Origin of the sequence: Nonomuraea sp. NPDC049649 (genome assembly GCF_040675175.1) — a bacterium.
Taxonomy (GTDB): Bacteria; Actinomycetota; Actinomycetes; order Streptosporangiales; family Streptosporangiaceae; genus Nonomuraea.
In genome coordinates this window covers 1-54,952 of the sequence record NZ_JBFAOH010000014.1, presented here as the reverse complement: position 1 = coordinate 54,952, position 54,952 = coordinate 1, and the positions used below count along the sequence as shown (strand labels likewise).

The 54,952-nt window shown below is 71.0% G+C and carries 56 protein-coding genes (1 of these 56 cut by a window edge); 34 read left to right on the top strand and 22 right to left on the bottom strand.

Going from position 1 to position 54,952, the window contains the following annotated elements; all coding sequences use genetic code 11:
- The 4 genes in view from AB0J42_RS19745 to AB0J42_RS19730 are tightly spaced (each overlapping or abutting the next) and all read right to left on the bottom strand, a layout consistent with a single transcriptional unit that may run on beyond the window.
- Positions 1-99, bottom strand: partial view of a pyridoxal-phosphate dependent enzyme gene (locus AB0J42_RS19745; protein WP_364296295.1) — the start only. It extends 1,002 nt beyond the left edge of the window; 99 of the gene's 1,101 nt are visible here — the first part of the coding sequence; its start codon is at positions 97-99; its stop codon lies beyond the left edge, outside the window.
- Positions 90-1,292 carry an adenylosuccinate lyase family protein gene (locus AB0J42_RS19740; RefSeq protein ID WP_364296293.1) on the bottom strand — a complete coding sequence of 401 codons (1,203 nt, stop codon included), beginning with the start codon at positions 1,290-1,292 and terminating at the stop codon, positions 90-92. Before AB0J42_RS19740 ends, AB0J42_RS19745 begins: the two co-directional genes overlap by 10 nt.
- The gene (locus AB0J42_RS19735; protein ID WP_364296291.1) at positions 1,289-2,314 is read right to left on the bottom strand and encodes a hypothetical protein; all 1,026 of its coding nucleotides are present in this window, start codon (positions 2,312-2,314) and stop codon (positions 1,289-1,291) included. The genes AB0J42_RS19740 and AB0J42_RS19735 overlap by 4 nt, the downstream gene beginning before the upstream one ends.
- Positions 2,308-3,153 carry a phosphosulfolactate synthase gene (locus AB0J42_RS19730; protein ID WP_364296289.1) on the bottom strand — a complete coding sequence of 282 codons (846 nt, stop codon included), beginning with the start codon at positions 3,151-3,153 and terminating at the stop codon, positions 2,308-2,310. The genes AB0J42_RS19735 and AB0J42_RS19730 overlap by 7 nt, the downstream gene beginning before the upstream one ends.
- 83 nt (positions 3,154-3,236) lie before the next feature.
- Here AB0J42_RS19730 and AB0J42_RS19725 point away from each other — a divergent pair, with 83 nt between their 5' ends.
- Positions 3,237-4,190 (top strand): AIR synthase related protein, encoded by a 954-nt coding sequence (locus AB0J42_RS19725; RefSeq protein ID WP_364296287.1) that lies wholly within the window; start codon positions 3,237-3,239, stop codon positions 4,188-4,190.
- A gap of 32 nt (positions 4,191-4,222) precedes the next feature.
- On the opposite strand, the gene AB0J42_RS19720 is transcribed toward AB0J42_RS19725, so the two are convergent.
- The 3 genes from AB0J42_RS19720 to AB0J42_RS19710 all read right to left on the bottom strand — a co-directional run bounded on the left by AB0J42_RS19720 (position 4,223) and on the right by AB0J42_RS19710 (position 6,646).
- Positions 4,223-4,717, bottom strand: a complete 495-nt coding sequence (locus AB0J42_RS19720) for an MSMEG_0567/Sll0786 family nitrogen starvation N-acetyltransferase (protein WP_364296285.1) — start codon at positions 4,715-4,717, stop codon at positions 4,223-4,225.
- A complete protein-coding gene (locus AB0J42_RS19715) occupies positions 4,686-5,855 on the bottom strand; it encodes an MSMEG_0568 family radical SAM protein (protein WP_364296283.1) in 1,170 nt (389 codons plus the stop codon). The genes AB0J42_RS19720 and AB0J42_RS19715 overlap by 32 nt, the downstream gene beginning before the upstream one ends.
- A 155-nt stretch (positions 5,856-6,010) precedes the next feature.
- Positions 6,011-6,646, bottom strand: coding sequence for a hypothetical protein (locus tag AB0J42_RS19710; protein WP_364296281.1), 636 nt, complete (start codon positions 6,644-6,646; stop codon positions 6,011-6,013).
- 114 nt (positions 6,647-6,760) lie between these two features.
- Here AB0J42_RS19710 and AB0J42_RS19705 point away from each other — a divergent pair, with 114 nt between their 5' ends.
- The 4 genes from AB0J42_RS19705 (at position 6,761) to AB0J42_RS19690 (ending at position 10,816) form a co-directional block, all read left to right on the top strand.
- A complete protein-coding gene (locus AB0J42_RS19705; protein WP_364296279.1) occupies positions 6,761-7,699 on the top strand; it encodes a carbamate kinase in 939 nt (312 codons plus the stop codon).
- Positions 7,696-9,249 carry an FdrA family protein gene (locus AB0J42_RS19700; protein ID WP_364296277.1) on the top strand — a complete coding sequence of 518 codons (1,554 nt, stop codon included), beginning with the start codon at positions 7,696-7,698 and terminating at the stop codon, positions 9,247-9,249. Before AB0J42_RS19705 ends, AB0J42_RS19700 begins: the two co-directional genes overlap by 4 nt.
- On the top strand, positions 9,246-10,424 hold the full coding sequence (locus tag AB0J42_RS19695) for an MSMEG_0565 family glycosyltransferase (RefSeq protein WP_364296275.1): 1,179 nt from the start codon (positions 9,246-9,248) through the stop codon (positions 10,422-10,424). Before AB0J42_RS19700 ends, AB0J42_RS19695 begins: the two co-directional genes overlap by 4 nt.
- Before the next feature lie 197 nt (positions 10,425-10,621).
- Complete coding sequence (locus AB0J42_RS19690; protein WP_364296273.1) at positions 10,622-10,816, top strand: hypothetical protein; 195 nt, start codon at positions 10,622-10,624, stop codon at positions 10,814-10,816.
- A gap of 23 nt (positions 10,817-10,839) precedes the next feature.
- Here AB0J42_RS19690 and AB0J42_RS19685 read toward each other — a convergent pair whose 3' ends face one another.
- Both AB0J42_RS19685 and AB0J42_RS19680 read right to left on the bottom strand, forming a co-directional pair.
- The gene (locus AB0J42_RS19685; protein WP_364296271.1) at positions 10,840-12,306 is read right to left on the bottom strand and encodes a non-reducing end alpha-L-arabinofuranosidase family hydrolase; all 1,467 of its coding nucleotides are present in this window, start codon (positions 12,304-12,306) and stop codon (positions 10,840-10,842) included.
- 44 nt (positions 12,307-12,350) lie between these two features.
- Positions 12,351-14,378 (bottom strand): RICIN domain-containing protein, encoded by a 2,028-nt coding sequence (locus AB0J42_RS19680; RefSeq protein WP_364296269.1) that lies wholly within the window; start codon positions 14,376-14,378, stop codon positions 12,351-12,353.
- Positions 14,379-14,708: 330 nt separating this feature from the next.
- On the opposite strand from AB0J42_RS19680, the gene AB0J42_RS19675 reads away from it, so the two are divergent.
- The 5 genes from AB0J42_RS19675 (at position 14,709) to AB0J42_RS19655 (ending at position 23,465) form a co-directional block, all read left to right on the top strand.
- On the top strand, positions 14,709-15,752 hold the full coding sequence (locus AB0J42_RS19675) for a LacI family DNA-binding transcriptional regulator (protein ID WP_364296267.1): 1,044 nt from the start codon (positions 14,709-14,711) through the stop codon (positions 15,750-15,752).
- Between the two features lie 70 nt (positions 15,753-15,822).
- On the top strand, positions 15,823-16,920 hold the full coding sequence (locus AB0J42_RS19670; RefSeq protein ID WP_364296265.1) for an enolase C-terminal domain-like protein: 1,098 nt from the start codon (positions 15,823-15,825) through the stop codon (positions 16,918-16,920).
- Between the two features lie 12 nt (positions 16,921-16,932).
- On the top strand, positions 16,933-18,702 hold the full coding sequence (locus AB0J42_RS19665) for a glycoside hydrolase family 15 protein (RefSeq protein ID WP_364296263.1): 1,770 nt from the start codon (positions 16,933-16,935) through the stop codon (positions 18,700-18,702).
- 63 nt (positions 18,703-18,765) lie between these two features.
- Positions 18,766-20,532: a thiamine pyrophosphate-dependent enzyme gene (locus AB0J42_RS19660; RefSeq protein WP_364296261.1), complete on the top strand. Its 1,767-nt coding sequence runs from the start codon at positions 18,766-18,768 to the stop codon at positions 20,530-20,532.
- A gap of 5 nt (positions 20,533-20,537) precedes the next feature.
- Complete coding sequence (locus tag AB0J42_RS19655) at positions 20,538-23,465, top strand: FAD-binding and (Fe-S)-binding domain-containing protein (RefSeq protein ID WP_364296259.1); 2,928 nt, start codon at positions 20,538-20,540, stop codon at positions 23,463-23,465.
- Between the two features lie 49 nt (positions 23,466-23,514).
- Here AB0J42_RS19655 and AB0J42_RS19650 read toward each other — a convergent pair whose 3' ends face one another.
- Positions 23,515-23,700 carry a hypothetical protein gene (locus tag AB0J42_RS19650; protein ID WP_364296257.1) on the bottom strand — a complete coding sequence of 62 codons (186 nt, stop codon included), beginning with the start codon at positions 23,698-23,700 and terminating at the stop codon, positions 23,515-23,517.
- Positions 23,701-23,816: 116 nt separating this feature from the next.
- Between AB0J42_RS19650 and AB0J42_RS19645 the strand changes: the two genes are divergently transcribed.
- From AB0J42_RS19645 to AB0J42_RS19630, 4 genes are read left to right on the top strand one after another with little or no spacing between them, the layout of a single operon-like run.
- Positions 23,817-24,185 (top strand): metalloregulator ArsR/SmtB family transcription factor, encoded by a 369-nt coding sequence (locus tag AB0J42_RS19645; protein ID WP_364296491.1) that lies wholly within the window; start codon positions 23,817-23,819, stop codon positions 24,183-24,185.
- Positions 24,182-24,820: a cation transporter gene (locus AB0J42_RS19640; RefSeq protein WP_364296255.1), complete on the top strand. Its 639-nt coding sequence runs from the start codon at positions 24,182-24,184 to the stop codon at positions 24,818-24,820. The genes AB0J42_RS19645 and AB0J42_RS19640 overlap by 4 nt, the downstream gene beginning before the upstream one ends.
- The gene (locus tag AB0J42_RS19635; protein WP_364296253.1) at positions 24,811-25,416 is read left to right on the top strand and encodes an isoprenylcysteine carboxylmethyltransferase family protein; all 606 of its coding nucleotides are present in this window, start codon (positions 24,811-24,813) and stop codon (positions 25,414-25,416) included. The genes AB0J42_RS19640 and AB0J42_RS19635 overlap by 10 nt, the downstream gene beginning before the upstream one ends.
- A 3-nt stretch (positions 25,417-25,419) precedes the next feature.
- Complete coding sequence (locus AB0J42_RS19630) at positions 25,420-25,851, top strand: DUF1232 domain-containing protein (protein WP_364296251.1); 432 nt, start codon at positions 25,420-25,422, stop codon at positions 25,849-25,851.
- A gap of 247 nt (positions 25,852-26,098) precedes the next feature.
- Here AB0J42_RS19630 and AB0J42_RS19625 read toward each other — a convergent pair whose 3' ends face one another.
- Complete coding sequence (locus tag AB0J42_RS19625) at positions 26,099-26,326, bottom strand: hypothetical protein (RefSeq protein WP_364296249.1); 228 nt, start codon at positions 26,324-26,326, stop codon at positions 26,099-26,101.
- A 208-nt stretch (positions 26,327-26,534) separates the two neighbouring features.
- Here AB0J42_RS19625 and AB0J42_RS19620 point away from each other — a divergent pair, with 208 nt between their 5' ends.
- Entirely contained in the window at positions 26,535-27,632 is a 1,098-nt protein-coding gene (locus AB0J42_RS19620) for a cytochrome P450 (RefSeq protein ID WP_364296247.1), read from the top strand.
- Here AB0J42_RS19620 and AB0J42_RS19615 read toward each other — a convergent pair.
- Entirely contained in the window at positions 27,626-28,222 is a 597-nt protein-coding gene (locus AB0J42_RS19615; protein ID WP_364296245.1) for a TetR/AcrR family transcriptional regulator, read from the bottom strand. The genes AB0J42_RS19620 and AB0J42_RS19615 overlap by 7 nt on opposite strands.
- Positions 28,219-29,676: an FAD-dependent monooxygenase gene (locus tag AB0J42_RS19610; RefSeq protein ID WP_364296243.1), complete on the bottom strand. Its 1,458-nt coding sequence runs from the start codon at positions 29,674-29,676 to the stop codon at positions 28,219-28,221. Before AB0J42_RS19610 ends, AB0J42_RS19615 begins: the two co-directional genes overlap by 4 nt.
- Before the next feature lie 156 nt (positions 29,677-29,832).
- On the opposite strand from AB0J42_RS19610, the gene nhaA reads away from it, so the two are divergent.
- The gene (nhaA, locus tag AB0J42_RS19605; RefSeq protein WP_364296241.1) at positions 29,833-31,143 is read left to right on the top strand and encodes a Na+/H+ antiporter NhaA; all 1,311 of its coding nucleotides are present in this window, start codon (positions 29,833-29,835) and stop codon (positions 31,141-31,143) included.
- 14 nt (positions 31,144-31,157) lie between these two features.
- Here nhaA and AB0J42_RS19600 read toward each other — a convergent pair whose 3' ends face one another.
- Positions 31,158-31,943 (bottom strand): DeoR/GlpR family DNA-binding transcription regulator, encoded by a 786-nt coding sequence (locus AB0J42_RS19600; protein ID WP_364296239.1) that lies wholly within the window; start codon positions 31,941-31,943, stop codon positions 31,158-31,160.
- A gap of 320 nt (positions 31,944-32,263) precedes the next feature.
- On the opposite strand from AB0J42_RS19600, the gene AB0J42_RS19595 reads away from it, so the two are divergent.
- From AB0J42_RS19595 to AB0J42_RS19550, 10 genes are all read left to right on the top strand, one after another.
- Positions 32,264-33,826 carry a sugar ABC transporter ATP-binding protein gene (locus tag AB0J42_RS19595; protein ID WP_364296237.1) on the top strand — a complete coding sequence of 521 codons (1,563 nt, stop codon included), beginning with the start codon at positions 32,264-32,266 and terminating at the stop codon, positions 33,824-33,826.
- Positions 33,823-34,830, top strand: a complete 1,008-nt coding sequence (locus tag AB0J42_RS19590) for an ABC transporter permease (RefSeq protein ID WP_364296235.1) — start codon at positions 33,823-33,825, stop codon at positions 34,828-34,830. Before AB0J42_RS19595 ends, AB0J42_RS19590 begins: the two co-directional genes overlap by 4 nt.
- Before the next feature lie 35 nt (positions 34,831-34,865).
- Complete coding sequence (locus AB0J42_RS19585; RefSeq protein ID WP_364296233.1) at positions 34,866-35,921, top strand: substrate-binding domain-containing protein; 1,056 nt, start codon at positions 34,866-34,868, stop codon at positions 35,919-35,921.
- Positions 35,922-35,983: 62 nt separating this feature from the next.
- Entirely contained in the window at positions 35,984-37,003 is a 1,020-nt protein-coding gene (locus AB0J42_RS19580; protein ID WP_364296231.1) for an NAD(P)-dependent alcohol dehydrogenase, read from the top strand.
- 25 nt (positions 37,004-37,028) lie between these two features.
- Positions 37,029-38,753 carry a dihydroxyacetone kinase family protein gene (locus tag AB0J42_RS19575; RefSeq protein WP_364296229.1) on the top strand — a complete coding sequence of 575 codons (1,725 nt, stop codon included), beginning with the start codon at positions 37,029-37,031 and terminating at the stop codon, positions 38,751-38,753.
- 27 nt (positions 38,754-38,780) lie between these two features.
- Positions 38,781-39,332, top strand: coding sequence for a ribose-5-phosphate isomerase (locus tag AB0J42_RS19570; RefSeq protein ID WP_364296227.1), 552 nt, complete (start codon positions 38,781-38,783; stop codon positions 39,330-39,332).
- Positions 39,329-40,099, top strand: a complete 771-nt coding sequence (locus AB0J42_RS19565; RefSeq protein ID WP_364296225.1) for an SDR family oxidoreductase — start codon at positions 39,329-39,331, stop codon at positions 40,097-40,099. The genes AB0J42_RS19570 and AB0J42_RS19565 overlap by 4 nt, the downstream gene beginning before the upstream one ends.
- A gap of 112 nt (positions 40,100-40,211) precedes the next feature.
- Complete coding sequence (locus tag AB0J42_RS19560) at positions 40,212-40,664, top strand: MarR family transcriptional regulator (RefSeq protein ID WP_364296223.1); 453 nt, start codon at positions 40,212-40,214, stop codon at positions 40,662-40,664.
- On the top strand, positions 40,661-41,878 hold the full coding sequence (locus AB0J42_RS19555; RefSeq protein WP_364296221.1) for a glycosyltransferase: 1,218 nt from the start codon (positions 40,661-40,663) through the stop codon (positions 41,876-41,878). The genes AB0J42_RS19560 and AB0J42_RS19555 overlap by 4 nt, the downstream gene beginning before the upstream one ends.
- A 28-nt stretch (positions 41,879-41,906) precedes the next feature.
- On the top strand, positions 41,907-42,392 hold the full coding sequence (locus tag AB0J42_RS19550) for a hypothetical protein (protein WP_364296219.1): 486 nt from the start codon (positions 41,907-41,909) through the stop codon (positions 42,390-42,392).
- Here the strand turns inward: AB0J42_RS19550 and arsM are convergent.
- The 5 genes from arsM to AB0J42_RS19525 all read right to left on the bottom strand — a co-directional run bounded on the left by arsM (position 42,369) and on the right by AB0J42_RS19525 (position 45,931).
- Positions 42,369-43,124 (bottom strand): arsenite methyltransferase, encoded by a 756-nt coding sequence (arsM, locus tag AB0J42_RS19545; protein WP_364296217.1) that lies wholly within the window; start codon positions 43,122-43,124, stop codon positions 42,369-42,371. The two genes, AB0J42_RS19550 and arsM, sit on opposite strands and share 24 nt — an antisense overlap.
- A 12-nt stretch (positions 43,125-43,136) precedes the next feature.
- A complete protein-coding gene (locus tag AB0J42_RS19540) occupies positions 43,137-43,469 on the bottom strand; it encodes a metalloregulator ArsR/SmtB family transcription factor (protein ID WP_364296215.1) in 333 nt (110 codons plus the stop codon).
- Positions 43,470-43,619: 150 nt separating this feature from the next.
- Entirely contained in the window at positions 43,620-44,159 is a 540-nt protein-coding gene (locus tag AB0J42_RS19535; RefSeq protein ID WP_364296213.1) for a DUF2703 domain-containing protein, read from the bottom strand.
- The gene (locus tag AB0J42_RS19530; protein ID WP_364296211.1) at positions 44,156-44,530 is read right to left on the bottom strand and encodes a metalloregulator ArsR/SmtB family transcription factor; all 375 of its coding nucleotides are present in this window, start codon (positions 44,528-44,530) and stop codon (positions 44,156-44,158) included. The genes AB0J42_RS19535 and AB0J42_RS19530 overlap by 4 nt, the downstream gene beginning before the upstream one ends.
- Before the next feature lie 339 nt (positions 44,531-44,869).
- A complete protein-coding gene (locus tag AB0J42_RS19525) occupies positions 44,870-45,931 on the bottom strand; it encodes an NAD(P)/FAD-dependent oxidoreductase (RefSeq protein ID WP_364296209.1) in 1,062 nt (353 codons plus the stop codon).
- Positions 45,932-45,996: 65 nt separating this feature from the next.
- Here AB0J42_RS19525 and AB0J42_RS19520 point away from each other — a divergent pair, with 65 nt between their 5' ends.
- From AB0J42_RS19520 to AB0J42_RS19500, 5 genes are all read left to right on the top strand, one after another.
- Positions 45,997-46,320: a metalloregulator ArsR/SmtB family transcription factor gene (locus AB0J42_RS19520; protein WP_364296207.1), complete on the top strand. Its 324-nt coding sequence runs from the start codon at positions 45,997-45,999 to the stop codon at positions 46,318-46,320.
- A 71-nt stretch (positions 46,321-46,391) separates the two neighbouring features.
- Complete coding sequence (locus tag AB0J42_RS19515; protein WP_364296205.1) at positions 46,392-47,780, top strand: FAD-dependent oxidoreductase; 1,389 nt, start codon at positions 46,392-46,394, stop codon at positions 47,778-47,780.
- A gap of 18 nt (positions 47,781-47,798) precedes the next feature.
- Positions 47,799-49,010, top strand: coding sequence for an MFS transporter (locus tag AB0J42_RS19510; RefSeq protein ID WP_364296203.1), 1,212 nt, complete (start codon positions 47,799-47,801; stop codon positions 49,008-49,010).
- A gap of 32 nt (positions 49,011-49,042) precedes the next feature.
- Positions 49,043-49,393, top strand: a complete 351-nt coding sequence (locus AB0J42_RS19505) for a metalloregulator ArsR/SmtB family transcription factor (protein ID WP_364296201.1) — start codon at positions 49,043-49,045, stop codon at positions 49,391-49,393.
- Positions 49,390-50,433, top strand: coding sequence for an ArsO family NAD(P)H-dependent flavin-containing monooxygenase (locus AB0J42_RS19500; protein WP_364296199.1), 1,044 nt, complete (start codon positions 49,390-49,392; stop codon positions 50,431-50,433). The genes AB0J42_RS19505 and AB0J42_RS19500 overlap by 4 nt, the downstream gene beginning before the upstream one ends.
- Here AB0J42_RS19500 and AB0J42_RS19495 read toward each other — a convergent pair.
- The 3 genes from AB0J42_RS19495 to AB0J42_RS19485 are packed head-to-tail and all read right to left on the bottom strand — an operon-like array spanning position 50,423 to position 52,259.
- Entirely contained in the window at positions 50,423-50,824 is a 402-nt protein-coding gene (locus AB0J42_RS19495; RefSeq protein ID WP_364296197.1) for an arsenate reductase ArsC, read from the bottom strand. The two genes, AB0J42_RS19500 and AB0J42_RS19495, sit on opposite strands and share 11 nt — an antisense overlap.
- Entirely contained in the window at positions 50,817-51,902 is a 1,086-nt protein-coding gene (gene arsB, locus AB0J42_RS19490; RefSeq protein ID WP_364296195.1) for an ACR3 family arsenite efflux transporter, read from the bottom strand. Before arsB ends, AB0J42_RS19495 begins: the two co-directional genes overlap by 8 nt.
- A gap of 15 nt (positions 51,903-51,917) precedes the next feature.
- A complete protein-coding gene (locus AB0J42_RS19485) occupies positions 51,918-52,259 on the bottom strand; it encodes a metalloregulator ArsR/SmtB family transcription factor (protein ID WP_364296193.1) in 342 nt (113 codons plus the stop codon).
- 440 nt (positions 52,260-52,699) lie between these two features.
- On the opposite strand from AB0J42_RS19485, the gene AB0J42_RS19480 reads away from it, so the two are divergent.
- The 3 genes from AB0J42_RS19480 to AB0J42_RS19470 all read left to right on the top strand — a co-directional run bounded on the left by AB0J42_RS19480 (position 52,700) and on the right by AB0J42_RS19470 (position 54,949).
- Positions 52,700-53,044, top strand: coding sequence for a pilus assembly protein TadG-related protein (locus AB0J42_RS19480; protein WP_364296191.1), 345 nt, complete (start codon positions 52,700-52,702; stop codon positions 53,042-53,044).
- A gap of 141 nt (positions 53,045-53,185) precedes the next feature.
- Complete coding sequence (locus AB0J42_RS19475) at positions 53,186-54,010, top strand: sugar nucleotide-binding protein (protein ID WP_364296189.1); 825 nt, start codon at positions 53,186-53,188, stop codon at positions 54,008-54,010.
- A 426-nt stretch (positions 54,011-54,436) separates the two neighbouring features.
- Positions 54,437-54,949 carry an N-terminal phage integrase SAM-like domain-containing protein gene (locus AB0J42_RS19470; protein ID WP_364296187.1) on the top strand — a complete coding sequence of 171 codons (513 nt, stop codon included), beginning with the start codon at positions 54,437-54,439 and terminating at the stop codon, positions 54,947-54,949.
- Positions 54,950-54,952: the final 3 nt, after the last annotated feature.

Here is a 54,952-nt window from a genome sequence, read left to right as displayed (position 1 = left end):
CCCGGCGTCTCCGGCGGGTGACGGGTGGGTTCCGGCCTCCGGGAAGACCTCTCTGGAGTCCCGGATCTCCCGAGGGTTGTGGTTCGGGGTCAGGGCCATGAAGGGGACTCCTCCGCTCTGGCCTTACGGGCGCGGGACACCACCATGTCGACCATGTCGGTGGCGGCGCCCGTGTCGGAGGGGTTCTGGGTGTCGCCGAGGTAGGTGCGCATGTTGGCGGCCATCCGGTCGGCGTGCACCTCCAGGCCCTCGACGAGCTGGACGCCGAGCCGCAGCGCCGTGCCCGCCAGCAGGCACGCCTCCGGCAGCGCCACCCACTCGGCCTTCCAGGCCCGCCCGTCGCGTTCGTGCTGGCTGACGACCGACTCCATGAGGACGCCGGCGCTGGAGCGGACCAGCCGGGCCAGGGTGCTCAGGTGCTCGCTGCCCTCGGGGTTGCGCTTGTGGTGCATGGTGATGCTGCCGACCACCCCTTCGGCCCGCGGTTCGCCCAGCTCGCCGATCTCGGGCCGCTGCAGTTCGTAGACCTCGTCGCCGATCCGCGCCAGCGTGCCGGTGATCATGGCGAGCAGGGCGCCGAACTCCGCGATCCGGTCGCGGGAGCTCAGCCAGGAGATGACGGGGTCGGCCAGCCCGAGGTCGGCGGCGAACCGGGAGCGGATGGCGAGCCCGCGGTCGCCGTACGCGACCAGGGTGCCGATGCCGCCGCCGAGCTGGGCGACGAGCCAGCGCGGGGCGCCTTCACGGAGCCGGTCGAGGTGCCGCCGGATCTCGTCCGCCCAGGACGCCGCCTTCCAGCCGAAGGTGGCGGGCGCACCGGGCTGGCCGTGGGTCCGGCCCGCGATGGGGGCGTCGCGGAAGGCCAGGGCCAGGTCGAGCAGGCCGTCCTCGATGCGGCGCAGGTCACGCCAGACGATGCCGCCGACCGCGCGCATCGCCAGCGACGTCCAGGTGTCGGTGACGTCCTGGACGGTCGCCCCGACGTAGACGTGCTCGCGGGCCGTCTCGGGCAGCACCCGGCGCAGCTCGTGGATGAGGCCCAGGGTGGAGTGGCCGGTCTCGCGGGTGCCCTGCGCGACCCGTTCCAGGTCGAGCCGCTCGACGCGGAGCTCGGCGGTGATGGTCTCGGCGGCCTCGGCGGGGATGAGTCCTTCCGCGGCCTGGGCCCGGGCCAGCGCGGCCAGCACGTCGAGCCAGCCTTGCAGGCGGGCCTTCTCGTCGAAGATCTGCCGTAGCTCGTCCGTGCCCCACAGGTGCGAGTAGGTCAGCGAGTCCGAGATGCGTGCGCTCACGTCCGGTCCTCTCTCCGTTCCTCGGTCGTGCGGGGTTTCCCGGTGGTGGGGGATGCCTCGGTCGTGCGGGGTTCTCCCGTGGCGGGGGAGTCTCCGTCCGTACGGTTCTGCTCGCTCGTACCGTTCTCCGCGGCGGTACGGCGCTGTTCGGCCAGGTCGGAGGCGGCGGCCAGCCCGCCGGAGACCTGCCCGAACGACGCCCCCCAGGGCACCACCACGGTGTCGCCGCGGGTCTCGATGTGCTCTTCCAGCAGGCAGCACTTGGTGAGGCGGGCCTCGCCGGGCGGGAGCGGCCTGGCGGCGGCGAGCGCGGCCGGGCACATGTCGATCTGGGTCAGCCCCGGCGCCCGGTCCGGGTAGAAGTGGTCGTGGATCGCGCGCGAGCGGGCGCAGCCGACCAGCAGCCAGTCGGCCTCGGGCGGCACCTCGTCCAGGTAGGAGACCTCGGCCCCGGGGACCGTGATGCCGCCGCCGCGGCAGGGCAGCAGGTAGTGGCCGGCGGGCTTGCTCGCGGCCATGCCCTCCAGGTCGACGACCTCGGGCACCAGCTCGGTCGCGGGCAGTTCCTCGGCGGTGTCGAGCACCCGCCGGACCTGGTCGACCAGCTTGGCGGGCCAGGGCGGCGCGACGTCGAGCACGTGGACCCGGCGCGGGACGGGGTCCAGGATGAAGTTGACGTGCCCGTACCGGCCCCGCACGACCACGCAGCGGGGCGCGTCGGCGAGGTCGAGTGCCACCCGGAGCAGCTGGCTGGGGATGGCGGTGTCGATCTCGGGCCGGTCGACGAGGACCGTCTCGTCCGGCGTCGCCAGCACGCGCACCTCGGCGACGTCCACGAACAGGGCGTCCTCGCTCGCCTTGACGACCTCGACCAGGGCCTGCCGGTCCTCGTTGCGGGCCACCACGTACCGGGTCCGGCGGTACACCTGGCGGCTGAGGAAGAACGCGCGCAGCGAGCTCTCGTCGAGGTCGGCCGGGACGTCGGTGAAAGCCACGTTCCGGTACTGCTGTGCGATCAGCATGATTCCTCCCGCTTCGCGGGAGCTTCCCCGTACGAGGGGAACGTTCCCATCGTGTCCGAGCGCAGTCCCAGCCGGAGCGTCTCGACGGAGAGCGCCTCGGCGGGCGCGATGTTGCCCAGGTTGACGTTCGCGCCGTAGCGCCGGATGAGCCAGGCCTGCTGGTCGCGGCGCGGGGCCTCGAACAGCACGTTCTCCAGGCCCACGGCCGAGACGACGGCGTCGACGATCTCGGTGCGGACCTCGCCGGCCGGGTCGTACAGGCCGACGGTGCCGCTCTCGCGGCCCTCGGTCACGATCCAGCGCGCGCCCGCCTCCAAGTCGGCCTGGGCGTCGGCGCCCCACTGCCGGGCCGAGGGGGCCGCTTCCGGGTCCTTGAGCCCGATCTCCGACAGCACGACGAACCGGGACGACGCCGACCTGATCATCTCGGTCTTGACGTCACGCGGGATCGCGACCGAGCCGCACGACACCTCTATGCACGGGAACCCGACGCCCTCGGCCCAGTCCATGAACTCGCCGAGCACGCCCTGCTGCCACGACACCTCCAGCAGGGTCCCGCCGGTGCAGGCGAGCACCTGGTGGGAGGCGAGCAGTTCGAGCTTGGCGTGCAGCGCCGGGTCGACGTAGGCGGTGCCCCAGCCGAACTTCCACACGTCGATGCTGTCGGCGGCGGAGGCCAGCCGGAGTTCGGCCTCGGCGAGCGACATGCCGTTGTCGAGGACGTGCGAAACGCCGCGCCGGCGCGGCTTGGTGGTGCGCTCCGGAAGCGCGAGAAAGCCCGCGACCTGCGAGGCCGGGCCGCGCCCCGCCTCGCGGTAGCGAACTGGGTGTCCTGTCACGAGAAAAGCTTCCTTACTAGAATGGCGTCATCTGTTACGCCTGGTACGTCTACCGGCACCCACCGCATGGAAGTGAATCCGCTTTGTCGACCATCGATCTCGATCATCTCGCCCACCGGTTGCGCGGCCTCCCGGGTGTCAAGGCCAAGAGCGCCATCGGGGCGGTCACCGAAGTGTTCGGCGGCGGCGACTGGCTGTCCGGTCCCGGCGACGACGGGGCCGTCGTGCACGACCGGGGGCGCAACCTGATCGTCGGCGGGGAGGCGATGCTGCCCTCCTTCGTCGCGAAGGACCCCTACGGCGCGGGTGTGTCGGCCGTCCTGGCGAACGTCAACGACCTCGCCGCGATGGGCGCCAGGCCGCTCGCGATCGTCGACACGGTCGTCGGCCCGCGCGAGATCACCACGAAGATCCTCGAAGGCCTGAAGTGGGCCAGCGAGACCTACCAGGTGCCGGTGGTCGGCGGTCACCTCACCGAGACCGACGGCCCGCCGAGCCTGTCGGCGTTCGGCCTCGGCACCGCGGAGAAGGTGCTGTCGGCGACGCACACCGCCCCCGGTCAGGCGCTGATGCTGGCCTGCTGCCTCGACGGCCGGATGCGCGAGGACTTCCTGTTCTTCCCGTCGTTCGACGAGCGGGGCGACCGGCTGGCCGGCGACGTCCGCCTGCTGGCCGAGGTGGCCGAGTCGGGCGCGGCGGTGGCCGCCAAGGACGTCAGCATGGCCGGCATGATCGGCTCGCTGGCCATGCTGCTGGAGGCCAACCGGCTGGGCGTCGAGGTCGACCTGGACCTGCTCCCCGTGCCCGAGGGCGTGCCGGTCGCCGACTGGCTGTCGTGCTTCCCCTGTTTCGCGTTCCTGCTCACCGCCCCGGACGACCGGGTCGAAGACTGCGCGAAGGCCTTCGCCGCCCGGGGCCTGACCGCACGGCGGCTCGGCACCCTGGACGACAGCGGCGAGGTGCGCCTGCGCGACGCCTCCGGCTCGGTCGTCGTGTTCGACCTCAAGCAGGAGTCGGTCACCCGGCTGAACCGTTGACACGTGCTCGGCCTGGCGGATGCACGGAGTGATCACGTCAGGTCGATGCTCATCTGCTGATGGGGCACGCCGACGTAGGCGACCGGCGCATCCACCTTGGACCAGCCGAGCCGCCGGAAGAAGCTCACGTTGGTGAGCTGCACGTACGCGATCATGCGCGTGCCGCCGGCCGCGGCGGCGGTCGCCACCGCGTACTTGACCAGCGGCCCCCCGAGCCAGAGGTGGCGGTACTCGGGGAGCACCGCCAGCCGATCCCCCTTCCACAGTCCCTGCCCCTCACCGGGCAGCCGATACAGCCGGACGGTGCCGGCCGGGACGTCGTCGGCGTAGGCGAGCACGTGGCGGACGGTGGGGTCGCGGTCGAACTCGTCCTCGTCGGTGCCGTCGAACAGCGCCTGTTCGTCCACGAAGACCGCGCGCCGGATCCGGTGGTGCTGCTCCAGTTCCTCCGCCGTCGTCACCGTGCGGCAGACCGCCAGGTCGGTGGCTGTCCGGTCAGAATACGAGCGGGAGAGAGACGCGCCCATCGGGCACCACATCCTTCGTCGAACTCGAACCGGCCCGTTCCAGGGCGCCCTGCGCGGAGCACGCCTGGCAGCGCGCGCATCCCGCCATGACCCCGGTGGCGGTGAGCCCGCGCCGCACCATGTGCGGGACGACCTGCCGGTAGATGGACTCGACGTACTCCGAGGACGGGGGCTGCTCGCTCTCCATGAGGCTGCCGGGGACCGGGCGCAGCGGGACGATGAAGGGGTAGACCCCCATGTCGACCGCGCGGCGGCACATGTCCACGGTGATCTTGGGGTCCTCGCCCATGCCGAGGATCACGTACGTGGAGACCTGGCCCTCGCCGAAGACCTCGACGGCGCGCTCCCAGGCGGAGAAGTACGTCTCGATGCCCCAGCGGGCCTTGCCCGGGGCGACCCTGGCGAGCACTTCGGGGTCGAAGGTCTCCACGTGGATGCCGACCGAGTCGACGCCCATGTCGCGGACCTGGTTGATCACGTCGAGGTCGGAGGGGGGCTCGAACTGGACCTGGACCGGCAGCCCGGCGGCCTCCTTGACGGCCTGGGCGCAGCGGCCCACGTAGAGGGCGCCGCGGTCGGGGGTGGCGGTGCTTCCGGTGGTGAGCGTGGCGTCGACGGCGCCGTCCAGGTCGCGGGCGGCGACGGCGACCTCGGCCAGCATCTCGGGGGTCTTCTTGGCGATCGTGCGGCCGGCGGCGAGCGAGACGCCGATGCCGCAGAAGGTGCACTGGTCGGAGTTTCCCCAGTAGGCGCAGGTCTGCAGCACCGTGCTGGCCATGGAGTCCAGGTGCATCAGGGCGATCTGCCAGTAGGGGATGCCGTCTTCGGTCTTCATGTCGTAGTACTTGGGCCGGGGAGCCAGCGAGGCGTCCGCGAGCCGGACAGAGCCCTCGTAGATGCCGAAACCGTCGTCCTCCTGCCGGAGCGCGTACGGGGAGTTCTTCACGTAGTCGGCCGTGGTCGGGACGGTGGCCGGGCTGCCGTCGATATAGAGCATCCCCGCGTCGGACGGGCCGGCACCTCCCTTGCGTGCCTCTAGGGAGACCTCGGTGCGCAGCCCCAGGCTCTGCAGCCGGACGATCAGCTCAGCGAGTTCACCGGGGGCAAGCCTGCGGTGGGTGTCGGTTTCCTCGGTCATCGTGTAGCTCCTTGTCCGGGCCGACTCTTGACGGTGCTCGGCTAGACCGCCCTGAAAGATGAGGTATTTCCTATAGGAAACTACTCTTTGACTACTATAGAAAGAGTGTCTGGAGTGGCAACTGTGTGTACCGAGAATCCTCGGTTGCGACCGGCTTAGGAGGCCTTGAGCCGGGCCACCCACGCCTCTCGCTCCTCGCTGGAGGTGAACTCGCGGAACCCCGGCTCGCCCGAGTCGAGCCGGCCGGTCTCCAGGTCGATCCGCCCCTCCTCCACCGTGTGCACGCAGGCGGTGAACGAGTCGTCGGGCCGGGTCGTCACGAGGAGCGCCCGCCCGGTGGCGGGGTCGGCCTCCAGTCGCCGATATGGGACAAATGGGTCACCTGGTCGGTACCCGGACTCTTCCAGCACCAACCATCCGGAGTCCGGCGCGGCCTTCGCCAGGGCCGCCAGCCGGTCGTCGAGCGTGACCTCTTCGAGCGCCTCCCGGTAGCGCATCGCGAACGCCGCCCCGGCGACGGCTTCGATGTCCAGCCCGTCCGACGTCAGCAGCTCGCTGGACTCCACCACCCGGCGGACGAGGTCGCGGTGGCCGGGCCAGGCCTCGACCAGCGGCTCCAGTCCCCGCCCGAGCTCGCGTAGCCGCTGCGCGACCGCGCCTACCAGGCGCGTCGTCCTGAGATAGAGGTCAGGCTGGTGAACGCCTCCGGAGAACGCGCGTTCCGCGGCCGCGGTCCAGACGCGGTGCAACTCGCCGGCGGCCTGCCGGGCGTCGGGTGCGGATTCGCGCACACCCCCAGAGTCGGACATTTGATGTTTCCTCCCGGGCAGTTCACTATACTAAACGGTACATCTAGTATCGGATATTGAGGTAGGGGCGACCTAGCAGTGAGAAACGTAGCCGTGGTGGCTGTCGGCGGAAACGCCCTGACACGGGCGGATCAGACAGGCACCGCCGAGCAGATCGAGGCCAACGCCGCCCAGATGGCGGCGGGGATCTCGAACCTGTGCGAGGCGGGATGGTCGGTGGTCGTCGTCCACGGCAACGGTCCGCAGGTCGGCCACCTCGCGATCCAGCAGGAGGGGAGCGTCGACCTGGTGCCGCCGCAGCCGCTGTACTCGCTGAACGCGATGTCGCAGGGGCAGCTGGGCAGCGTCCTGGCACGCTCGATCGACGCGATCCAGGGGCCGGGCACGGCGGTCGGCGTCATCTCGCACATGATCGTCGACCCCGAGGACCCGGCCTTCCAGGACCCGACCAAGCCCATCGGCCCGTTCTTCACCGAGTCGGAGGCCGACACCATGGCCAAGCGGCGCGGCTGGGTGATGAAGGAGGACGCCGGACGGGGATACCGGCGCATGGTCGCCTCGCCGCAGCCCATCGAGATGCTGGAGCACACCGCCGTAGAGGCGCTGCTCGGCGCGGGCAAGGTGGTGCTGGCCGCCGGCGGCGGCGGAGTGGCCGTCTCCCGCGACGACCGCGGCGGCTACCCGGGCGTGGACGCCGTGATCGACAAGGACGCGGCGGCAGCCGTCCTCGCCGGGTCGCTCAAGGCCGAGATGATGGTCCTGGTGACCGGCGTCGACGCGGTCCTGATCGACTACGGCACTCCGCGGGCCCGGCCCGTCCACGAGATGTCCCTGACCCAGGCCGAGCAGTACCTCGCCGAGGGCCAGTTCCCCGCCGGAAGCATGGGGCCCAAGATCCGCGCGTCCATCGACTTCGTACGGGAGAGCGACGGGACCGCCGTCATCACGTCGGCGGAGCGCATGCTCGAAGCGCTGGAAGCGCGGAGCGGCGTGGGCACCCGCATCGTTCCCAAACAAGCAGGGAGCACCGCATGAGCAGCATCAAGAGCGATCTGGCCCGCGTCCGCGTCGTACGTGACACGTACCTCGACTCGCTGCGCCTGCTCGTCGCCACCTCGGTCATGTCCGAACAGGACGGCGTCGCCTGGGCCGGGGCCGTCATGGCCACGCCCGCCGGATGGGAGAACCTCCGGGCCGAGGGCTTCGACGAGGACTTCGTGGGGGAGGCCGGGGCGAACGACCTCGTCCTCGCCGTCCGCGCCCGCGACGAGGACGCCGCGGAGGCCGCGCTCGACGCCGGCGCGCAGGCCGCGTACGAGGACGCCGCCGCCGAGACCGGTGAGGCGGCCGCAGTCGCGCCCCGCACCGTCAGCAGGGCCGTCGAGCAGCTGCCCGGCGCGTCCGTCGCCGTCGTCTCCGTGCCCGGCGACTACGCGGCGCTGGAGGCCCACCACGCGCTCTCCGAGGGGCTGCACGTCCTGCTGTTCAGCGACAACGTCTCGCTGGACGAGGAGGCGGAGCTCAAGAAGCGGGGCGAGGAGCTGGGCCTGCTGGTCATGGGGCCCGGCGCCGGCACCGCGGTGATCTCCGGCACCGGCCTCGGCTTCTCCAACGAGGTACGGCGTGGCCCGGTCGGCGTCGTCGCCGCCGCGGGCACCGGGGCGCAGGAAGTGGCGGCCCTGCTCGACCGCTGGGGCGTCGGCGTCTCGCACGTGATCGGCGTCGGCGGCCGCGACCTGTCGGAGGAGATCGGCGGGCGGGTGGCGAAGATGGCCGTGCGCGCCCTGTCCGAGGACCCCGAGACCAAGGTCATCCTGCTGGTGTCCAAGCCGCCGAGCCAGGCGGTCGCCCAGTCGGTGCTGGAGCAGTGCGCCTCCACCCCGGCCGTGGCCACGTTCCTCGGGCTCTCCGACCTGGAGCCGCCGTCCGGGGTGCGGATGGCCAGGACGCTGGAGGAGGGCGCGCTCGCCGCGGCCGAGATCGCCGGCAAGAGCCCCGGCACCATGTCCGAGGGCCTGCGCGCGAAGGTGGAGGAGCGGATCCGCAGTCTGAGCGACGAGCGGCGCACCGTCCGCGGCTACTACTCCGGCGGCACGCTCTGCTACGAGGCGCAGCTGATCGTCAACGAGACGATGGGCGACGTGTACTCCAACGAGCCGCTGATCCCCGGCAACACGGTGCCCGCCCCCGCCGGCTCGAACGTCCTGCTCGACCTGGGCGCGGAGGAGTACACGGTCGGCAAGCCGCACCCGATGATCGACCCGAGCACCCGCATCCAGATCCTCCGCGAGCAGGCCCGCGACCCCGAGGTGGCGGCGGTGCTGCTCGACGTCGTGCTCGGCTACGGGGCGCACGAGGACCCGGCGGGGCAGCTCGCACCGGTGCTCAGCGAGATCATGGCGGACGGCGGCCCGCAGGTCGTCGCCTACGTCCTCGGCTCCGACACCGACTCGCAGGGTTACGCCAGGCAGCGCGCCAAGCTGGAGGAGATCGGCTGCCTGGTGACGGAGACCGCGGCGCGTGCCGCTTACACGGCGGCGGCGATCGCGAGCCGTCGCCCTGAGCTGACGGAGTCGCATCGATGACAGACCATCCCCGCCTCCCCCCGGTCGCCCTCATCACCTACAGCACCCGGCCGCGCGGCGGCGTCGCGCACACCCTGGCCCTGGGCGAGGCCATGCACGCGCTCGGCCAGGAGGTGTTGATCGTCGGTCTCGGCGACCCGGACAAGGGGTTCTTCCGCCCGGTCGCCGCGCCGACGCACGTCGTCCCCGTGCCGTCCTACACCGGCGGGCTGGAGGAGAAGGTCGCGGCGAACATCGACGCGATGGAGCTCGCGCTCGCCGAGATCGCGCCCGGCTTCCCGATCCTGCACACCCAGGACTGCATCGCGGCGCGCGCCGCGGCCCGGGTGCGCGACGCCGGGATCTCCACCAGGGTCGTCCGGACCGTCCACCACGTGGACGACTTCGACAGCGAGATCCTGATGGACTGCCAGCGCCAGGCGATCCTCGAACCCGACCAGGTCCTGGTGGTGACCAAGATCTGGCAGGACATCCTGCTGAAGGACTACGGCGTCCAGTCCTCGGTGGTGCCCAACGGCGTGGACCCGTCCCGCTACGCCAAGTCCTCGCCGGACGTGGTGGCGGGGCTGCGGGAGCGCGTCGGCGCGGCCGACCGGCCGCTGCTGCTGTCGGTCGGCGGCATCGAGCCGCGCAAGGGCAGTGACACGCTGGTCGCCGCCCTGTCCAGGCTGATACGGGAGCGCACGCCGTCTCCTGTGCTGGCCGTGCTCGGCGGGCATTCCTTCCAGGACCACCGCGCCTACCGCGACAGGGTGCTGGACAGCCTCGACGGCCTCGGCCTGACTCTGGGCAAGGACGTCGTCGAGCTCGGCACCGTGCCCGAGGACGAGATGGCGGCCTGGTACGCGGCGGCGGACGTGCTGGCCTTCCCGTCCGTGAAGGAGGGGTTCGGCCTGGCGGCGCTGGAGGCGATGGCGGCCGGGCTGCCCGTGGTCACCAGCGACATCCCGGTCTTCCGGGAGTGGCTGGTCCCGGGCCGCGACGCCCTGCTGGCCCCCGTCGGGGACGCGGAGGCGCTGGCGGCGGCGTTCGCCACCGTCCTGGACGACGAGGAGGTCCGGGAGGGGCTGCGCGCCGCGGGGCTGCGGCTGGCCGACAGCTACAGCTGGGCCGCCAGCGCCCGAAGGCACCTTGAGCTGTACGCGGCGAGCCCGGAGGCTCTCACCGCGCACTAGACGGCCGCGACGCCGGGGCAGCGGGGGAGCTGTCCCGGCGTCGCGGCATCCACTTGACCGCCGCGCACCTTCAGGGCGGCGCGCTGCGCTGAACGGGGCTGGCCGAGCTGGTCCGCATCGGTCACGAGGAGCACCACCGGCGGCTCGTCGAGGCGGCCTCGGCCGGGCCCGCGGACCCCGGGGCGCGGCTGCGGCGGGTGGTCCGGGCGCACAACGAGGGCATCGCCGCGGGCGCCTTCGAGGTGCCCGACGCCTTCCTCGCCGTCACGGCGATCAGCGGGATGGGGATGCGGGTGGCCAACTGGTACGACCCTTCGCTCCCGTACCAGCCCGAAGAGGTCGCGGACACGTACGCGGAGTTCGCGCTGCGCATGACCGGGGCGGGCGCCTGACGCGCCCGCCCCGGCCTAGCGGATCAGCGCTGCAGGGTCAGCAGGCCCGGGCGGTACGGCAGGAGGCCGTAGTCGCCGCCCGAGTTCGGGCTGCGGCCCTGGTAGAGCAGCTGCAGGTTGCAGGGGTCGACGGTGAAGGTCTGGTCCGCGCTGACGCGGATCAGCTCACCGTGGCTGATGTCGTTGGTCCAGGTGGCGCCGCTGTTGGCCTTGCCGGCGAACGGGTTGCTCTCCGTGGCGGCCTGCGGCGTCCACGAGCCGTTCAGGCTGTTGGACGTGAACGAGCGGAAGTAGCGGCCCTGGGAGCCGATGGCCTCGACGAGCATCAGGTACTTGTTCTGGCCCTGGAGCTTGTAGACCTGGACGCCCTCGAACAGGTTGTTCGTGGTGTCACTCATGATGATGGTCGAGGACGAGCCGAAGCTGCCCGGGAAGTTGCCGATCGGCATGCTGGCCCGGTAGATCCGGCCGTTGTCACCGGCGAAGAACAGGTACATGTGCGTGTCGTCGGCGATGAGCGTCTGGTCGATGGGACCGGTCGAGGAGTTGGAGATGCTGCCGGAGAACAGCACCTGCTCCGACGACCAGCCGTTCGGGTTGGTCGGGTTGGTCGAGGTCCGGTAGGAGAAGGCCGTGCTGCCCCACTGGTAGGCGAGCACCCAGAGGTTGCGCGGGGCGAAGTAGAACAGCGTCGGCGCGACGGTGGAGGAGGACATGGTGTTCTGGCTGACCGAGCCCATCTGCGACCAGTCGCTGAACAGGCCGAAGTTCATCGAGCCCCACCGGGTGCCGGTGTCGTGGGTGGTCGCGTAGACGAGGTGCTGGCCGTTGTACGGGGCGACGGTGAAGTCCTTGAGCGAGACCCAGCCGGACTTCGGCTGAGCCAGCGGCCCGCTGGAGGACCAGCGGTACGTCGACGGGAGGTCACACTGACCCGGGTTGCCGCCGCCGCCGTCGTCGCCGCCGCCGTCCACCCGGACGAGCTGCCACTGCTGGTTGGCGCCGCCCCAGTCGTCGTACTGGACGATGTTGGCCCCGTCCGCGGTGGACGCGCCCTGGACCTCCAGGGCCTTGCCGCTGTGCCGCGAGATGAGCCGCACGTGGCCGCCGTCGCTGTCGGACAGCCGCCACTGCTGGTTGGCGCCGTTGTGGTCGGTCCACTGGACGATCGAGCCGCCGTTCCCGGTCGACCAGTTGTAGACGTCGAGCACCTTGCCCGAGTGGCGTGACTTGACCCGGTAGTAGCCGCCGCCGGAGTCGACGAACTGCCACTGCTGCTGGTTCTGGTTGTTCCGGCTCCACTGGGTGATGCGGGCGCCGTCGTTGGTGGCGAGGTTGTAGACGTCCAGCGCCTTGCCGCTGTTGCGGTTGACGAGCACGTACCACGCGTTGGTGTCCACGGTGGCGGCGTTGGCGGGATGTTGGACGACGAACAGGCTTGCCACTAGTGCGGCCACCGCCGCGAGGACGGTCAGGAATCTCTTTTTCATGGAGGGGTCCGCGCCTTTCTGTGTTGAGAGCGGGTGACGGTTGGTCAAGGGGTGGTGAGGTCGAAGCGGCGCACGGTCACCTCGCCGCCGAGGGACCGGGTGGCGTAGTTGAAGATTCCGAAGCGGTAGCCCATGAAGAACTGCCAGGCGTTGTTCAGCGTGAAGGCCGGGCCGAGGCTCACGAAGGTGCTGCCGTCGGTGCTGTAGGAGAAGCGGGCCTGCCTGCCGGAGCCCGGCCGGATGTCGGCGTTGACCCGCAGCCAGAGCTTGCCGCCCGAGATGTTCGCGCTCGCCGCCTCGGTGCCGGTGCCGGTGGTCTGCCACGAGCTGTTCATGGTCAGCCCGTTGGTCATCACGACCCGGCTGACGCCGTTGTCGCGTTTGACGCCGATCCAGGCCGACTGGTCGCGCAGCATGGCGAGCCCGGCGCGGTCGCCGTCGGCCATCTGCGAGTAGTCGAGTTCGATCGTCGCCGTGGACTGCGGGCCCTGGATGCGGTGGGTCAGCGTGTTACGGGCGGCGTAGAGGTCGCCGGTGACGGTCGCGGTCCGCAGGCGCAGGCCGTCGCCGGTGGAGAAGCGGCTGGTGTCGGGGTTGTGGTTCCACTCCCAGCGGTGCCCGAGGCTGGACGAGGTGAAGGTGTCGGGGCCGATCATGGAGGCCACGGTCCGGTCGGTCTGGATGTCGGGCTTCGGGTACTCGGCGCCCCAGCGGCCGTTCACCGTCTGCAGGGTGGGCCAGTCGTTGTTCCAGGTGATCGGCGCGAGTGCCGGGACCCGCCCGCCGGGGTAGGCGTCGACGAACGACATGTAGTACCAGTCGCCGCTCTGCGTCTGGACCAGCCCGCCCTGATGCGGCACTCCGCCGCCGGAGATGGGGCCGGGCAGGTCGAGCAGGACCTGGCGCATCTCGTACGGGCCCCAGGGCGAGGTGGAACGGAGCACGTACTGGCCGTTGGCGGGGCGGGTGAGCCAGATGTAGTAGTAGCCGTTCCGCTTGTAGAAGCGGGCGCCCTCCAGGGTGCCGATGTTGCCCGGCGTCTGGAACACCTGCTGGGCGCGGACCTCGCTGAAGCCGTCGGCCGAGAGCTGGGCCACGCTGATGGTGCCGTTGCCGTACGCCACGTACATGGTGTCGTCGGTGTCGATCAGCAGGCCGGCGTCGTAGTAGCAGTTGCCGATCTGCGCGCGCTTGGTCCAGGTGCCGTCCACGGCGCTGGCGGTGTAGACGTAGGTCCGGTTGAACTCGATGCAGCCGAGCCAGTAGTAGGTGCTGTTGCTGGGCCGGTAGTTCAGGGTGGAGGCCCAGATGCCCTTGACGTAGGCCCGGCCGCCGTCGAGGTCGTAGGCGCCCGAGCCGAAGTCGAGCCTCGGCACCGAGTGCCCGGCGTACTCCCAGTCGACCAGGTTGTAGGAGCGCAGGATCGGCGCGCCCGGCGAGTAGTGCATCGTCGAGGCCGAGTAGTAGTACGCGTCGCCGACCCGGATGATGTCGCCGTCGGCGAAGTCCTGCCAGACGACCGGGTTGGTGTACGTGTCGCCCGGGTTCTGGTCGCCGCCGCCGTCCGCCCGGACGAGCTGCCACTGCTGGTTGGCGCCGCCCCAGTCGTCGTACTGGACGATGTCGGCGCCGTCGGCGGTGGAGGCGTTCTGGACTTCGAGTGCCTTGCCGCTGTGGCGGGAGATGAGCCTGACGTGGCCGCCGTCGCTGTCGGCGAGCCGCCACTGCTGGTTGGTGCCGTTGTGGTCGGTCCACTGGACGATCGGGCCGCCGTTGGCGGTCGACCAGTTGTGGACGTCGAGGACCTTGCCCGAGTGGCGGGATTTGAGCCGGTAGTAGCCGCCGCCGGAGTCGACGAACTGCCATTGCTGGTTGTGGCCGTCGTTCCGGGTCCACTGGGTGATGCGGGCGCCGTCGCCGGTGGCGAGGCCGTAGACGTCCAGGGCCTTGCCGCTGTTGCGGTTGACCAGGACGTACCAGGCGTCGGTATCCACGGTGGCGGCCGAGGCCTGGGGCGTGAGGAGCACGCCCACCAGGAGCAGTGACGAGAGAACCGCGAGCACGCGCCTCACAGGGGACCTCCAGAGCCGTTGTCGTCGGCGGGCGAAAGTTGTTAGCGCTAACATTCGGCCCTGCGACGTCGCACGGCCTACATCGAGGAGTACGTTGTCGCGGAGTACATCCGATGGCCAGGCCGGGAGTCAACGCTTGACAGCCCCGCCCGGGCTATGGCAGCGCCGCCGGAATCCCGCTTCACCTGCGCGTTCACCGAATCGGCCCGCGCACAGCAGGCCACACGCGTATGAAAGTTTCACAGAAGATCGCCCATATCCGGAGAAGATCCGCGTTAACTTGCTCTCGCTTCGATCACCGGCCGAAAGGTACGTCGCTAAACTCCGCATATGGCCTCGACCGGAGAACCTTCCAAGGGCGAATCGGCTCCTTCGGCACCGCTGACCCTGGCTCAGCTGGCCGAACTCGCAGGGGTCTCCACCGCCACGGTCTCCAAGGTCATCAACGGCCGCTCGGAGGTGGGCCCGGCGACCCGGGCGCTGGTCGAGAAGCTCATCAAGGAGCACGGCTACCGCAGGCAGCGACGGCGCATCAAACCGGCGAGCCTCATCGAGGTCGTCTTCCACGAGCTCGCCGGCGACTACCCGATCGAGGTCGTGAAGGGAGTCCAGCGGGTCGCCTGGGCCCACGGCCTGAGCGTGGTGGTGTCCGAGCTCGGCGGCCGGCACATCCCCGAGCCGAAATGGATAGGGGACCTGCTCACCCGCCGCCCCACCGGAGTGATCACCGTGTTCTCGGGGCCGACCGACGAGCAGCGGGTCCGGCTGGTCAACCAGGAGATCCCCCTGGTGGTGCTGGACCCCGCGGGCAACCCGGGGCGCGGCGTGCCGTCCGTGGCCGCCACGAACTGGAGCGGCGGCCTGGAGGCCACCCGCCACCTGCTCGAACTCGGCCACCGGCGGATCGCGATGATCACTGGGCCGGCGTTCGCGCTCTCCAGCCGGGCCCGCCTCGACGGATACCGCGCCGCCCTCGACGCCGCCGGCGTGCCGGTCGACCCGGAGCTCATCCGCCAGGGACGGTTCCAGATCGAGGACGGGGTGACCCACACCCACGCGCTGATGAAGTTACCCGACCCGCCCACCGCGATCTTCGCCGCCAACGACGGGCAGGCCATCGGCGTCTACCACGCCGCTCATGAGCTGCGGCTCCGCGTCCCCGACGACCTCAGCGTGATCGGCTTCGACGACATGCCGGTCTGGCGCTGGGCCCAGCCGCCGCTCACGACCATCAACCAGCCGCTGAGCGAGATGGGCGCCACGGCCGCGGCCATGCTGATCAGCCTGGCCCGGAGAGAGCCGCTCCAGCAGAGCAGGGTGGAGCTGAGCACCGAACTCGTCGTCCGCCAGAGCACGGCCGCCCCACGTTCTTGATCTTCGTTAACTTTCGGGCCGGCCGGAAGCCGTCCGTTTGTCCAGGCGGGACGGGGTAGCACGCTCTGTCATGAGCAGGATCGAGCGGGTGACCGCCGCGGCCTACCGGGTGCCGACCGACCGGCCCGAAGGCGACGGCACGCTCGCCTGGGACGCCACGACCCTGGTCGTCGCCCTGGTCGACGCCGAGGGCGTGATGGGCACGGGGTGGACGTACGCGCCCGCCGCCGCGGCCGCCTTCATCGGCGACGCCCTGGCCGAGGTGGTCACCGGGGCCGACGCCCTGGCGATCCCGTCGATCTGGGCGGCCCTGACCCGCCGGGTGCGCAACGCCGGCCGGCCGGGCATCGCCGGCTACGCCGTCTCCGCCGTCGACGTCGCCCTGTGGGACCTCAAGGCGCGGCTGCTGGGGACGTCGCTGGCGGAACTGTTCGGCACGGCCCGCGAGCGGGTGCCGCTCTACGGGTCGGGCGGCTTCACCACCTATCCCGACGAGGCGACCGTCGCGCAGCTCACCCGCTGGGTCCACGAGCTGGGCATCCCCCGGGTGAAGATCAAGATCGGCGAGTCGTACGGCACCAGAGCCGACCGCGACCTGCACCGGGTCGCGCTGGCCCGCCGCGTCATCGGCGACGACACCGAGCTCTACGTCGACGCCAACGGCGGCTACACCGCCAAGCAGGCCGTCCGCCAGGCCGAGCGGATGCGCGAGCACGAGGTGCGGTGGTTCGAGGAGCCGGTCTCCTCCGACGACCTGGCCGGGCTGCGGCTGGTCCGGAGCCTGGTCACCGCCGACGTGGCGGCGGGGGAGTACGGGAGCGACGTGGCCTACTTCACCCGGATGTGCCGGGCGGAGGCGGTCGACTGCCTCCAGGCCGACGCCACCCGCTGCGGCGGCTACACCGGCTGGTTCGCCGCCGCCGCGGTCGCGGCCGGGCACAACCTCCAGGTCTCCGCGCACTGCGCGCCCAACCTGCACCTGCCGGCCGCCGCGGCCACGCCCAACCTGCGGCACATCGAATGGTTCCACGACCACCAGCGGATCGAGGCCGAGCTGTTCGACGGGGCCGCCGACCCCACCGGCGGGCAGGCCCGCCCGAACACCGGGGCGCCCGGCCACGGCCTGACCCTGCGCACCGAGGCCGCGCGGGCCTATCGCACCGCCTAGGAGGTGACTCGCATGCGGATCGAGGACTACGCCCTCATCGGGGACATGCACACCGCCGCGCTGGTCGCCCGGGACGGCTCCGTCGACTGGCTGTGCCTGCCCCGCTTCGACTCGCCCGCCTGCTTCGCCGCCCTGCTGGCCGACCCAAGCGCGGGCCGGTGGCTGCTGGCCCCGGCGGGCGGCGGGCCGTGCACCTCCCGCCGCTATCTGGACGACACGCTCATCCTGGAGAGCACGTGGGAGTGCGACGGCGGCGCGGTGCGGATCCTGGACTTCATGCCGCCGCGCGGGCAGGCGCCCGACGTGGTCCGCATCGTCGAGGGCGTGCGCGGCCGGGTGGACATGCGCATGGAGCTGATGCTCCGCTTCGACTACGGGCACGACGAGCCCTGGCTCCGCTACGAGCACGGCCTGTTCGCCGCCGTGGCCGGGCCCGACGCCGCCTGGCTGCGCACCCCCGTCCGGCTCCGCCCCGACGAGAAGGACCGGCGCACCACCGCGGAGTTCACGGTCGGGCCGGGGGACCGGGTGCCGTTCGTGCTGACCTGGCAGCACTCGTGGCTGCCGCGCCCCGACCCGACAGACGCGCAGGACGCCCTGGCCGGGACCGAGCGGATGTGGCGCGACTGGATCGGCCGCTGCGGATATCAGGGTGACTACGGCGCCGACGTCCGCGGCAGCCTGCTGATTCTGAAGGCTCTCACGTACCAGCCGACCGGGGGGATCGTCGCCGCCGCCACCACGTCGCTGCCCGAGCAGCTGGGCGGCTCCCGCAACTGGGACTACCGCTACTGCTGGCTGCGCGACGCCAGCTTCACGCTGCAGGCGCTCATGTCGGCCGGGTACGACGCCGAGGCCCGCGCCTGGCGGGACTGGCTGCTCCGCGCCGTCGCCGGTCACCCGTCTGACCTGCAGATCATGTACACGGTCGAGGGGGCCCGGCGCATCCCCGAGTGGACGGTGGACTGGCTGCCCGGCTACGAGAACTCGTCCCCCGTCGTCGTCGGCAACGCCGCCAGCGCCCAGTTCCAGCTCGACGTCTTCGGCGAGACCCTCGACTGCCTGCACCTGGCCAGGCGGTCCGGGCTCTCGGTGGAGGAGGAGGCCTGGGACCTGCAGCGGAGCATCATGGACTACCTGGAAGGCGTCTGGCGACGGCCCGACAACGGGCTGTGGGAGATCCGCGGCCCGAAGCGGCAGTTCACGCACTCCAAGATCCTCGCCTGGGTGGCGGCCGACCGGATGATCCGGGCGGTGGAGACGTTCGGGGTGGACGGGCCGGTGGACCGGTGGCGGGCGCTGCGCCGGCAGATCCACGACGAGGTGTGCGCGCACGGCTACGACGCCGGGCGCAACACCTTCACCCAGTACTACGGCTCCACCGGGCTGGACGCGGCCCTGCTGCTCATCCCGCGCCTCGGCTTCCTGCCCTGTGACGACCCGCGGGTGGCCGGGACCGTGGACGCGATCCGGCGCGAGCTGATGGAGGACGGCTTCGTGCTGCGCTACCGGCCGGAGCACGAGCGCGTGGACGGGCTGCCCGGCCGCGAGGGCACCTTCCTGGCCTGCTCGTTCTGGCTGGCCGACGCGCTGGCGATGCTGGGCCGCAAGAAGGAGGCGCGTGAGCTGTTCGACCGGCTGCTCGGCCTGCGCAACGACGTCGGGCTGCTCTCGGAGGAGTACGACACCACGCAGCGGCGGCAGATCGGCAACTTCCCGCAGGCCTACAGCCACGTGTCCGTCATCAACACCGCCGCCGCGCTGGCCGCGTCCACAGCCTGACGCTGCGAAGACTTTCCACATTCGTCAGCTTTGCGCTCCAGGGCTCAGGGCAGGACCGCAGTCATGACCCGCATCGTCTCGGAAACGCTCATCGAACGCCTGGTCGCCTGGGGTGTGGACACCGTGTTCGGCCTGCCGGGCGACGGGATCAACGGCATCATGGAGGGTCTGCGCCGCCACCGCGACCGGGTCCGGTTCGTGCTGGTGCACCACGAGGAGGCGGCGGCGTTCATGGCCACCGCGCACGCCAAGGCCACCGGCCGCATCGGCGTCTGCCTGGCCACCAGCGGCCCCGGCGGCATCCACCTGCTCAACGGCCTGTACGACGCGAAGCTGGACCACCAGCCGGTCCTGGCCATCACCGGCATGCAGGAGACCAGCGTGCTCGGCACCGGCTACCAGCAGGAGGTCCACCTGGACCGGCTGTTCGAGGACGTCGCGGAGTACAACCTCCTGGTCGACAACCCCGCACAGCTGCCCGGCGTCGTCGACATCGCGATCAGGACCGCCTACGCCCGGCGCGGGGTGGCCCACCTGACCATCCCCAACGACGTCCAGGTCGCGCCCGCCGACGCCGAGCCCTACCCCCAGGTCGCGCCGGCCCGGCCCCCGGCAACCGCGCCCATCTACCTCAGCGCGCCCGGCATCCCCCGGCACGAGGACCTGGAAGCCGCGGCCGAGGTGCTCAACTCCGCCGAGCGCCCGGCGATCCTGGCCGGCGCCGGCGCCCTGCACGCCCGCGACGAGGTGCTGGCGGTGGCCGACGCGCTCGGCGCCCCGGTGATCAAGACCCTGCCGGGCAAGGCCGTCATCCCCGACGACTCGCCCTTCGCCGTGGGCGGCATCGGCCTGCTCGGCACCCGCCCGGGTGAACAACTCATCGAGGACTGCGACACGCTGTTCATGATCGGCACCAACTTCCCGTACACCAAGCATCTGCCCGAACCGGGCAAGGCACGGGTGGTGCAGCTGGAGGCCGACCCGGTCCGCGCGGGCGTGCGCATCCCGACCGAGGTGCCGATGATCGGCGACGCCAAGCAGGGCCTGGCCGCCCTCCTGCCGATGCTGAAACGGGCCGCCGACCGCAGCCACCTGGACACGTACGTCCAGGCGATGGAGCGCTGGCGGGCCGAGATGGCCGCGCTGCAGTCGCCCGACCGATCCCCGATCGCGCCCCAGTACCTGATGGCCTGCGTCGACCAGGCCGCCACCGACGACGCGATCCTGACCTGCGACTCGGGCACCATCGCCACCTGGGCCGCCCGGCACTGGACCATCCGCGGCGCGCGCGGCTTCTACCTGTCGGGCAACCTGGCCACCATGGCGCCCGGCCTGCCGTACGCGATCGCAGTGCAGCACGCCTACCCCGGACGCCAGGTGATCGCGTTCGTCGGCGACGGCGGCTTCGCGATGCTGATGGCCGAGTTCCTGACCGCCGCCCAGCACGGCCTGCCGATCAAGGTGATCGTCAACAACAACAACTCGCTCGGCCAGATCCTCTGGGAGCAGATGGTCCTCGGCTACCCCGAGCACGGCGTGCGCTTCGGTCAGCCACCCGCCGACTACTCCGCCTGGGCCCGCTCCTGCGGCGGCCACGGCGTCAAGGTGCGCGACCCCGGGGACCTGGCCGGCGCCGTCCGGCAGGCGCTCGCCCACGACGGGCCCGCGCTGATCGACGCCGACGTCAACCCCGACGAGCCGCCGATGCCGGGCAAGGTGACGTACGAGCAGGCCAAGAAGTTCGCCGAGGCGTTCCTCAAGGGCCAGCCGCACAAGGCGTCGATCGCGACCACCCTGTTCAAGGACAAGATCTCGCAGCTGGGCGGGTGACCGACATGAAGACTCTTCCTGCTCCCGCTGTCCGGAGTGCTCAGCCGTACGTACGAGTCCGCGACCTGGAACGCGACCTGGCCCGCGCGGTGGACGGCGAGGTCCGCTTCGACCCCGGCAGCCGCGGCGCCTACGCCACCGACGCCTCCAACTACCGGCAGGTGCCCATCGGCGTGGTCGTGCCGCGCACGGTGGAGGCCGCCGCCGCGGCCGTGGCCGTCTGCCGCGAGCACCGCGCGCCGATCACCTCACGCGGCGGCGGCACCAGCCTGGCCGGTCAGACCTGCAACGCCGCCGTCGTCATCGACTGGTCGAAGTACTGCCACCGCCTCGTCTCCGTCGACGAGCGGGCCCGCACCTGCGTGGTCGAGCCGGGCATCGTGCTGGACGAGCTCAACCGGCAGCTCGCGCCGGACGGGCTGATGTTCGGCCCCCGCCCGGCCACCCACTCCCACTGCACGCTCGGCGGCATGATCGGCAACAATTCCTGCGGCTCCACCGCGCAGCTGTACGGCAAGACCGCCGACAACGTGGTCCGCCTGGAGATCCTCACCTACGACGGCATCCGCATGTGGGTCGGCCCCACCGACGACCAGGAGTACGAGCGGATCGTCGCCGGGGGAGGCCGCCCGGCCGAGATCGTCCGGAGGCTGCGCGAGATCGCCGCCGAGAACGCCGGCGAGATCCGCCGCCGCTACCCCGACATCCCGCGCCGGGTCTCCGGCTACAACCTCGACCAGCTGCTGCCCGGCGGCCCGTTCGACCTGGCCCGCGCCCTCGTCGGCTCCGAGGGCACCCTGGTCACCGTGCTCCGCGCCGAGCTGGCGCTCGTCCCGGTCCCCGCCGCGAGAAGCCTGGTCGTGCTCGGCTACCACGACATCGCGGCGGCCGGCGACGCCGTGCCGCCGATCACCGCGCACCGGCCGCTCCAGCTCGAAGGGCTCGACGACAAGCTCGTCGGGTACGAAGCGCGCAAGCACATGAACGAGAAGGCGGTCGCCGAGCTGCCGGAGGGCGGCGCCTGGCTGATGGTGTCGTTCACCGGCGACAGCCAGGAGGACGCCGACCAGCGGGCCCGCACTCTCGTGGAGAAACTGGGGCGCGGCGAGCACGCCCCCGGCGTGGCGTTCTTCGACGACCCCAGGTCCGAGCTCGAACTGTGGGAGCTGCGCGAGTCCGGGCTCGGCGCCACCGCGCGCGGCCCCGGCATGACCGACACCTGGCCCGGCTGGGAGGACTCGGCCGTCGCCCCGGACCGGCTCGGCGACTACCTGCGCGACCTGCGCAGCCTGCTGGACGAGTTCGGCTACGGCGACGCCGCCCTGTACGGGCACTTCGGCCAGGCGTGCGTGCACACCCGCATCCCGTTCGACCTGCTCACCGCCGACGGCGTGGCGACCTTCCGCGCCTTCCTCGACCGGGCCGCCGACCTGGCCGTCTCCTACGGCGGCTCCCTGTCGGGCGAGCACGGCGACGGCCAGGCCCGGGCCGAACTGCTGCCCAAGATGTTCGGGCCCGCCATCGTCGCCGCCTTCCAGCAGGTCAAGGAGGTCTTCGACCCCGGCGACCGGATGAACCCCGGAAAGATCGTCGCACCGTACGGCATCACCACGAACCTGCGGCTGGGCAGCGCGTGGACGCCCGCCGACCCCGAGACCGAGTTCGGCTACCCCGACGACAAGGGCAGCTTCCAGCGGGCCGTGATGCGCTGCGTCGGCGTCGGCCAGTGCCGCAGCCACGAGGGCGGCGTCATGTGCCCCTCCTACCGGGCCACCGGCGAGGAGGAGCACTCCACCCGCGGGCGCGCCCGGCTGCTGTTCGAGATGCTGAACGGCCACGCCGACTCCACGATCACCGACGGCTGGCACTCCACCGCCGTCCACGACGCCCTCGACCTCTGCCTGGCCTGCAAGGGCTGCAAGCACGACTGCCCGGTGGGGGTGGACATGGCCACCTACAAGGCCGAGTTCCTCGCCCACCACTACGCGGGCAGGGTCCGGCCCGCCGACCACTACAGCATGGGCTGGCTGCCGGTGTGGGCGCGGCTGGCCGCGTTCGCGCCCGGACTGGTCAACGCCGTCACCCACGCGCCCGGCCTGGACCGGCTGATCAAACGGCTCGGCAACATCGAGCCGGCCCGGCCGGTGCCGTCCTTCGCGGGCATCCGCTTCAGCGACGCCTACCGCCGCCGGGGGCCGCGCGGCGGCGGCGAACGCGGCGACGTGCTGCTCTGGCCCGACACGTTCACCGACAACCTCGCCCCGCGCATCGCCGCCTCGGCCGTCACCGTCCTCGAATCCGCCGGATACCGGGTGCTCATCCCGCCGCGCACCCTCTGCTGCGGCCTGACCTGGATCTCCACCGGGCAGCTCGGCATCGCCCGCCGAGTGCTGCGCCGCACCCTGGACACGCTCGCGCCGCTGCTCCGGCGCGGCGTCCCGATCGTCGGGCTGGAACCCAGCTGCACCGCCGTCTTCCGGGACGACGCCGCCAACCTGCTGCCCGGCGACCGCGACGTCACCCGCCTCGCCGAGCAGACCAGGACGCTGGCCGAGCTCCTCACCGGCACCGACGGCTGGCGGCCGCCCCACATCGGGCGCGCCGCCGTCGCCCAGCCGCACTGCCACCAGCACGCCGTCCTCGGCTACGAGGCCGACCAGCGCCTCCTCCAGCAGGCCGGGGTGCAGGTGCGGACCCTCGGCGGCTGCTGCGGCCTGGCCGGGAACTTCGGCTTCACCGCCGGGCACCTGCGCACCTCGCTCGCCTGCGCCGAGCACGAACTGTTGCCCGCCATCCGCGAGAGCGGCACGGGCACGTTCATCCTGGCCGACGGCTTCAGCTGCCGCACCCAGATCGAACACGCCACCACCCGGACCCGCCCGCTCCACCTGGCCGAACTCCTCTCCCGCGCCGTCACGGCCCAGGCGCGGTAGGCGCTGGACCATCTCCGGCGTCATCGGCGGAGATGGTCCCGGTACGCCCCTACTGCGCGGCTTGTCTCGGCAGCACCATCTTGGACGTCCGCATCAGGGCGACCGCGGCGATGCCGACGACCGGCAGGATCGTCAGCTGCCACAGCCCGGCGCCGCGCCCGACGTGCTCAGGCCGTACCGCACGCTGCATCGCGGTGGCGCAGTTGGTGCCCGCTGCCGAAGGTGCCGACAGCACCTACTGGGCCGTCGGCGTGGTGGCGACCTGGTACATGAAGTAGGTGCCGGTGGACGTCGTCGACACCTGAAACGGGTTGATCGATAGCCTTATCGGGCTATCATCGTGATATGGCGATGAATCCCGACGGTGGCCGCTGTGTCCGGGCCGACATAGCCGCCGGCGTCTCCCCGGCTGCGGCGATGTTCCACTCCCTGGCCGACGAGACCCGGCTGCGCATCGTGCAGCGGCTCGCGCGCGGCGAGGCGCGCGTGGTGGACCTGACCACCCGGCTCGGGCTGGCCCAGTCCACCGTGTCCAAGCATCTGGCCTGCCTGCGCGACTGCGGGCTGGTCGACTACCGCGCCGAAGGCCGCCAGTCCTTCTACTTCCTGACCCGGCCCGAGCTGATGGACCTGCTCGCCTCGGCCGAGCAGCTGCTGGCCGCCACCGGCCACGCCGTGACGCTCTGCCCCGACCAGGCCGAGGGAGAGCCGGTCTCGTGACCGTACTCCCGGCCCGGCGGGCGGTCCTGCGGCGCCGCGTCCAGTTGCTGGTCGCGGCGACCATCACCTACAACCTGATCGAGGCCGCGGTGGCGATCACCGCCGGCGCCGCCGCATCCTCCGCCGCGCTGATCGGCTTCGGGCTCGACTCCCTGGTGGAGGTCGCCTCCGCCGCCGCGGTGGCCTGGCAGTTCTCGGCCGCCGACCACGAGAGGCGGGAGAAAGCGGCGCTGCGGGTCATCGCGATCTCCTTCTTCGCCCTGGCCGCGTACGTCGCCGTCGACGCCGGGCGCGCGCTGCTCGGCGCCGGGGAGGCCGAGCACTCCACGCCCGGCCTTGTCCTGGCCGCGCTGTCACTGGTGATCATGCCGTTCCTGTCGGCCGCGCAGCGCCGCGCCGGCCGTGAGCTCGGCTCCGCCTCCGCCGTGGCCGACTCCAAGCAGACGCTGCTGTGCACGTACCTGTCGGCCGTGCTGCTGGTGGGGCTGGCGCTCAACAGCGCCCTCGGCTGGTCCTGGGCCGACCCGATCGCCGCCCTGGTCATCGCCGCCGTCGCGGTCAAGGAGGGCCGTGAGGCCTGGCGCGGTCACTCCTGCTGTGCGACACCTTCTCAGGGAGGCTCACCATGCCGGTAACCGCTTTGATCATCTACCTCGTCTGGCTAGCGCTGGCGTTCGGGGTGCGCAGCTGGGTGCAGTGGCGCCGCACCGGGGACGCCGGGTTCCGCGGCGCCGCCCTCGACCGCGGCACCGTCCAATGGTGGGCGAGGCTTCTCTTCGTCGCCGCCCTGGTCGCCGGCGTGGCCGGGCCGATCGCCGCCCTGGCCGGGCTGCCGCCGCTGCCCGGCGCGGACCACTGGCTCCCGCAGGCCGCCGGGACGGGGCTGGCCCTGTTCGGAGTGGCGGCCACGCTGGCCGCGCAGGCCTCGATGGGCGCATCCTGGCGCGTCGGCGTGGCCGAAGAGGAGACCACGGACCTGGTCACCACCGGCGCCTTCGCCTTCGCCCGCAACCCCATCTTCACCGCCATGATCGTCACCGCCGCCGGGCTGGCCGTCATGGTCCCCAACCTCGTCTCCCTGGCCGCGCTGCTGCTCGCCGTCGTGGCGATCGAGCTGCAGGTCCGCGCCGTCGAAGAGCCGTACCTCCGGCGCGTGCACGGCTCCGCCTACCTGCGCTACGCCGCCCGCGTCGGCCGCTTCCTGCCCGGCCTCGGCCGCCTGTCCCACTGACCCATGACCGGATCGTGGGCATGGGACCTGCTGATCGGGGCCGCCGTCGCGCTCGCCGTCACGTGGCTGGCCCTGATCGGCGCCCTCGCGATCCTCCGCCCCCGGGGCAACCTGCTGCGCGAGGCGCTGCGGCTGCTGCCCGACGTGCTGCGCCTCGTCCGCCGCCTCGCCGCCGATCCCGGCCTGCCGCGCGGCGTACGCGTACGGCTCGCGCTGCTCCTGGCCTACCTGGCGCTGCCCCTGGATCTGGTGCCCGACTTCATCCCCGTCCTGGGCTATGCCGACGACGCCATCATCGTCGTCGTGGTTCTCCGCTCGGTGATCCGCCGCGCCGGCCTCCCGGCGGTCCGCCGTCACTGGCCGGGCACCGACGACGGCTTCACCGCCTTGACCCGCCTCACCGGGCTTGACGGGCACGAGGAAAATCCGCCGTAGGTAGAGCTTTCTCTACCTACGGATGAATTTTCCGCTGACGCGACACCCAGCGCCCTGACCCCTTTCTGTCAGGTCAGGCGATCTCGTCAGTCATGCCAGGAGATCCATTCCGCATAAAGGGCGACCCGCTCACCACCCTGGTCACGGTCGTCGTCGACAGCGCTGACGCGCCGCAGATCGGTGCGTACGCGTCGGCAGGCGACCTAGTGATCGCGGAACTCTCGGGAGAACGCTGAGCCCGCGCCGCTTACGTCGAAGGCCGGCGCTCGCGTCTCCGCATCAGATCATCGATGCGTAAGGAGATGATGATGCCCCAGCCCGCGATCGCGAGGAGTTGTCCTGCCCACCACCAGGAGCCCATGTCCAGGCCGAGCAGCCACTCGAGATCGGATGGCCGACGTCCCTCGAACAGGCGCTGTGTGTAGCCGACGGTGACATACGCGCCGAGGCCGATCACGACCAGGTTGAGCCACACGGGAAAGGACGGGGGCGATATTCGGGACGAGGACCTTGCAGGTTGTCGACCTTGTCGGCCATGGGACAACCATGACAGTCGCGGGACCGGTTGAGAAGACGAACGTCGTTCTTGATTTTTTCGGTCGCTCGAATGCGTGGACGCCGCCGTAGGGTGGCAGACGTTTCTGCCGCGGAACGACCTGTACGCGCGACGCGAGGAGATTGCAGTGACCCAGGAGATCACGCTGCCCGACGGCACCACGGCCTGGCTGGTCACTGGGTACGAGGAGGCACGGCAGGCGCTGGCGGACCGGCGGATCTCCAAGGTGGTCAAGGCCGAGGAGCTCGGGCTGACCCCGGAGCTCACGCGTTCGATGTTACGCATGATGATGTTCCTCGACCCCCCGGACCACACGCGCCTGCGCCGGCTGGTCTCGGCCGCGTTCACCACCCGCCGGGTCGAGGCCATGCGCCCGCGCGTCGAGCAGCTGACCGCCGACCTGCTCGACGCGGTGGAGCCGGTGCGGACCCCGGTGGATCTGATCGAGTCGTTCGCCTACCCGCTGCCTCTGCAGGTCATCTGCGAGCTGCTCGGCGTCGCGGCGGAGGATCGCGTGGAGTTCCGCGAGTGGTCGGCGATCGTGGCCGCCGGTCCGGCCAGGCAGCACGAGCTGCCCGGGGCACTGGCGAGGGTGCAGAAGCGGATCGAACACCTGCTGGCCGAGCGGAGCGCGCATCCCGGCGACGACCTGCTGAGCGGTCTGCTCGCGGTGCGCGAGGAGGGCGACCGCCTGTCCGCGGACGAGCTGACGTCGATGGTGTTCATGCTGCTGATCGCCGGCCATGAGACCACGGTCAACCTGATCGGCAACAGCGTCTTCGTACTGCTCGAAGACCGGGACCGGTGGGACCGCCTGCGCGCCGAGCCCGGGCTGCTGCCCACCGCCATCGAGGAGTTCATCCGGTACGAGTCGCCGGTCGCCAACGCGACCCACCGCAGGACCACGGAGGCGCTGGAACTCGGCGGTCGGGAGATCCCGGCCGGTGCGCGGGTGGTGGTGAGCCTGGCGCGGGCCAACCGCGACGGGGACCGGTTCGAGGACGCGGACGAGCCGCGGATGGACCGTGCGCAGAACCCGCATCTGGGGTTCGGGCACGGCATCCACTACTGTCTCGGCGCGCCGCTGGCCCGGCTGCAGGGGGAGGTCGCGCTCACCGCGCTGATGGCCCGGTTCCCCCGGATGGAGCCGGCGGGCGAGGTCGGAAGGCGCTCCGACTTCCAGTGCGGCGTCACCAAGCTCCCCGTCCGTCTCCACGGTCAGTAGAGGCCCGCCTGGCGGTAGACGGCGGTGAGGTAGCGCAGCATCTCGGCGGCGTCCGGCGGGTCCGGCTGCAGGACGCGGTACGTCACCGCGCCCGCCATCATGTCGATCAGCACGTCCAGGTCGGCGTCGGCGGCCACGGCGCCCTCCTGCTGGGCGCGCCGGAGCATCGCGGCGGCCAGCTCGCGGCGGGGCAGGACGTAGTGCTCCCAGTAGATCTTCATCAGCTGGGGATGGCTCACCGCCGACCCCATGATGCGGGCGACCAGCGCGCGGTAGTCCGCACGGGAGACGGTCTCGGCCGCCGCGGGCAGGACGCGTTCCACGATGTCACGCGGATGCATGGCGTAGACGTCGGCGGCCGAGGGGGCGACCTCGGCGCGGACCCACTCCTCGATGGCCTGCGCGAGCAGTTCCTCCTTGGTCTTCCAGCGGCGGTAGACGGTCAGCTTGCCGACGCCGGCGCGCTTGGCGACCTGCTCCATGCTGGTGCCCTCGACCCCGCGTTCGACGAACAGCTCCAGCGCGGCGTTCAGGATCGCGGTGTCGGTCCCGGGGTCGCGGGGCCGCCCCCGCCCGCGGGCGGCGGTCATCCGAGCGCTCCTTCCAGCCACCGGGTGACCTCGGCGGCGCCGCCCTTGCAGGCCAGGTGTCCGTCCGGACGTACCAGCATGGGCGGCCCGTCGCGGTGGAGCCGGACGACCTGGTCGCCGAGCCGTCGCCGGGCCGCCTCGAAGGCGTCGTCGTCGCCGAGCACCGCCCAGGCGCCCCGCAGCTCGGCGTGCAACCGGGTGCGGCTGCCGTCGGCGCGCTCGCAGGCCAGGTCGCCGACGCGGTCGCCGGGGCGCGGCTTGCTCCCGCGTCCGCCGAGCGGGCCGCGCCGGTAGCTCACCCACAGCTGCGAGGTGGAGTAGGTGGCCCACCGCTGCAGCCACGCCGTGTTGAACAGCCGCGTCAGCACCTGGTCGCGCAGGAGACGGCCGATCGGGCTGCCCGCGATGTTGACCTTGGTGGCGGCGGTGCTGCCGCGCAGTACGGTCGTGGCCAGCGGCCGGCGTTCGGCCTCGTACGTGTCGAGCAGCGCATCCCCGGCCCGGCCCCGCACGACGAGGGCGAGCTTCCACGCGAGGTTCTCGGCGTCGCCGAGCCCGGTGAGCATGCCCTGCCCGCCGAACGGGGCGTGCGCGTGCGCGGAGTCGCCGGCCAGCAGGATGCGCCCGGCCCGGTAGGCGTCGGCCAGGCGGCGGTGCACGCGGAACAGCGACGCCCAGGTGACCTCGCCGAGCCGCAGGCCGGGCAGGCCGGTGCGCTGCGGCAGGATGTGGCGCATGCGCTCGGCGATCTGTTCCTCGCCGGGCTTGTCGTCCTGGAAGGCGGCGTCGTAGGCGAGCAGCCGCCACTGGTCGCCGGGCATCGGCATGGCGCCGAACACGCCGTCGGCGTGTGTCCAGCCGCTGGTGCCCGACCGGTCCAGGGCCGGCTCGCCCTCCAGGCGCCCGTCGACGATCAGGAAGCGCTCGCTGATCTTGACGCCGGGAAAGGCGATGCCGGCCAGCTTGCGGACGGTGCTGCCGGTGCCGTCGCAGCCGACCAGCCACCCGGCCCGGATGGTGGTGCCGTCGGCGAGCACGGCGGTGACGCCGGTCGCGTCCTGCTGGGCTTCCACCAGCCCGTTGCCCCATTCGGGCCGCCCGCCCAGCGCGGCCAGCCGCTCGCGCAGCCGCGCCTCGACCCGGGCCTGGGAGATCACCATGGGCGGGGCGGCGGTGTCGAGCCCCGGGTCGCCGAACCGCAGGCGCATCATCGGCCGGTCACCGGCGTAGGAGGTGATGGTCATCGCCCGCACCGACTCCTCGGGCAGCCCGTCGAGCGCGTCGAGCCGGTCGAGCACCTCCGAGCCGCGCGCGTGCACGAAGTTGGCCCGCGAGGTGGTGGCCGGGCCCGCGGCCTTGTCGACGACGCGTACGGAGACGCCGTGCTGGAGCAGTGCGCAGGTCAGCGCCAGGCCCACCGGCCCGGCCCCGACCACCAGAACGTCCGTGTCCATTGCGGCTCCTTTTGTTTACGGTACGGTCCCGTAAATAAAAGCATAAGGACCCTCCGCGTGCGATTCACCTCCAGCCGGTGGGTACAGTGACGGGTGGTGTGCCGGGAAGTCTGGTCGGCGGAGCAACTGATCTGTACCCGAAGCCCGGAGCGCCTCATGACCGACCCTGCCCCGTCGCGCAAGCCTGCCCTGCTCAGCCGGGGGTCCTGGGGCGAGGCGTCGCGCATCGGCGTCATCCTCCGCAAAGAGACCGTCGGCGGAGCCCTGCTGCTGATCGGCGCGGTGGTGGCGATGCTCTGGGCCAACTCACCCTGGGCGGACGCCTACGAGACGCTGCGCGGCGTCCGCGTCGGCCCCGAAGCACTCCACCTGGACCTGACCCTGGCCACCTGGGCCGCCGACGGCCTGCTGGCGATCTTCTTCTTCGTGGCCGGGCTGGAGCTCAAACGCGAGTTCGTCGCCGGTGACCTGCGCGACATGCGTCGGGCCGCGGTTCCGGTGGCGGCGGCGCTGGGCGGGGTGATCGTCCCGGCGCTGCTGTACCTGCTCATCGCCGGTGGCGTGGAGGGCGCGGCCCGGGGGTGGGCGATCCCCACGGCCACCGACATCGCCTTCGCCCTGGCGGTGCTGGCGGTCATCGGCCGCTTCCTGCCCACGGCGCTGCGCACCTTCCTGCTCACGCTCGCCGTGGTCGACGACCTGGTGGCCATCGCCATCATCGCGCTGTTCTACACCGAGCACCTGTCGCCGGTCCCGCTGCTGGCGGCGCTGGTGCCGCTGGCGATCTTCACCGTGCTGGTGCAGCGCCGGGTGCGGTCGTGGTGGCTGCTGCTGCCGCTGGCCGCCGTCACCTGGACGCTGGTGCACGCCTCGGGGGTGCACGCCACGGTCGCGGGTGTGCTGCTCGGCTTCGCCGTGCCCGTCCTGCGGCGCGATAAGGCCGAGGGTGCGGGGCTGGCCGAGCATTTCGAGCACCGGTTCCGCCCGCTCTCGGCGGGGGTGGCGGTGCCGGTGTTCGCGTTCCTGGCGGCGGGCGTGTCCCTCGGCGGCCTGGACGGCCTGATGGGCGCTTTCAGCGACCCGGTGGTGCTGGGCGTCGTGGTGGGCCTGGTCGCGGGCAAGCCGATCGGCATCATGGCGGCGACCTGGCTCACGGCCCGCTTCACCCGCGCCGACCTGGACGAGAACCTGTCCTGGGTCGACATGCTGGGGCTGTCGCTGCTCGCGGGGATCGGCTTCACCGTCTCGCTGCTGATCGGCGAGCTGGCCTTCGGCGCGGACGGCGGCGAGCAGGTCAAGGTGGCGGTGCTGGCCGGCTCGGTGACCGCGGCGCTCCTGGCGACGGTGGTGCTGCGCCTCCGCAACCGCGCCTACCGGCGCATCCACGAGATCGAGACCCTGGACCTCGACCGGGACGGCGTGCCGGACGTGTACGAGGCCGGCTGGTCGGGCAGACCCGGCCGCTGATCCCGCCGCCGGGGTCAGAGCAGTTCGACGTGGTCGCGGTACGGGTCGAGCCGTTCGTCGGAGACGTCGAGCTCGGTGACCATCAGGTCGATGCTGTCCCAGGGCAGGCAGCGGGCCGCGGCGCCGGTGCCCAGTTTCTGTGAGTCCACGGCCATGACGACGTGGTCCGACAGCTCGGCCATGAGCTTCTTGATCTCGCACTCCTCGGCGCTGAACTCGCTGGTGCCGAAGTGCGGGTCCACGGCGGCGGCGGACAGGAAGGCGCGCGCGAAGGAGAACTGCTTCAGCGCCAGGGAGGCGACGGGGCCGATGAGGCTGCCGGCGTTGGGGTCCTTCTGGCCGCCGGTCAGGTACGCGTGGACGCGGGAGTCGCGGGTCAGGGTCAGGAAGGTCTCGATGCCGTCGGTGACCACGGACAGGTTCTCCGAGTGGGGCATGGACCCGGCCAGGACGCACAGAGTGGAGGAGGCGTCCATGCAGATCCCCACCCCGCCTGAGGGCACCAGGTCGGCCAGTTTCCGCGCGATCTCCTCTTTCGCCCGCCCGGCGCGGTTCAGGCGCGCCTCGAAGGGCTGCGCCGAGCTGATCGCACCGCCGCGCACCCGGCGGACCAGGCCCTCGTCCTCCAGCGCCTGCAGATCACGGCGGATCGTCATGGTGCTGACCTTGAAGCGGGCGGCGAGGTCCTCGATGCGCAGGCTGCCGCTGGACGAGAGCAACTCGGCGAGCGCCTGACGCCTGCTTTCGAGATTCACCGTGCCCCTGACGACCACGACGTCTCCGCCTTCCTGGGTGTTCAATCATGTCAACTGTCACACGCATGGAGACAGCATTCGCCCGGCGGATGTGAACCATAGATGATCCTGAAGGGGGGGCGCAAGGGCCTGTTTTCTAGCGAAAGTGCAGGTCGAAGCAGGTGAAGGTAGCATTACCCCAACGTCCGCGAAACGTAACAAATGGGCTACAGTGCCTTGACGTACCCGTGTTCCTTCGTGTGAAGTTCACACGAAGCAACAAGAGCGGGAGCTCGGAGGTGGCGGCCGCACCGCCGACGGCCCCCGTCCGAGGAGCGCGAACGACCGCACACCGAGCCGCCGAGGCCGGGGTCTGGAGATCAGTCATGGAAGATGTCGCTTTGGAATGCCGGGATCTCGCCAAGGCATTTGGCGGCGTGCCCGTGCTGAAGAACGTCTCGCTGACTCTCAGGGCCGGAACCGTCACCGCGCTGGCGGGCGAGAACGGCGCGGGCAAGTCGACGATGATGAAGATCGCGTCCGGTCAGGTGAAGCCCGACCGGGGCCAGGTCCTGGTCGGCGGCGAGCCGTTGCCCCATGGGGACCCTCAGGCGGCCCACCGGCAGGGAGTCGCGATCATCCCGCAGGAACTCGCGCCGATCATGGACATGAAGGTGTACGAGAACCTGTTCATCGGACGGGAGATCCGTACCCGGGCCGGGCTGCTCGACCGGCGCGCGATGGCCCGCAAGGCCCGCGAGATCCTGGACGTCTTCGGCGTCGAGATCGACCCGCAGGCTTCGATGCGGCGGCTGTCGGTCGGCCTGCGCCAGCTCGTGGAGATCGCCAAGAGCACGAGCCGCGGCGCGAAGGTCCTGCTCCTGGACGAGCCCAGCTCCGCCATCTCCGAGCGCGAGGTCGCGCGCCTGTACGACGTGGTGTCCAGGCTGCGCGACCAGGGCGTCGCCATGCTCTACACCACCCACAAGATGGAGGAGATCCGCGCCCTGGCCGACCGGGTGGTCGTCCTGCGCGACGGAGGGCTGGTCATGGACCGGCCGATCGGCGAGATCAGCGACGACGAGATCGTGCACGCGATGATCGGCCGCGAACTGCAGGACTTCTTCCCCCCGCTGCACCCCCGAGGCGACGAGGTCGCCCTGGAGGTGAGAGGGCTGCAGGTCAGCGGCTTCGAGCAGCCGGTGGACCTGACCGTGCGCCACGGCGAGATCCTGGGCCTGGCCGGGCTCGTCGGCGCCGGCCGGACCGAGCTGCTTGAGGCGATCTTCGGGGTGCGCAAGACCACCGCGGGCACCGTCACCGTCGCCGGCAAGCAGGTCAAGCGGAACGCGCCGGCCGAGGCGATCACCCACGGCATGGCCCTCGTCCCGGAGGACCGCAAGGGCGCCGGCGCCGTGCTGTCCATGAACGTGCTGGAGAACGGCTCGCTGCCCCGCCTGTCGAGCTTCACCCTGGGCGGCTGGCTGCGGCAGCGCGAGCGCGCCAAGAAGGTCGGCGCCGCGATGGAGTCGGTGAAGCTGCGCAGCCGCGGGCTGTCCCAGCAGGTCGGCACCCTGTCCGGCGGCAACCAGCAGAAGGTGGTGCTGGCACGCTGGCTGACCGGCCACGTGAACGTCCTGCTGCTCGACGAGCCCACCCGGGGCGTGGACGTCGGCGCCCGCAGCGAGATCTACCGCATCATCACCGAACTGGCGGCCGCCGGAATGGCCGTGATCATGGCCTCCTCCGACATGCCGGAGATCCTCAGCCTCTCGCACCGCGCGCTCGTCATGCGCGGCGGAGCGGTCGCGGGTGAGCTGAGCCGCGACGAGCTGTCCTCTCCGCACGTCCAGGACCTGATCTTCCGGCTGGCCGCGGGCCTGAGTCCCGGCTCACCGCCCGCAGACCGCCAAACCACCCCGACAGCAAGCAAGGAGGACGGCCGATGACTTCTCAGGAGTCAACGGCGGACCGAGGGACGGCCGCGGGGATCCTGGCCTGGCGCCCCTCCGGACCATGGGTCCGTGACCAGTTGATCCGCCACGCGATGGTCCTGGTGATGCTGCTGATCATCGCGTACTTCAGCTACCGGAGCGCGCGGTTCGGCACGCTCGACAACCTGCAGACGATCGCCGTCGCCGCGGCCCCCTTCGCCCTCATCGCGCTGGGCCAGACGCTGGTCATCCTCACCGGCGGCATCGACCTGTCCGTGGGCAGCGTGATCGCGCTCAGCGCCATGACGGCCGCCTGGACGGTCAAGGACCATCCCGAACGCCTGTGGCTGTCGCTCGTGGTCGCCATGCTCGTCGGGCTCGCCGCCGGCGCGATCAACGGCTTCCTGGTCTCCAAGGTGAACGTGCCACCCTTCATCGCCACCCTCGGCATGCTCACCACGGCGTCCGGGCTGGCGTACGTGGTGGGCGGGGGCGCGCCGATCAACGGCCTGCCGCAGAACTTCGGCAAGATCGCCAACACCGAGATCCTCGGTCTGCAGATCCCGGTGCTCGTCATGATCGTCGGCATCGTCTCGCTGGCTCTGATCATGAAGCGGACCTCTTACGGCATGCGCGTGTACGCGGTGGGCGGCAACCCCGTCGCCGCGCAGATCGCGGGCGTCAAGACCACCCGGATCCTGTTCAGCGTCTATGCGCTGAGCGGCCTGCTCGCCGGCCTGTCCGGTGTGATGCTGGCCTCCCGGGTCATCTCCGGCCCGCCCAACCTCGGCCAGGGCTACGAGCTCGACGCCATCGCCGCCGTCGTCATCGGCGGCGCCAGCCTGCTCGGCGGCCGGGGCAGCATCCTCGGCACCGCGCTCGGCCTGTTCCTGATCCAGACCCTCAACAACGGCCTGGACATCCTCCTGGTGCCCGCCTACTGGCAGAGCGTCATCAAGGGCACCTTGATCGTCGCCGCGGTCACCGTCGACGTCTGGTCGGCCAAACGAAGAGTCTGACCCATTCCGATCGTCTCCCGTACGAAGGAGTTTTCATGCGCATCAGAAGTGCGTTCGCCGCCGCGGCGGTGAGTGTGGCCATGCTGGCCACCTCCGCCTGCGGAGCCGGCGACACCACCGCGAACACCGGCGATGCCGGCGCGTCGGGCGGAGACAGCCTCCGCATCGGCGTCAGCGTCTACGACATGTCGTCCTTCATCACGGCCGGCAAGGAGGGCGTGGACGCCTACGCCAAGGCGAACAACATCGAAGTCCTGTGGAACTCGGCCAACCTGGACGTCGCCACGCAGGCCAACCAGGTCGACCAGTTCATCAACGCCGGCGTCGACGCGATCATGGTCGTCCCGGTGCAGGCCGACTCGCTCGGCCCGCAGGTCGCCGCGGCCAAGGCGAAGGACATCCCCTTCCTGGCGGTCAACGCCGGGCTCGACAGCGACGACCTCGCCGGCACCGTGCTGCCCGACGACGTCAAGGCCGGCGAGCAGGAAATGCAGATGATGGCCGACGAGCTCGGCGGCAAGGGCAACATCGTCGTCCTCCAGGGCCCGCTGGGCCAGTCGGGCGAGATCGACCGCACCAAGGGCATCGAGAACGTCCTCGAGAAGTACCCGGACATCAAGATCCTCGCCAAGGACACGGCCAACTGGAAGCGCGACGAGGCCGTCAACAAGATGAAGAACTGGATCTCCAGCTTCGGCGACAAGATCGACGGCGTCGTGGCGGAGAACGACGACATGGGCCTGGGCGCCCTCCAGGCGACCCGTGAGGCCGGCCTCAAGATCCCGATCGTCGGGGTCGACGGCATCGAGGACGGCCTGAACGCCGTCAAGAACGGCGACTTCATCGGCACCAACCTGCAGAACGGCGCCGTCGAGCTGGCCGCCGGCCTCGCCGTGGCGGCCAAGATCGCCAAGGGCGAGGAGGTCGACCGGAACCCGGTCTACCTGATGCCCAAGGTCACCCCCGAGAACGTGGACACCTACATGGAGCACGTCGTGACCAAGAAGGACGAGTTCCTGGCCCGGCTGCCCGAACTGATCGAGGAGAACCTCAAGACCGGCGACATCGCCAACGAGGAACTGCCTGGCTAGACGGGGTGCGGGCGACCGCCCGCACCCCCCAACCCGAGCAGCGCGCAGCCGAGGAGAACATCATGACCACGATGCAGGTAGCGGTCCTGCGTGGAATCCAGGAGCTCGCCATCGAGGAGCGCCCGGTACCCGAACCGGGGCCCGGCGAGGTGCTGGTGCGGATCACGGCGGTCGGGGTCTGCGGCTCCGACGTGCATTACTACCAGCACGGCCGGATCGGCGACTTCGTGGTGGAACGGCCCATGGTGCTCGGCCACGAGTCCGGGGGCGTCATCGCCGGGGTGGGGGCCGGCGTGGACGCCTCCCGGGTCGGCCAGCGGGTGTCCATCGAGCCGGGCGTGCCCGACCTGACCTGCCCGGAGTGCCTCGCCGGGCGGTACAACCTCTGCCCGGACATGCGGTTCTTCGCCACGCCGCCGTACGACGGATCCCTCGCCGAGTTCGTCACCGTGCACGCGGCGTTCGCGCACCCGGTGCCGGACACGATCTCGGACGACGCGGCGGCGCTGCTCGAACCGCTGTCCGTCGGCGTCTGGGCCGCCCGCAAGGCGCGGATCAGCGCGGGCAGCAGGGTCCTGATCACCGGCGCCGGCCCGATCGGGCTGGTCGCCACCCAGTGCGCCCGGGCGTTCGGCGCCACCGAGATCGTGGTGTCCGACCTCAACCCGCACCGCCTCAAGCTCGCCCGGGACCTGGGCGCGACCGCGACCATCGACGTCGGCGCCACCCCGCTGGCCGACGCCGGCTTCGAACCGGACGTGCTGCTGGAGTGCTCCGGCCACCCCGGCGCCACCGGCGACGGCATCCGGGCGCTGGCCAGAGCGGGCCGCGCGGTGCTGGTGGGGATGGGCGACGACCTGCCGCTGCCGCTCACCCACATCCAGAGCCGGGAGATCGAGCTCACCGGCACGTTCCGCTACGCCAACACCTGGCCCGCCGCCATCGCGCTCGCCGAATCCGGGCGGGTCGACGTGGACACCCTCGTCACCGGCCACTTCGCCCTGGCCGACTCCGAGGCGGCGCTGCTCGCCCCCGAGCGCGACCCCCTCGCCGTCAAATCGGTGATCGATCCGCGGCGCTGACCTGGCGACTGAAGGGACAACCAACATGACTCGTCTGTACGACGACCCGAGCACCTTCACCGACGACATGCTCGCGGGCTTCCTGGACGTGTACCGGGACGACGTCACGGGCGTGCCCGGCGGTGTCGTACGGGCCACCGAGACACCACCGGGCAAGGTCGCGGTGGTGGTCGGCGGCGGCTCCGGGCACTACCCCGCCTTCTGCGGCGTGGTCGGGCCCGGGTTCGCCGACGGCGCCGTCGTCGGCAACGTCTTCACCTCCCCGTCGACGCAGGACGCGTACTCGGTGGGCAAGGCTGCGGCCAGTGACGCCGGCCTGCTCTTCCTCACCGGCAACTACGCCGGGGACGTCATGAACTTCACCCTGGCCAAGGAACGGCTCTGCCAGGAGGGCATCGACACCCGGACCGTGTTCGTCACCGACGACATCGCCAGCGCGCCCCCGTCGGAGGCCCACACCCGGCGCGGGATCGCCGGCGACTTCGTCGTGTTCAAGGTCGCGGGCGCCGCCGCGGAGGAAGGCTACGACCTGGACGAGGTCGAGCGGGTCGCCCGGCACGCCAACGACCGCACCCGCACCCTCGGCGTCGCCTTCGACGGATGCACCCTGCCCGGCGGGACCGAACCGCTGTTCACCGTCCCCGCCGGGCGGATGGGCGTCGGCCTGGGCATCCACGGCGAGCCGGGCGTGGGCGAGGAGGCGCTGCCGCGGGCGGCGGACCTGGCGCGGCAGCTCGTGGAAGGCGTCCTGGCCGAGAAGCCCGCCGGGTCGGGCAACAGGGTCACCGCGATCCTGAACGGCCTCGGCACCACCAAGTACGAGGAGCTGTTCGTCGTCTGGCGGACCGTGGCCGCGCTCCTGGCGGAGGAAGGGCTCCAGGTCGTCGCCCCCGAGGTGGGCGAGCTGGTGACCAGCCTGGACATGGCCGGCTGCTCGCTGACCCTGGCCTTCCTCGACGAGGAACTGGAGCGGCTGTGGTGCGCCCCCGCGGATACTCCCGCGTACCGCAGGGGCCGGGTGCAGCCGCGCACGGCGGCGGCCCGGCGCACCGAGCCGGCGCAGGCGGAGGCCGCGACGGCGGTCAGCCCGAGCACGCCGGAGTCCCGCGCCTTGGGCCGGGCCGTCGTCGAGGGGCTGGAGGCCGTCGCGACGGCCATGGCCGAGGCCGAGGCCGAACTGGGCCGGATCGACGCGGTCGCCGGCGACGGCGACCACGGACGCGGCATGGTCAAGGGCTCGTCCGCGGCGCTCGCCGCCGCCCGCGACGCCGCCGACGCCGGGGCGGGGGCGCGGTCGGTCCTGGTCGCGGCGGGCGAGGCATGGGCGGCCAAGGCGGGCGGCACGTCCGGCGTCCTGTGGGGCGCCGCGCTCTGCGCCGCGGCCGAGCGGCTGGGCGACGACCGCGAGCAGATCGCGGGCGCCGACGTGTCGGCCGCCGTCCGGGCCGGGCTGGACGCGCTCCAGCGCCTGGGGGGCGCCCGGCCGGGGGACAAGACCATGATCGACGCGCTGGGGCCGTTCGCCGACACGCTCGACGGGCTGCTCCGGGACGGGACCGGACTCGCCGCCGCCTGGCGCAAGGCCACCGAGGCGTGCGAGGCCGCGGCGCAGGCGACCGCGCAACTGCGCCCGCAGGTCGGCCGGGCGCGCCCGCTCGCCGAGCGCAGCGTCGGCACCCCGGACGCGGGGGCGACGTCACTCGCGATGTGTGCGCGCGCCGTCTCGGGCGTGCTGTCGCCCGATCGCTGATTCGCACGAACGAAGGGATGGGGGGTCATGCCTCAGAAGTGGCGGATCGTCGTCGGGAGCGACGATGCCGGCCTGGAGTACAAGAACGCCCTGAAGGCCGATCTGGAGAACGACGACCGGGTGGAGAAGGTCGTCGACGTCGGGGTAGGGGCTGAGGACACGACGGCGTATCCGCACATCGCGGTCACGGCGGCGCGGATGGTCGCCGCCGGAGAGGCGGACCGGGCGCTGCTGATCTGCGGCACCGGGCTGGGGGTGGCGATCAGCGCCAACAAGGTGCCCGGGATCCGGGCGGTGACGGCGCACGACAGCTTCTCCGTCGAGCGGTCCGTGCTGAGCAACAACGCCCAGATCCTCTGCTTCGGGCAGCGCGTCGTCGGTCTGGAACTGGCCCGCCGCCTGGCCTCCGAATGGCTCGACTACCGCTTCGACCATTCCTCCGCCTCCGCGGCCAAGGTGCAGACCCTGCTGTCCTACGAGGCCGACCAGGCCGAGAACCTGCTGCGGAGCGAGGAATTCGCGCGTACCTGCGGCTCGGATGGCAGCGCTCAGAGCGACGGCGAGAAGGAGAGGACATGACGGCAGAGGAGAAGGCGCCCGACCTGAGCTTCGGGCTCACCGGCAAGGTGGCGCTGGTGACCGGCGGCGCGTCGGGGATCGGCGCGGCGATCGCGGACACGTACGCGGTGAAGGGCGCCCGGGTCGCCGTGCTGGACATCGACGGCGAGGCGGCCAGAAAGAAGGCGGCCGAACTGGGGGAGGGGCACGCCGGGTTCGCCTGCGACGTGTCCGACCCCGACGCGGTTCGCGCGGCGGTCGGCGAGGTCCTGGAGGCGTTCGGCCGGATCGACATCCTGGTGAACAGCGCGGGTATCGTGCTCCTGGCCCCCGCCGAGGACCTGGAGGTCAGCGCGTTCGACCGGACGATGGAGATCAACCTGAAGGGCACTTTCCTGGTCTCCCAGGAAGTCGGCCGGCACATGCTCGCCGCGGGCGGCGGGAAGATCATCAACCTGGCGTCGCAGGCCGCCACGGTCGCGCTGGACCAGCACGCGGCGTACTGCGCCTCCAAGTTCGCCGTGGTCGGCCTCTCGAAGGTGCTCGCCTCCGAATGGGCCGGCCGGGGCGTGACCGTCAACACGATCTCGCCCACCGTCGTCCTCACCGAACTGGGCCGCAAGGCGTGGGAGGGCCCCAAGGGGGACGCGCTGAAGACCCAGATCCCCACGGGCCGCTTCGCCTACCCGTCGGAGATCGCGGCGACGGCGCTCTTCCTCGCCTCGGACGGCGCCGACATGATCAACGGCGCGGACATCGTCGTGGACGGCGGCTACACCATCCGCTGACGACTCGGCCGGCCCTGCCGGTGGCGGTCCGCTCGGTGTGCCGGACGTCCATACGCTCGCAATTTATTCGTACTGTTCGGAAAGATCCGAACAGTACGATATATTGCCCTTTATGGGCGTGGACCAATTCGTCGAGGATGCCGGGCTGTTCTACGAACGGCTGGGCCTGAGCCGCACGGCCGGGCGGGTGATGGGCCTGCTGCTGGTGACCGAGTCCGGCAGCGCGGACGCGCCCGAGCTGACCGAGGCGCTGGCCGTCGCCAAGAGCAGCATGAGCGTGGCGCTGCGCCAACTGGAGCAGGCCGGGCTGATAGAGCGGTTCCGGGTGCGGGGCGAGCGGCGCGACCGCTACCGGCTGGCCGAGGACGTCTTCGCCCGCGCCTTCCGCGCCAAGATGGCCGAGTTCGAGGGCTTCCGGGCGCTGGCGGAGCAGGGGCTCCAAGCGGTGGGCGACGACCCGGAGCGCCGCCGGCGGCTGGAGCTCATGCGCGACATGTACGCCTTCATGATGGACCGCTTCCCCCGCCTGCTCCAGGAGTGGGACGAGCTGAAGGACCGCCGATGAGGCCCCTGCTGATCGCGGTGGGCAGCCGCGGCGACGTCCAGCCGTACCTGGCCCTGGCCTGCGGGCTCCTGGCCGCCGGGCACCGTCCGCTGCTCGCCGCCCCCCGCCGCTTCGAGCCGATGATCGCCGCGCGCGGCGTCGAGTTCGCCCCGCTCGACGACGAGATGCTCACCCTGGGCGACTCGGTCAAGGGCCAGGGCGTGCGCGCCGCCATCACCGCCGCCCGCTCGGTCACGCCGATGCTCCGCCGCCTCCTCGACGACCAGGCCGCCCTCGCCGCCCGCCCCGAGTTCGACCTGGTCGTCTACCACCCCAAGTCCCTCGGCGGGCCGCACGTCGCCGAGAAGCTCGGCGTGCCCGCCCTCGCCGGGCTGCTGCTGCCGCTCTACCTGCCCACCTCCGCCTTCCCCTCGCCGATCCTTCCCGTACGGGTGCCGTCCCCGCTCAACCGGGCGAGCTGGCTCACCACCTCGGCGATCGAGGCCCCGTACCGGAAAACGGTGCGCACCTGGCGGCGCGAGAAGCTGGGCCTGACGACCCCCTACCGCTCGACGGCGTCCCTGATCAGGCAGGGCGGCGTGCTGCACGCCTGGAGCCCCCACCTGCTGCCCGCCCCCGCCGACTGGCCCGCCGAAGCCCGCCCGACCGGCTTCTGGACGCTGCCCCTTGACGACACCTGGTCTCCGCCCGAACCGCTGGCCCGCTTCCTGGCCGACGGCGACGCGCCGGTGTACGTCGGCTTCGGCAGTTCATACGGCGGCGACGCCTCAGCGCTGACCGCTACCGTGCTGGAGGCGATACGGATGACGGGCTGCCGCGCCGTCCTGGCCACCGGCTGGGGCGCCCTGCGGCCGGGCCGGCAGGCGGACAACGTCCTGGTGATCGAAGAAGCACCCCACGACTGGCTCCTGCCCCGCATGGCGGTCGCCGTCCACCACGGCGGCGTCGGCACGGTCGCGGCAGCCCTGCGCGCCGGCGTCCCGCAGGTCGTCCGCCCGTTCCTGGGCGACCAGCCGTTCTGGGCCGCCCGCCTGCACCGCCTCGGCGTCGCCCCGCCCCCACTGCCCGGCCGTCTCCGCCCCGAACGGCTGGCCGCCGCCATCACCGCCGCCGCGGACCTCACCCCGGCCGCCCGCTCACTCGCCGGACGGCTGACCGACGAACACGGCGTCACCGCCGCCATCGACCGCCTGGAGAAACTGCTGAACGCTTGACCCATGCGGGTACGCGATCATGTGGCCCATGCCGAACTCCCAGGGCCCGCCCGCGCCACCGCCCGGCCATTCCCGAACGGCCCGCCGCCTCGGCTGCCTGGCCCTGCTGTTGTTACCGTTCCTGCTGCTCGCGGCGGTCGTCAAAGCGCCCACCTGGATCGACGACTACCGCCTGGCCCGCATGATGGACCGCATCGAGAAGCATCCCCGGCCGCCCGGAACGGACTTCGAATACTTCGACCGGCACGTCGATGTGCGGGGTGACTCAGGCGACTGCTGGTACACCATGCGTTTCGAGATCTCGACCGACCGGCCCATCCAAGAGGTGCTGAACTACTACCGCCAGGCGAAAATCGAGGACCCCGACGGACATCTCGGCGACTACGACGTATACGCGTACACATTCTTTGACGAGCCCGGCACCTCCGAAGGAGGCATCTCTGATACAGAGCCGGTTATCATCCATCTGGCCGGCGAGTTCAGCGGCTCCCTACTGAACATGCGCTGCTATTGACGGTGGGGCGGCGGGTTTGGCGGCTTGGACGATCGCCGAATGGACGCCGTCACCGTGGGCGGTGGTCAGCGTGATGTGCACGTCTGTGAAGCCTGAAGCGGTCAGTAGCCGCCGGTACTCCGCCACCGGCAGCGCCCCGGCCGCGCAGCCGATCCGCTCTTCGACGGCCGCCCGCCGATCGGGGTCGGGTTCGCCATCCGTCACGACGTCGCTGACGCCGAAGCGGCCGCCCGGCCGGAGCACCCGGAACGCCTCGGCCAGCACCGCGGCCTTGTCGCTGGACAGGTTGATGACGCAGTTGGAGATGACCACGTCCACCGATCGGTCCGGCAGCGGCATCCGTTCGATCGTGCCGTGCAGGAACTCCACGTTGCGCGCGCCCGCCTGCTCGGCGTTGCGGCGGGCCAGGGCCAGCATGTCGGCGCTGGCGTCCAGCCCGTAGACCTTGCCGTGCTCGCCGACCCGGCGGGCGGACAGCAGCACGTCGATGCCGCCGCCCGAGCCCAGGTCGAGCACGGTCTCACCGGGACGCAACTCGGCGACGGCCACCGGGTTGCCGCAGCCCAGACTCGCTCGTACCGCCGCTTCGGGCAGCAGGCCGAGGTCGTCGTAGCCGGCGGCGCCGAAGCGGCCCTGGTCGAAGGCGTCCGGCCCGCAGTCGGCGACCGTCCGTCCGGCGGCGGCGTCGCGGGCCAGTGCGGAGTAGCGGCCGATGATCTCCTCGTGCGCCATGACATCGCTCCTTCAGCAGGTGGGCGGGGCCGGGGCGGGATTGCCCATGACCACGTCGGCGGCGGTCGGGAAACAGCTCACACAGGCTTCGTTGATCCGGTACAGGCTGGCGGTGCCCCGCCGCTCCACCAGCACGAACCGCACCTCGGCCAGGATCTTCAGATGGTGCGAGACGGTGGACTGACCCACCCCGGAGGCGGCCACGATCTCGCCCACGCTCATCGGCGCGCGCCGCCGGGCCAGCAGCGACACGATCTGGATCCGCGTCGCGTCCGCCAGTGCCTTGAACCAGCTCGCGTACTCCTCGGCCTCCGCGCGCGGCAGCGGCCCCTTCTCAGTATCCATCGACAATCGACGATATTAGATCAACTCGAAAAGCGGAAGCCCTCGAAGGGACGTGCTGCCGAACATGCGACGGTGGGCTCGCCGGGCCACGGCGTCCGCGTCCGGACGACAGCTATCCGTGGGTGGGTGTGTGCTGTGCCACCCGGTAAGTCAGCACGCGTCGGACGAGCAACTGCCGGCCGTCATCGTAGGCGCGTCTGGGGCCGGCGCCTCGCGGAGGAACCGGCGCAGGTACGGCGCCGGTCCTCCCGCGGCGAGATAGTCGCCGATGGCCCGGCTGCGCACGCCGACGGCTTGCACCAGGAAGTCCAGCAGCGCCTCGGCCGGTGCCTCACCTGCCTGCTGCCCGCGCCACTGCCAGACCCGCTCCTCTGAGCCATCGAGATGTGCCGGCCGCAGCTCCGCGCCACCGGCACGGATGGTGGGGGAGGCGACGATCGCGTTCTCCACCGCTTCGCTCCAGGTGGTGACCGTGCGCGGAACGACGTCCACGGCGAGGCCGATGCGATCGGCGACAGGACGAATGGTGGCGACAGCCTCCTGGAGTGCGGTGAGGGTCACATCACAGGAGCCGCAGGAGGACTGGCCCTCCATGTCCACCGTCCAGTACTCGACGGTCAGGCGCGTCATGGGTGGTGAGTCGCCTGCCCCGTTGAGGCGTGCTCCCTGATCAACGACTGTGCTGGTCATTGCTCTTCTCCTTCTGCTGTCGCGGCCGGCTCACACTGCTCGTTGCGGCCGTACTCGTCGTGCGCGCGGTCCAGAGCGTCGGCGATACCCCGGAAGACCTCGGCGAGCGCTTCGTACTGGATCTCGTAGAGGACGGTCCGTCCGGTCTTGGTCGCTCGCAGCACACCACCGGCGCGCAGCAGCGCCAGATGCCTGGACACCACGGACAGGTCGACGTCGAGACACTGCGCCAGCTCGGAGACCGAGCAGGCGCGACAGCGTTCGGCGAGCAGTTCGACCAGACGGACCCGGGTGGGGTCGCCGAGGACGCGGAACAACTGATGAGACAGCACCGCGCCGAGTTCCGCGGCCGCCGAGCTTTCCTTGCTCATTTGCACAAGTATGCAAACATCGACCCAGAGCGTCAACTCCGTTCGTCGGTGGCGAGGAAAGCCAGAGGTCGGGAATCGGTCTGGAACCGTGCCCGAGAGGGGAGGCGCATGAGCACATGCCCGTGGGCCGGATCGCACGCACGTCGGCCGCGTACGTGCCTCGGACGCGCGGTGTGATCGGGGCGGAAGCCGGTGGCGGCGACGACGCGGTCCGCGGCGAGCCGCCGTTCCGAGCCGTCTGCGTGCCGGGAGACCCGCGTCGGTCCCGCTCGGTCGAACGGTCAGCATGGTCGCCACCAGAAGCAGCACCAGAGGACCGTGACCAGAGGAGATCCCAGGTCAGAAGCCGTATGCCGCCAGGACCTTTCCGGCGTAGACGGCCAAGGGGGTGGCGAGGTGGGCGGCGTCGCGCGCCACGCCGCGCAGGGTGTTGGAGGCGAACGAGCGCTGGAACTCCAGCCCGGCGTAGGCCAGCCCGAGATGCGTGGTGGACAGGCCTTCGACCTGCAAGGGCCGGCCGTGGGCGTCGAGGGCGCCGAGCGGGCGCAGGTAGTCCAGGCTGGGCCGGTAACCGGTGGCGAAGATGACGGTGTCGACGTTCTCGCGGGTGCCGTCGGCCCAGACGATCGCGTTGCCGTCGAAGGCGCTGAACATCGGTCGCCGGTCGAACCGCCCGGCCTGGAGGGCGGTGGCGTAGTCGCCGGTGTCCAGGACGAGGGTGCCGGTGGCCAGGCGGGCCAGCCAGTGCGGCGGCAGGTCGTCGAAGCCGGTGGTGGTGTGCCAGTGGTGGATGTCGTGGCCGCCGACGATCTGCGGCATGAACTGGAGGGGCCGGCGGGTGGCGAGGGTGACGGTGGCGACCTCGGCGAGTTCGTAGCCGACCTGGACGGCTGAGTTGCCGCCGCCGACCACGACGATGCGTTGTCCGGCGTACTCCTTGGGGTTGCGGTAGGCGGCGACGTGGAGGGACTGTCCGGTGAAGTGTCCGGGCAGGTCCGGGATGTACGGGTTGCCGAAGGAGCCGGTGGCGGCCACGACGCCTCGGGTGTGCAGGGTGTCCCCGGAGCCGGTGTGGACGAGGAAGCCGCCCGCGCCGTCGGACTCGACCGAGGTGACTCGGGTGCCGGTGCGGATCTCGACGTCGAGGGTGGCGGCGTAGCTCTCCAGGTAGGCGACGGTTTCGTCGCGGGTGGGGTAGTGGTCGGGGTCGCCGGGGAAGTCCAGGCCGGGCATGGCGCTGTGGCGGGCGGGTGAGAACAGCGTGAGGCTGTCGTAGTAGCTCGCCCAGGAGCCGGTGGGCCGCTCGCCGGCTTCGAGGATGACGGGCGCCAGGCCGGCGTGGCGCAGGGCGCGGGCGGCGGCCAGTCCTGACTGTCCGCCGCCGATGATGATCGCGTTCATGCGCCGGATCGTATCGTCAAATCGTGAAATCAGGAACTGACAATATGAGGCGGTAGAGTCGACCCGTGGAGACGACGAACGGAATCGAGTTGACCGACGCCGCGCGCGGCTTCCTCAAGGCCCTGGCCAGCGACACCCGCCAGCAGATCCTCCTGCTGTTCAGCGGCGAGACCGAGCTGACGGTCGGCCAGGTGGCCGAGCGGCTCGAGCTGGCTCAGTCGGCCGCCTCCGCCCAACTGGCGACGTTGCGTGACAGTGGGGTGCTGGTGGCGCGGCGGGAGTGGAAGACCGTCTACTACCGGGTCGATCCGAACGGAATCGCGCGGGCACTCGCGGACCTGCAGGCGACCTTGCAGGCGTGCTGCCCGCCGGACGGCCCATGTGGCTGATTTGACAAACTTCTAACCAGAGCCGCATGATGGGCTCTGCTTAGAGGAATATCTAATCAGGAGCGGTGAACATGAGCGACGCATGCTGCGGCACCACCACGTCCCTGGAGAGCGAGCGGCCCGGCCCCATAGACGCCGATGCGCTTCCTGTGGTCGTCATCGGCGCGGGCCCGGTCGGTCTGGCCGCCGCCGCTCACCTGGCCGAGCGTGGCCTGGACTTCCTCGTACTGGAAGCAGGCGCGCAGGCGGGCGCGTCCATCGCGCAGTGGGGTCACGTGCGGGTCTTCAGCCCGTGGAAGTACGACATCGACGCCGCCGCCCGCCGCCTGCTGGAGGCGAACGGCTGGATCGCCCCCGACCCCGAGTGGCTGCCCACCGGCGCCGAACTCGTCGGCGACTACCTCGCTCCGCTCGCCAAGGCTCTCGGCCCGCGCGTCCGCTTTCATGCGAAGGTGACCGCGATCAGCCGCCTCGGCTACGACCGGGTTCGCACCAACGGGCGTGAGCACACGCCCTTCCTGATCCGGCTCGACAGCGGCGAGGAGATCCTGGCGCGCGCCGTCATCGACGCCTCCGGCACCTGGGCCACCCCGAACGTTCTCGGCGCCGGCGGCCTGCCCGCGCACGGCGAAGACCAGATCGACGTCGAGCACGCCCTGCCCGACGTCCTCGGCGCCGACCGAAGGCACTACGAGGGCAAGCACACCCTGGTCGTCGGCGCCGGACACTCCGCCGCCACCACCTTGCTCGCCCTCGCCCAGCTCGACGACACCGAGATCACCTGGGCCATCCGCGCCGGCGACGCCGCCCGCGCGTACGGCGGAGGCGACGCCGACGCCCTGCCCGCCCGCGGCGCGCTCGGCACCCGCCTGCGCGCTCTCGTCACCTCCGGCCGGATCACGCTACTCACCGGCTTCTTCACCCACGCCGTCGAAAAGGCCGGCGATCGGATGCGGGTCATCAGCCGCGACCCGTCAGGCAGTGAGCAGGACATCATCGTCGACCGCATCGTGGGGGCGACCGGCTTCCGCCCCGACCACTCCATCGCCGCCGAACTCCGCCTGGACCTGGACCCGATCCTCGGCTCCACCCGCGCCCTGGCCCCGCTCATCGACCCGAACCAGCACTCCTGCGGCACCGTCCCTCCACACGGGGCGGACGAACTGGCCCACCCCGAGCCCGGCTACTACGCCATCGGCGTCAAGAGCTACGGCCGCGCCCCCACCTTCCTGCTGGCCACCGGCTACGAGCAGGCCCGCTCGGTCGCCGCCGCCCTGGCCGGGGACTGGGAGGCGGCCCGCGACGTCCAGCTCGACCTGCCGGAGACCGGCGTGTGCTCCTCCAACCTGGCCGAGGCACAGGAGCAGCGGATCGGCCTGGCGACCGGCATCAGCGGCGGCCTGCTGGCCACACCTCTCCCGCTGGCCACGGCCTCCTCCGGCGGAAGCTGCTGCGGCTGAGTCGCGACCTGATACGACGTGAACCTTGCCGTGGATGCCACCGCCCCCGGGACCGGGGGCGGTGGCCGCTTCAGTCACGGGTGGCGCATCGTCGCCGCCCTCGCCGTCACCCAGACCATCGGCTACGGCGTGCTCTACTACGCCTTCTCGGTCTTCCTCGTACCGATGAGCCGCGACCTGCGCGCGAGCGGCACGCAGGTCGCCGCCGCACTCACCCTCGCCGTCCTGACCACCGCCCTGTGCGCGCCCCTGGCCGGCCGGTGGCTGGACGCCCGCGGCGGGCGCGGGCTCATGACCGCCGGTTCCGTGCTCGGCACCGCCGCTCTGCTCGCCTGGTCGCGCGTGGAGAGCCTGCCCCAGCTGTACGCGGTCTTCCTCGCCGTCGGCGTCGCCTCCGCGATGGTGTTGTACGAGCCGGCGTTCGCGGTCATCGTCACCTGGTTCGACAGCCGGCGGCGGGCCGACGCCTTGCTCGCGGTCACCATCGTCGCCGGGTTCGCCTCCTCGATCTTCCTGCCGCTGACCGGCCTGCTGGTCGAGTGGTACGGGTGGCGGCAGGCGCTCGTCATCCTGGCCGTGATCTACGGTGTATTCGCCATCCCCCTGCACGCCCTGATCGTCCGCCGCCCCAAGACCGCGACGACCAAGCCCACGCGGCGGGCCGATCTGGTGCGCGCGGCTGTGCGGGCCCGGCCGTTCTGGTTCCTGGTGGCGGCGTTCACCGCGCACGGCGGCGCGGTGGCCGTCATCGGCGTCCTGCTGGTCACGTACCTGATCCACCTGGGTCACTCGCCGGTGTTCGCCGCCACCGTCGCCGGGCTGCTCGGCGTGCTGTCGGTGACGGGCCGGCTGGTCACCACCGGGCTGCGCCGCCGCTGGGCTGCCGCCCCGGTGGCCGCCGCGGTCTTCGCCGTGCAGGGGCTGGGCGCGCTGCTGCTGCCGGTCGTGGGGGAGAGCGCCGCGGGGGCGGTGGGGTGCGTGCTGCTGTTCGGGATCGGGTTCGGCGTCGGTACGATCACGCTGCCGTACTTGGTGGCCGAGCGGTACGGCACCGCCGCCTACGCGAGCCTGTCGGGGCGGATCGCGATGTTCTCCGTCGCGGACAAGGCCGTCGCCCCGCTGGCCGCGATGGCGCTGGCCCAGGCGGTGGGGTACGGCTGGGTGATGGGCGCGGTCGCGCTGGCGTGCGTGGCCGCAGCATTCGCCCTGGTCGCCTACGATCGCCTATGATTAGACATCCTTCTAAGCAAGAGGTGTCTTCGATGACCGTCAGCCCCGTCGCGTGCTGTGCCCCCATCGCCAAGCAGCCGCTCGAGGAGTCCGAGGCCGTCGAGCTGGCCGCGCTGCTCAAAGCCGTGGCGGACCCGGTGCGGCTGCGCCTGCTGTCGATGATCGGCTCGCACCCCGACGGCGAGGCCTGCGTGTGCGACCTGACCGGGGCGTTCGACCTCAGCGCGCCCACGATCTCCCACCACCTGAAGATCCTCCGCAACGCCGGACTCATCGACGGCGAACGGCGCGGCACCTGGGTCTACTACTGGATCGTCCCCGCACAGGTCGCCAGGCTCGGCGAGCTGTTCAGCCCGATGTCCGAGCCCACGTCCACCGCGTGACCCGCGAGATCGACGTCCTGGTCATCGGCGGCGGACAGGCGGGACTGGCGGCAGGCTACTACCTGCGCAGAGCCGGAGCCGACTTCGTCATCCTCGACGCCCAGGAGCGGCCGGGCGGAGCGTGGCAGCACGCCTGGACATCGCTACGCCTGTTCTCGCCCGCCCAGTACAGCTCGCTGCCGGGCCGTATGATGCCCGTCCCGCCCGATGGCGGCTACCCGAGCGCGGCCGACACGGTCGCCTACCTCACCGACTACGAACGCCGGTACGAGCTGCCCGTGCTCAGGCCGGTCACCGCGAACGCCGTGCGGAGAGGCGATGGCCACCTCGTCGTCGAGACCGATCGGGGAGTCTGGCAGGCGAAGACTGTGATCAGCGCGACCGGCACCTGGTGGCGTCCGTACGTGCCGCACTACGCCGGTATCCGCGACTTCGGAGGCGAGCAGCTCCACACCGTCGACTACCGGGATCCGGAGCCCTTCCGCGGCCGCCATGTGGTGATCGTCGGCGGTGGTAACTCCGCGGCTCAACTGCTCGCCGACATCTCCACGGTCACCACGACGACCTGGGTGGCCCAGCACCCGCCGCGCCTGCTGCCCGACGAGCTCGACGGCCGCGCACTGTTCGAGCTGGCCACGCGCCGCCACCGCGCCGCCCTCGCCGGGGAGACCGTCCAGGGCATCGGAGACCTCGGCGACATCGTGGCCGTGCCGCCCGTGCGCGAGGCCCGCGAGCGGGGCGTGCTCAAGGCCGAGCCGATGTTCACGCGCATCACCCCGAGCGGCATCGCCTGGGCCGATGGCAGCGAACTGGCCTGCGACGTCATCCTGTGGTGCACCGGGTTCCGGCCCGCGCTCGGCCATCTGGCACCGCTGCGCCTGCGGGGTCCCGACGGGCTCATCCCCACCGAGGGCACCCGCGCCGTCGGCGAGCCCCGGCTGCACCTGCTCGGCTACGGCGACTGGACCGGACCCGCTTCGGCCACCCTCATCGGCGCCGGCCGGACCGCGAGAGACATGGTCGCCCAGATCAGCCGGTGAGCTCGGTGATGAGCTGCTCCACACGGGCGCGAATCTCGTCACGGATCGGGCGGACCGCCTCGATGCCCTGACCGGCCGGGTCGTCGAGCTGCCAGTCCTCGTACCGCTTGCCCGGAAAGATCGGGCAGGCATCCCCACAGCCCATGGTGACCACCACGTCGGATGCCTCGACGGCCGCCGTGGTGAGGATCTTCGGTTGCGCGGCGGCGATGTCGATGCCGACCTCCCGCATCGCCTCGACGGCGATCGGGTTGATCTGTTCCGCCGGGGCCGAGCCTGCCGAGCGGACCTCGATCCGGCCTGCGGCCAGGTGCGACAGCCAGCCGGCGGCCATCTGGGAACGGCCGGCATTGTGCACGCAGACGAACAGGACGCTGGGCTTATCAGGCATGTGCAGGCTCCTCGGGCTTGAACAGGCGTCGGCCCCACAGGCTGACGTAGACCAGGGCGACCAGGACGGGCACCTCGATGAGCGGCCCGACCACCCCGGCCAGCGCCTGGCCCGAGGTGACGCCGAAGACGCCGACCGCGACCGCGATGGCCAGTTCGAAGTTGTTGCCCGCGGCGGTGAAGGCGAGCGTGGTGGTCCGCTCGTACCCGAGACCGATCACGCGACCGGCCAGGAACGAGCCACCGAACATGAGGAAGAAGTACGCGAGCAAGGGGAGGGCGATGCGGGCCACGTCGCCGGGCCGAGAAGTGATCGTCTCACCCTGCAGAGCGAACAGGATCACGACAGTGAACAGCAGTCCGTACAGGGCGACGGGGCCGATCCTGGGCAGGAAGCGGGACTCGTACCATTCCCGGCCACGAGCGCGTTCGCCCAGCTTCCGGGAGAGGTAACCGGCCGCCAGCGGGATACCGAGGAAGATCAACACGTACTGGGCGATATCCCACATCGACACGTCCAGCGCCGCCTGCGACAACCCGAGCCAGCCGGGCAGAACCTGCAAGTAGAACCAGCCCAGGGCGCCGAACGCGACCACCTGGAAGATCGAGTTGAGCGCGACCAGGACGGCGCCCGCCTCCCGATCGCCACAGGCCAGGTCGTTCCAGATGAGCACCATGGCGATGCACCTGGCCAGCCCGACGATGATCAGACCGGTACGGTACTCCGGCAGGTCGGGCAGGAACGTCCAGGCCAGGGCGAACATCAAGGCCGGGCCCGCGACCCAGTTCAGGACCAGAGAGGCCAGCAGCATCCGGCGGTCCGCGGTGACGGTGTCGAGCCGGTCGTAACGCACCTTGGCCAGCACCGGATACATCATGAGCAGCAGCCCGAGCGCGATGGGCAGCGAGATCTCGCCGATCTTCACCGCTTCCAGGGCCGTGTCGAGGCCGGGCACCATCCGGCCGAGCAGCAGTCCGGCGCCCATCGCCAAGCCGATCCACAGCGGCAGGAACCGGTCGAGCGTGGACAGCCCGCCGATGATCGCCGGCGTTCTGGCTGTCAGGTCGGTCGATGACAAAGCTGCTTTCCTTCCTCAGACGGCGGCGGGGGTGTCGAGCAGCGCCGACAGCTCGCCGAGCCGTTCGGGGACCAGGCGGTAGTAGACCCAGGAGGCGCGGCGCTCGGAGGTGAGCAGGCCGACGTCCTTGAGCACCTTCAGGTGGTGGCTGATGGTCGGCTGGGACAGCTCGAAGGCGTCGTTGATGTCGCACACGCACACCTCGCCGCCTTCGTAACTGGCCACGATCGACAGGATGCGCAGCCGTACCGGATCACCCAGCGCCTTGAACACCCGCGCCAATCCGGAGGCCTGCTCGGCGTCGAGCGGCTCACGGGTCAGCGGCGGACTGCACTGCAACACCCTGAGCGGTTCCATTTCTTCTCCTCACCCAGACATCGACCTTAGTCTATATAGATGAATGTCTATCTATCCTCGAGGTGAGGCCCTTGCAGGCGAACTGGTCGTAGCTGGTGTGCAGGAACCGATCGATAGCCTCCGGGCCGAAGGTGCCCACTTTCACCAGGGGCAAGTCCGGCAGCGTCGTCCCGGGGGCCGCACCGCACCGCGGCGACCGCGCCAATGACCGCAACATGGCCGATCTCGCGGCGGCTGGCCCCTCGCCCGCGAAGGCCTGTGTGCGCCCCTTCCGTGGCAGTGGACACCAGCGGGTTCTCTGCACCGGTCGGAACTCCAGCGGTCGTGACCTGCATGGTCGAGCTCGGCGACCCGGCACTACCCGGAACCCTCGGAACCAGGAACCTGACCGGCACCGTCAGCAGCCCGATCGACCCCTTCCGAGCCAGGAGGGATCAACCATGAACCTGCACGACGACCGAGGGTCCGTGACGGCCTTCTCGGTGGTGTTCACCGTGGCATTGCTGATCTGCGCAGGGCTCGTCGTGGACGGCGGGACGAAGATCCAGGCATACCGCGAGGCGTACGCCGTCGCAGAGGAGGCCGCGCGGGCCGGAGCGGGACAGGTCGACGTCGACCGGGTCTACGCCAAGGGCGGCCGGATCGAGATCGACAGCACCAAAGCGCTGTCCGCCGCACGCGCCTACCTCGGCTCAGCCGGTCCGCAGGGAAGAGCCGCCATGGCGGGGGACCGGACATCCAGGTCACGGTCACCGTGTCCCGGCCGACCAAGCTCGTCTCCCTGATCGGCATCACCAGCGTGACCGCGACGGCCAATGCGTCGGCGCGGATGTTCCACGGCATCGAACAAGGACGACCATGACGCGCGCCCCCGTATAGACCATCAGGCCTGTCATGCAGCGAAGGGCCAGTTATCGTGATCGGGTATGAAGGCCCTCATCGTCGGCGGTAGCGGCCTGCTCGGTAGAGAGCTCGCCCGGCAATGTCTGGCGGGAGGGCACGAGGTCACCGCGACCTACCTGACGCGTCCGGGCGAGACCGCAGGCATCACGTGGTCGCCGCTCGACGTGCGCCGGCAAGAGGACGTCCATACGTTGCTCAGCTCGATACGTCCGGAGCTGATCGTCAACGCCGCCTCCCGCCGGGCCGGCTGGACGACGACCGCGGTCGGCGCTGCGAACGTGGCCTTAGCCGCCTCGTTGACAGGCAGTCGTCTGGTGCAGGTGTCGAGCGATGCGGTCTTCTCCGGTGCCGCCGTTCACTACGACGAGGCCAGCGTCCCGGATCCGATCACACCGTACGGCGCGGCGAAGGCAGCCGCTGAGACGGCGGTAGCGGCCATCTCACCCAGCGCGGTCATCGCCCGGACGTCGCTCATCATCGGCGACGGTGACTCCCCGCACGAAGCTCTGGTGCACCCACTGGCCACCCGACCCTCGAGCGGAGTGCTGTTCACGGACGACGTACGATGCCCCATCCACGTTGCCGACCTCGCAGCGGCACTCCTGGAACTCGCCGCCTCCGATCATCGCGGCGTCCACCATCTCGCAGGAGCCGACGCCGTCAGCCGATACGAACTCGGGCTGCTCATCGCCCAGCGCGACGGCCTCAACAGCCGCTTTCTTCCGTCTGGCCGGCGGGGGGACGCTGGCCTGCCCGGCCCGATGGATGTCCGGCTGGAATGCGCCCTGACCCAGCAGCGGCTACGGACGGAGCTACGCGGCGCGCGCCAGTTTTTGAGAAATCAGTAAACGTGGTCCAGCGCCTGCAACTGGAACGTGGACAGCACGCAGGTGCTCGTCGTAGGCACGTCGGAGGTGGCAGGGACGAGTGAGGGGTCGCGCCATCGGGTCTCGTGAAAGAGATCTGTCTCGGCCCCGAGGCGCCATAGATGTGTGCGCGGGAGCTTCCGTCTCCCAGTTGTCTCCCTGAAACGGGAAAAGGACCTGACCCGCTTAGCGGATCAAGCCCTCTACCTGTGTCGGGGTGGCGGGATTTGAACCCACGACCTCTTCGTCCCGAACGGGCATGACGCGTTCATCGGGCTCCCTGCTCGGATCGCTTCTGAGGGGTAAATTCCCAGGTAGAGGCCGTGATTCCAGTCCCCCTCAGTGACCATAGGTGCCCTGAGGTGACGCAGAGTCTCACGGTCAAACGACGGTCAAACGATCAAGGAGGTGTTCGGCAGCTTGGGATTCTCCCGAAAGCGACTCGGCCGGGACGGCAAGCCCCGCTACACGGCCTACTACATGGACCTCAAGGGCATGGAGAAGTCCGCCGGTACGTTCTCCAGCAAGAAGGAGGCCGACAGGGCGTGGCGGGATGCCGAGAGCCTTGTCGCGCAGGGGCGAGTGGGCGATCCGCGGCGGGGCCGGCAGACCTTTGAGCGGTACGTGTTGGACACCTGGTTGCCGAACCATGAGATCGAGGCCACCACACGCCAGAGCTACACCTACACGATCCACCGGCATCTGATCCCCGAGTTCGGCGCGATGCGGATGATCGACATCCTTCCTGAACATGTCCGTGCCTGGGTCGCGACCATGAAGAAGAACGGTGTGAGTCCGGCGACGATCAAGTACGCCAAGGTCCTGCTAATACTCCAGCCGCATTTAGTGATCGATGATTCGTCGCTGTCGCTGGTAATGGCAGCGGCGGGCGCGGGCTTGATGCCGACGTCGCCACTGTGACCA

Excerpts from the sequence above, each read along its gene's own strand:
- AB0J42_RS19735 (WP_364296291.1), bottom strand. The coding sequence starts at position 2,314 with ATGCTGATCGCACAGCAGTACCGGAACGTGGCTTTCACCGACGTCCCG.
- AB0J42_RS19720 (WP_364296285.1), bottom strand. The coding sequence starts at position 4,717 with ATGGGCGCGTCTCTCTCCCGCTCGTATTCTGACCGGACAGCCACCGAC.
- AB0J42_RS19715 (WP_364296283.1), bottom strand. The coding sequence starts at position 5,855 with ATGACCGAGGAAACCGACACCCACCGCAGGCTTGCCCCCGGTGAACTC.
- AB0J42_RS19700 (WP_364296277.1), top strand. The coding sequence starts at position 7,696 with ATGAGCAGCATCAAGAGCGATCTGGCCCGCGTCCGCGTCGTACGTGAC.
- AB0J42_RS19695 (WP_364296275.1), top strand. The coding sequence starts at position 9,246 with ATGACAGACCATCCCCGCCTCCCCCCGGTCGCCCTCATCACCTACAGC.
- AB0J42_RS19685 (WP_364296271.1), bottom strand. The coding sequence starts at position 12,306 with ATGAAAAAGAGATTCCTGACCGTCCTCGCGGCGGTGGCCGCACTAGTG.
- AB0J42_RS19675 (WP_364296267.1), top strand. The coding sequence starts at position 14,709 with ATGGCCTCGACCGGAGAACCTTCCAAGGGCGAATCGGCTCCTTCGGCA.
- AB0J42_RS19670 (WP_364296265.1), top strand. The coding sequence starts at position 15,823 with ATGAGCAGGATCGAGCGGGTGACCGCCGCGGCCTACCGGGTGCCGACC.
- AB0J42_RS19665 (WP_364296263.1), top strand. The coding sequence starts at position 16,933 with ATGCGGATCGAGGACTACGCCCTCATCGGGGACATGCACACCGCCGCG.
- AB0J42_RS19660 (WP_364296261.1), top strand. The coding sequence starts at position 18,766 with ATGACCCGCATCGTCTCGGAAACGCTCATCGAACGCCTGGTCGCCTGG.
- AB0J42_RS19655 (WP_364296259.1), top strand. The coding sequence starts at position 20,538 with ATGAAGACTCTTCCTGCTCCCGCTGTCCGGAGTGCTCAGCCGTACGTA.
- AB0J42_RS19645 (WP_364296491.1), top strand. The coding sequence starts at position 23,817 with ATGAATCCCGACGGTGGCCGCTGTGTCCGGGCCGACATAGCCGCCGGC.
- AB0J42_RS19635 (WP_364296253.1), top strand. The coding sequence starts at position 24,811 with ATGCCGGTAACCGCTTTGATCATCTACCTCGTCTGGCTAGCGCTGGCG.
- AB0J42_RS19630 (WP_364296251.1), top strand. The coding sequence starts at position 25,420 with ATGACCGGATCGTGGGCATGGGACCTGCTGATCGGGGCCGCCGTCGCG.
- AB0J42_RS19615 (WP_364296245.1), bottom strand. The coding sequence starts at position 28,222 with ATGACCGCCGCCCGCGGGCGGGGGCGGCCCCGCGACCCCGGGACCGAC.
- AB0J42_RS19610 (WP_364296243.1), bottom strand. The coding sequence starts at position 29,676 with ATGGACACGGACGTTCTGGTGGTCGGGGCCGGGCCGGTGGGCCTGGCG.
- nhaA (WP_364296241.1), top strand. The coding sequence starts at position 29,833 with ATGACCGACCCTGCCCCGTCGCGCAAGCCTGCCCTGCTCAGCCGGGGG.
- AB0J42_RS19595 (WP_364296237.1), top strand. The coding sequence starts at position 32,264 with ATGGAAGATGTCGCTTTGGAATGCCGGGATCTCGCCAAGGCATTTGGC.
- AB0J42_RS19590 (WP_364296235.1), top strand. The coding sequence starts at position 33,823 with ATGACTTCTCAGGAGTCAACGGCGGACCGAGGGACGGCCGCGGGGATC.
- AB0J42_RS19585 (WP_364296233.1), top strand. The coding sequence starts at position 34,866 with ATGCGCATCAGAAGTGCGTTCGCCGCCGCGGCGGTGAGTGTGGCCATG.
- AB0J42_RS19580 (WP_364296231.1), top strand. The coding sequence starts at position 35,984 with ATGACCACGATGCAGGTAGCGGTCCTGCGTGGAATCCAGGAGCTCGCC.
- AB0J42_RS19575 (WP_364296229.1), top strand. The coding sequence starts at position 37,029 with ATGACTCGTCTGTACGACGACCCGAGCACCTTCACCGACGACATGCTC.
- AB0J42_RS19570 (WP_364296227.1), top strand. The coding sequence starts at position 38,781 with ATGCCTCAGAAGTGGCGGATCGTCGTCGGGAGCGACGATGCCGGCCTG.
- AB0J42_RS19565 (WP_364296225.1), top strand. The coding sequence starts at position 39,329 with ATGACGGCAGAGGAGAAGGCGCCCGACCTGAGCTTCGGGCTCACCGGC.
- AB0J42_RS19560 (WP_364296223.1), top strand. The coding sequence starts at position 40,212 with ATGGGCGTGGACCAATTCGTCGAGGATGCCGGGCTGTTCTACGAACGG.
- AB0J42_RS19555 (WP_364296221.1), top strand. The coding sequence starts at position 40,661 with ATGAGGCCCCTGCTGATCGCGGTGGGCAGCCGCGGCGACGTCCAGCCG.
- AB0J42_RS19550 (WP_364296219.1), top strand. The coding sequence starts at position 41,907 with ATGCCGAACTCCCAGGGCCCGCCCGCGCCACCGCCCGGCCATTCCCGA.
- arsM (WP_364296217.1), bottom strand. The coding sequence starts at position 43,124 with ATGGCGCACGAGGAGATCATCGGCCGCTACTCCGCACTGGCCCGCGAC.
- AB0J42_RS19540 (WP_364296215.1), bottom strand. The coding sequence starts at position 43,469 with ATGGATACTGAGAAGGGGCCGCTGCCGCGCGCGGAGGCCGAGGAGTAC.
- AB0J42_RS19535 (WP_364296213.1), bottom strand. The coding sequence starts at position 44,159 with ATGACCAGCACAGTCGTTGATCAGGGAGCACGCCTCAACGGGGCAGGC.
- AB0J42_RS19530 (WP_364296211.1), bottom strand. The coding sequence starts at position 44,530 with ATGAGCAAGGAAAGCTCGGCGGCCGCGGAACTCGGCGCGGTGCTGTCT.
- AB0J42_RS19525 (WP_364296209.1), bottom strand. The coding sequence starts at position 45,931 with ATGAACGCGATCATCATCGGCGGCGGACAGTCAGGACTGGCCGCCGCC.
- AB0J42_RS19515 (WP_364296205.1), top strand. The coding sequence starts at position 46,392 with ATGAGCGACGCATGCTGCGGCACCACCACGTCCCTGGAGAGCGAGCGG.
- AB0J42_RS19505 (WP_364296201.1), top strand. The coding sequence starts at position 49,043 with ATGACCGTCAGCCCCGTCGCGTGCTGTGCCCCCATCGCCAAGCAGCCG.
- AB0J42_RS19495 (WP_364296197.1), bottom strand. The coding sequence starts at position 50,824 with ATGCCTGATAAGCCCAGCGTCCTGTTCGTCTGCGTGCACAATGCCGGC.
- AB0J42_RS19485 (WP_364296193.1), bottom strand. The coding sequence starts at position 52,259 with ATGGAACCGCTCAGGGTGTTGCAGTGCAGTCCGCCGCTGACCCGTGAG.
- AB0J42_RS19480 (WP_364296191.1), top strand. The coding sequence starts at position 52,700 with ATGAACCTGCACGACGACCGAGGGTCCGTGACGGCCTTCTCGGTGGTG.
- AB0J42_RS19475 (WP_364296189.1), top strand. The coding sequence starts at position 53,186 with ATGAAGGCCCTCATCGTCGGCGGTAGCGGCCTGCTCGGTAGAGAGCTC.